The following is a 56,293-nucleotide window of genomic DNA, read 5'->3' as shown; positions in this document are numbered from 1 at the left end:
TGTAAACTATTCCGAAAAATGAGTTCCAGGATCGTAATCAGCTCGTTACCGAACTGCACCGGAGAGTAAACGAACCAAGCCTACGGGAATTTTATAAACAGGCTCAGGAAAGTTTTCAAAACTTCCAGCCCCTACAGGCCGATCTGCGTACCGCTTTTCGGAACATGAGGGCCTACGATCCCAGGTTCCGAACGCCACGCGTGCAACTGGTTTTTACCGGTTTTATGGGCCCCGATCTGATGGTCAGTGACAGCGTACTGGTCATTGGCATTGATTACTTCATGGGTTCTAAAGCCAAGTATCGGCCTGACGTATACGCTTACCAGCTCTGGCGATACACGCCCCAAGCTCTGGTCCCGCAAATGTTGTTTATTGCTTCAGAACCTTACGTGAAAAGTGATCCGAAAGACCGTACGCTGCTCGCAGAAATGATTAACTACGGAAAAGGATACTTGTTTGCTCAAACAATGCTTCCCCAGACGCCCGATAGTTTGCTGATTGGGTATACTGGGAAGCAACTCGCAGAAACTGAAATAGCTCAGGATTTGGTATGGGGACATTTTATCGACGAAAAACTTTTGTACGAGACCAACCCAAATAAGAAAATCCGCTACCTGGGTGATCGCCCGCAAACGCCGGAGATTGGGCCGCGTTGCCCGGGCAGTATCGGGCGTTGGCTGGGCTGGAAAATCGTTCGCTATTATCAGGATAATAACCCGGACGTTTCTCTGAAGGAACTCATGACGAATACCAACGCCCGGCAAATCCTGGAAGCTTCGAAATACCGGGGCCAGACGGAACAATAATTTTTTTTTTTACCTTATCCAATAAAGCTATTTATTCCATCAGAAAGGATGAGTAGCCACATGTATGGTTATACTGTTTGTTTTTGCTTTTGTTGTATTATTAGGACTGGGCGGTATTGTCTTCTTTATCGTTACGCTTTCGCAGGGAGAGTCCATGCGGGAAGGTCGCCTGAAAAAGTTAACGGCCGAACGCCCGTCACTCGATGAGGCTTCTTTTATACAGGACCTGGTGAATCGGGGTTACGATGAATCGCTGGTTCGAAAACTGTACTCAGAATTAGGTTGGTATTTATCCGAACACCCTGGCTTTGGACTGAACCCTTCCGACAATGCCGAAAAAGATTACTGGATGCCGAGTGAAAACGTCAAAGATTTGATTGAACGGCTTTTTGCTCAGGTACAGGGCCGGCGTCCGCTCATGGCCGACTGGGCCGCCTGGGAACAGCGTACGGGGAAAGCTCCCGTAGCAGTGCTGGAAAACATGCTCCGCTTTGCGACTAACCGTTAAGAACGATTACCACCGTCTCATTTACACATACTCTATAGATTGCTGAGAGGCTTCGGCTGTTCCTGGCATTTTGCATCACTACTCCTTATGGCTAAACGGCAAAGTTCCTTTGGCGAAGAGCCCGCTGCTGAAGACAAGAAAAAAGTAAACCGGGCGGGTTTAAATAAAACATTACACGTATTCCGTTTTGTCAAGCCCTACAAGGGCCTGTTCATCATTGGATTGATTTTCCTGGCCCTGTCGCAGCTGACAATGATGGCTTTCCCGCTGATGATTCGGGAAATTGTGGCAGTACTGGAGAAGAAATCACAGTTTACGCTCAATCAGGTATTGCTGGCTTTGTTTGCGGTGCTGGTAGGACAGGCGATTTTTTCGTTTGCCCGTATTTACTTCTTTACCCGCGTCAGTGAGCGATCAATGGCTGATGTACGCAAGAATCTGTACTCGAAGGTGGTTACCTTACCCATTCGTTTCTTCGAACAGCGTCGGGTAGGGGAGTTGATGAGCCGCATGACTTCCGATGTTTCGCAGTTGCAGGATGTACTAACCATTACACTGGCTGAATTACTGCGGGGTGTAGCCACGCTGGTGATCGGTATCTTTATTATTGTTACGATTTCCTGGAAGCTTACCTTATTTATGCTGGCGACGTTCCCCATTCTGATTGTAGCGGCGATGGTCTTTGGCAAGTTCATTCGTAAGATGTCCAAGCAGGCCCAGGATCAATTGGCGGCGGCGAATGTAGTGGTTGAGGAAACGTTACAGTCCATTAATATCGTAAAAGCCTTTACAAACGAACCCCTGGAAGTAAAACGGTATACAACGGCTCTGGACCGGGGCGTTGCCATTGCTCTGAAAGCATCCATGTACCGCGGTGGGTTTGTATCCTTTCTGATTTTTACGCTGTTTGGTGGAATCATCGGGGTAGTATGGTACGGAGCAACGCTGGTACTCAACGGTGAGATGATTATGGCCGATCTCTTCGGCTTTGTATTGTATACCGCCTTTATTGGTGGATCGGTGGGTGGACTAGGCGATATGTACGCTCAGGTACAGAAAACGATTGGTGCCTCGGAACGGATTCTGGAAATTCTCGAAGAGAAGTCGGAAGTAGAAACGGAACAGACGGGAGCCCTGACGAAAGTAGATCTGGAAGGTACCATTGAATTCCGGAACGTAGAGTTCAACTATCCGTCCCGCCCCGATATTCAGGTATTGAAGAAGATCAACTTACAGGTACACCGTGGGGAGAAAATTGCTTTGGTAGGCTATTCCGGAGCTGGTAAATCAACGATTGTACAGTTATTGATGCGTTACTACACCCCGCAGAACGGTCAGATCCTGGTGGATGGCCAGCCCATTCAGCAGTATTCCATTCCAGGTTACCGGAGCCACATGGCGGTTGTACCACAGGAAGTGATGCTGTTTGGCGGAACCATTCGGGAAAACATCGAGTACGGTCGTCCCGGAGCTACGGACCAGGAAATTGTGGATGCAGCCCGGAAGGCCAATGCCTATGATTTCATCACCTCATTCCCCGAAGGTTTTAACACCCTCGTTGGGGAGCGGGGCGTGAAGCTTTCGGGTGGACAGCGGCAACGGATCGCCATTGCCCGGGCCATTTTGAAAGATCCGGCCATTCTGATTCTGGATGAAGCGACTTCCTCGCTCGATGCTGAATCAGAAAACTCGTACAGGATGCGTTGGATCGATTGATGGAAAATCGCACGACCATCATCATTGCTCACCGGTTGGCTACGATTCGCAACGTCGATCAGATTTATGTACTCCAGCAGGGCGAAATCATTGAACAGGGAACGCACGAGGAATTATCGCTGATGGAAGAGGGTTTATACAGCGGACTCGTGAAGTTGCAGTTTGAAAATGCCGTAAATTCGAATTAACGTTTCGGGCTGGAAATCCGGTCTTTGAAACTCTACTAATACATTCGTATGAATAGACTCGTGCCGATTACGCTCAAGCAGCATGGCCTTCGCCATACAGAAGCTCGGGAAGAAGTACTGGATTTGTTTTATACTAAGAATTTTGCCCTTTCGCACGGAGGTCTGGAAAGCGAATTACAGGAACGATTTGATCGGGTAACCATTTACCGAACATTAAAGACATTTCTGGATAAGGGAATCATTCATAAAGTACTCGATGATGAAGGTACCGTGAAGTACGCCATGTGTCGATCTGACTGTCAGGCGGAAGATCATGAACACCATCATGACCACGTACACTTCAAGTGCTTGGACTGTGGACAAACGACTTGTCTGGATGAAGTCCGAATTCCGAGTTTGGATTTACCCGAAGGATATAAACGTCAGGAAATCAATCTTCTAGTACAGGGTACCTGCCCAGCTTGCAAATCTTAATTTCTTAAACGGTATGCTCAATACTCCCGGCCAAAAGCCGGGAGTATTTGTTTTATTCGGAGAATAAGTTGGCCATAAGCTAGAAATTGCTTGATTAAAACCTTGCAAGTAATTGATAATCAAATAAGAAGCTAGAATAGTTTTTTTGAAGCTGAAGATTGACTGTCAATGGGAAGTGCGGAAAGTATGAAAAGCCACTCACAGGTTTTTCGGGTTATTTAGAAAGAATTTAAATAAATATTTTTCTCCTTGTTTTGACGTTCGGGAAAATTCTTGAGTTTGAAGAACAACGATCCGATTGTAGTTTTGTGAGCCCGGAATGGGTCTATACGGGCATACCGTACTGAAAATAAAAGTTGAAAAGTATTATGATCAAACGAGCACTTAGCTACTTCTTCGGGACCGCAACAGCTATCGTCCTGACGCTGTGGGGTAGCACGTCCGGCTTTGCACAGGATCCCGCAAAAGGCGAACAGCTCTTCACCAACAACTGTGCATCCTGTCACAGTGTGGGAGCGGATAAGCTAATCGGCCCCGGTTTAAAAGGTGTCAACGAACGGCATGACGAAGCCTGGTTGATTAAATGGATTAAGAACCCGGCCGGTATGGTGGCCAGTGGTGATGAACAAGCCACTAAACTTTACGATCAGTACAAGCCTATCATGATGACGGCTTTCGGAAGTCTTTCCGACGACGACATCAAGAGCATTCTGGCCTATGTAGATCAAAAGAACAAAGGTGGTGAAGCAAAAACTGGCGGAACTGGCGATGGTGCTCCGCAACAAGTAGCCCAAAGTGGTGGTGGCGAGCAGTCATCCGGTTTCTTTGGTGTGGTACTGGTTGCTCTGCTGGTAGTCATGATTCTGATGCTGATTGCTCTGTTCGGTATTCTGACCGTACTGAGTCGTCTGGCTACGGTAGATCCTTCTTCACCCGAAGCTCAGAAGATTCCTTTCTTCGCTCGTCTGAAAGAAAGCACGGGTAAACTGGGTAACAGCCCGGCCTTCCGTACAGGAGCTCTGCTTTTATTCGTCCTTTTAGCGGGTAAGGTTAGCATCGATGGTATGTATGGTATTGGTATTCACCAGGGGTATGCTCCTAAGCAGCCGATCGCATTCTCGCACAAGCTACACGCAGGCGAGTATAAGATTGACTGTAACTATTGCCATACCGGCGTTAATAAAGGTAAGCAGGCAAATATTCCTTCCCCGAATATTTGTATGAACTGCCACAACGCTATCAAAACTTCTTCCCCTGAAATTCAAAAAATTTACCGGGCTATCGAGAAAGATCAACCTATCGAGTGGATTCGCGTGCATAACCTGCCTGATCTGGCCTACTTCAATCACTCTCAACACGTAAACGTAGGCGGTCTGCAATGTCAGCAGTGCCACGGTGAAGTGGAAAAAATGGAAGTGATTGAGCAACGCTCTACGCTGACGATGGGCTGGTGTATCGATTGTCACCGGAAAACCAGTGTGAATGCGAAAGACAACCAGTACTACGACAAACTGGTTGAGATTCACAAAAAAGAAGGTGTGAAAGACATGAAAGTGGCTGACATCGGAGGGCTGGAATGCTCGAAGTGCCACTATTAATATAACAGGGCGGCTTTCTTTGGAAGCCGCCTTTCCCAACACGAGTTTTTCTAAGAGAATGGAAAATACTACGAAGCGATACTGGCGAGGAATTGAGGAGTTACGAAACGATCCCGAGTTCGTAAAAAACGCTCATCGCGAATTTGCTGATTCATCAGACATTACCGACGGAGGTGGAACCTACCGCCGTGACTTCCTGAAAATGTTGGGCTTTGGTGTAGCAGCGGTTTCGCTGGCTGCCTGCGAGGCTCCGGTACGGAAAGTCATTCCTTACTTAAATAAACCTTCAGACGTTGAGCCAGGTATTGCAAACTGGTACGCTTCAACGTATGTAGATGGAGGTGATTATAGTGCCATCCTGGTGAAAACCCGCGAAGGACGACCCATCAAGATTGAAGGTAACCCGAATTCAAGTGTATCTCAAGGCGGAACCGGTACGCGTGTGCAGGCTTCCGTATTGAGTTTGTACGACAATGAGAAGCTGAAAGAAGCTCAAAAGGGTGGCAAGAAAATCGAATGGGAAGCTCTGGATAAAGAAGTAGTAGCGGCTCTGGCCTCTGCTCGCAATGTTCGGATTGTATCCAATACGATTTTAAGTCCGACTACGAAAGCCGTTATCGAAACGTTCAAGGCGAAATACCCTTCGACGGTACACGTGTCGTATGATCCGAATTCGGCATACGGACTCACGCAGGTACACGGTGGCCAATTACCCGCTTTTGATTTCAGCAAAGCGAAAGTAATCGTAAGCTTAGACGCTGACTTCCTGGGAAGCTGGATTTCTCCGGATGAATTCTCGAAGCAGTGGGCCGTAGGTCGTCGTCTTTCTTCGGCGAAAAATGGCAATAAGCAAATGTCACGTCACTACGATTTCAGTACGCTGATGACGTTGACGGCTTCCAATGCTGATTACCGTGGACGGGTGAAACCTTCTCAATCCGGATTAGTAGCTTCTACGCTGCTGCGTCTGGTGGGTGGTTCTGCCAGCACGGCTGATGTAAAAATCGAATTCCTTGAAAAAGCAGCGAAAGATCTGAAAGCTGCTGCTCCGGGTACGACTCTAGTGGTATCAGGTTCAAATGATCCGAACGTACAAACAGTAGTAGCTGAAATCAACAAGGTTTTAGGTAACTACGGTACGACGATTGCCGGCACGAGCAACTACAAACAAGGTGACGATGCCGCTTTCAATACGTTCGTTAATGAATTGAAAGGTGGACAGGTTGACGCGGTAATCTTCTACGGTGCTAACCCCGTATACGATAGCCCCCGCGGTAAAGAAATCGCCGATGCTCTTTCACGGGCGAAGGTAAGCGTATCGTTTGCGGATCGGGCTGATGAAACGGCTGCTCTGTGTCAGTACGTGGCTCCAGATTCTCATTTCCTGGAATCATGGGGTGATGCCGAACCGAAACCTGGTTTCTACTCGATCATCCAGCCGACGATTTCAACGATCTTCAGTACGCGTCAGGCTCAGTCTTCTTTATTAACCTGGGCTGGTCAGAACGCTGATTATTACGAATTCCTGACGAAATACTGGGCTGCCAACATCCTGAAAACAGGAAGTAAAGAGGCCTGGAACAAAGCCTTGTACGAAGGGGTATTTGAACCTGGTAAAGGAACTACCCCTGCGGCTCCGGTTGCAACGACCGATCTGCTGACGGCCCTGGGTAAAATTAGTGGTACGTATAAAGCTTCTTCTACGGTTATTGAATTCATGCCGTACGAAAAAGTTTCCATGGGTACAGGCTCACAAGCGAACAACCCCTGGTTACAGGAATGTCCCGATCCGATTTCGAAAGCCACGTGGGATAACTACGCTGCGATTTCTCAGAAAACGGCGGATAAACTGGGTGTAGCTCAGAATGATATGGTAACGCTGGAAATCGCTGGTAAAGAAGCCATCGAACTTCCGGTATTGATCCAACCCGGTCAGACGGTTGACACGGTCGGTATCGCGATTGGATACGGTCGTCAGAAAGCGGGTAAAGCAGCGGATGGTGTAGGTAAAAACATCTATCCCTGGATCAACTCAGCGGGTGCTGAAATCAAAGTAACGCCAACGGGTAAAACCTATAAGTGGGGTATTGCTCAGACGCAGACGCACAACACCGTTATGGCTCGTGAGTCTGTCGTACAGGAAACAGTACTGGCTCAATACCAGGAGAATGTTAAAGCAGGACGGTTCCAACCGAAAATTGCTACCTCTGAAGGAAGCAAAAGTCCTGGCGACATTTCCCTCTGGAATGGTCACGAAAAACAAAATCACAGTTGGGGAATGGTCATTGACCTGAACCTGTGTACAGGTTGTGGTTCCTGCGTAGTAAGTTGCCAGGCGGAAAACAACGTGCCCGTAGTCGGTCGTAAAGAAGTAGTAATGCGTCGTGAAATGCACTGGATTCGCATTGACCGTTACTATTCATCTGTACAACCCACGGAAGACGAAGGCGTATTCCAGGAATTGAAGACGCTGGAATCAGCGGCTGAGAATCCGGAAGTCGTATTCCAGCCCATGTTGTGCCAGCACTGTTCGAATGCTCCCTGCGAAACGGTATGTCCGGTATTGGCTACCACGCACAGCAACGAGGGTCTGAACCAAATGACTTACAACCGTTGTATCGGTACGCGTTACTGTGCCAACAACTGTCCGTATAAAGTACGCCGGTTTAACTGGTTCAAATATTTTGATGAAGATCGTTTCCCTTACCACTTCAACAATGACCTGGGTAAAATGGTCATCAACCCTGAAGTTACGGTTCGTAGCCGTGGGGTAATGGAAAAATGTTCGTTCTGCGTACAACGTATCCAAGCTACCAAACTGGCAGCAAAGAAAGAGCGTCGCAGACCTTACGCGAATGAAGTACAGGTGGCTTGTTCGCAATCTTGCCCCACAGGAGCGATTGTTTTTGGTGACATGAACAATCCGGAAAGTAACATTTCTCAACTGCTGGCGGTAGAAAAAGAAGGACGTGCCTTTACCATGCTGGAAGAAATCAACGTACTGCCCCAGATCAGCTATCTGACGAAAGTACGTAACAAAGATTTCGCCGATTCCGTAGCTCCCAACAAAAAAGAGCTGGGTCACGGAGAAGGTCACGAGCATAAGCAAGTAAAAGAACACGCGTAACCGATTTCTCATCCCTTCTGACGAGTTTCGGCCCGTCAGAAGGGATCATATTATTCAATAGAAACTCTGAAAATTTAGAAATATGTCACACGTCAGTGCTGTTGTAAGGCCTCCTTTGGTGACAGGTGGAAAATCCTACCACGACATTACCGAGGACGTATGTCGGCAGGTAGAAGGAAAACCGACTACCTCGTGGAAGATCGTTTTCGCTATTTCCTCGCTGGTTCTAGCCGTGGGTACGGTTTCGGTATTCTGGACTTGGTGGGATGGTTTGGGTAACTGGGGTTTGAATAAAACCGTTGGTTGGGCCTGGGACATTACCAACTTCGTATGGTGGGTAGGTATTGGTCACGCAGGTACGCTGATTTCGGCGATTCTTCTGCTGTTCCGTCAAAAGTGGCGGACGTCCGTTAACCGGGCAGCAGAGGCCATGACGATTTTCGCCGTTATTTGTGCCGCTAGCTTCATTTTAATGCACGCCGGTCGGGCTTGGTTAGCTTACTGGTGTATCCCTATTCCTAATACGTATGGTTCGTTGTGGGTAAACTTTAACTCACCCCTGGTTTGGGACGTATTTGCTATTTCAACGTACTTCTCCGTATCCTGCCTGTTCTGGTACGCAGGTTTGATTCCGGACTTAGCAACCATTCGTGACCGTGCCAAAAGCAAAGTTTCCAAATACATTTACGGCTTGCTTTCTATGGGCTGGAATGGAAATACGAAAACTTGGGCTCGTTACGAATATGTATCGCTGATCCTGGCAGGTATCTCTACACCGCTGGTACTTTCGGTACACACGATCGTATCTTTTGACTTTGCTACGTCTGTTATTCCAGGCTGGCACACGACGATTTTCCCTCCGTACTTCGTAGCAGGTGCTATTTTCTCAGGTTTTGCCATGGTAAACAACCTGTTGCTGATTGTACGCTGGACGTTTAAACTGCAGGATTACATTACGATTGAGCACATCGAGACGATGAATAAAATCATCACCGTTACGGGTTCTATCGTAGGTATCGCTTACATCACGGAGTTCTTTATTGCGGCGTATTCAGGGGTTAGTTACGAACAGTATGCGTTCATTAACCGGGCTACCGGACCTTACTGGTGGGCTTACTGGGCGATGATGACCTGTAACGTAGTTACGCCTCAGCTGTTCTGGATTCGTAGCATTCGCCGGAGTATCACCTGGACATTTGCTTTAGCTGTAGTGGTAAACATCGGTATGTGGTTTGAGCGTTTCGTAATTATCGTAACCTCTCTGCACCGTGATTATATCCCTTCCAGCTGGGCTATGTTCTCACCGACGCTGATTGACATCGGGGATTACGTTTTCACCTTTGGTCTGTTCTTCGTCCTGTTCCTGTTGTTTGCCAAATACTTGCCCGTAATCAACATGGCGGAAGTAAAAGCAGTCATGAAGAGTTCTTCCGAGCGTTTCCCTTACAAAGTGAAACCCAGCTCGAAAAAACCTGGTCAACACGTAACCGAATAAGCTTAATTCAAGGAAAAAGCATTCAATCCTCATGGATACCAACAAGAGATTTTTAGTAGGAGTGTACGATGATGATGACGAGGTGATGGCCGCCGTGAAAACGGTACGGGCCAGCGGCATCAAGATTCATGACGTCTATACTCCGTTCCCTGTACACGGTCTGGACAAGGCGATTGGTCACCCACGGACCCGGATTCCGATGGTTGCATTCATGTTCGGTACGCTGGGTTTGATAACGATGTTTGTCTTTACGCTGTATACCATGCGTTTAGATTGGCCTATGAACATTGGGGGTAAAGATTATTATGCTTTGCCGGATTTTATTCCACCCATGTTTGAGTTTACGGTATTGTTTACGGCCTTTGGTATGGTATTTACCTTCTTCATTACCAATGGATTGTGGTGGGGTAACAAGGCGGTAATTTTCGATTTGCGTAGTACTGACGATAAGTTCGTAATGGCGATTGATACGGCTTCCAACCAGAAATCAGAAGCTGAGATTGAGAAGGCTCTTCGGGAAACCGGTGCCATTGAAATCAACGTAAAAGAAATCGTTGAGGAAGAAGACTAAGTGAAAGGATAGGGTACCTGTTTGCAGGTGCCATTCTATCGAGCGTTAATATCAACTTGATTGGACAATGAAAAAATACCTACCGTTTGTGTGGATTGCAGCTTCCCTTGTGGTGGTTCTGCTGGCGTCCCTGAAACGTGATCCTCAACACCAGGCCTGGGAATTTGCTCCTAACATGTACTATCCCGTAGGCTACGAACCCCTGTCACAGATTGATGCGAACCCCATCAATAGTGCAACGGGAAAAGGTAACCTGAACATGCGGGTACCCGTAAAAGGCACTATTCCTCAGCAAAGCTATACGACGACGCTCGGCGATACGACGGTGTCGGCTTTGGAACGGATGGATCTGATCGCACGGAACGTTCCGGCTGATAGTATTGCCATGTCAGAAGCAGTTCTTTCGAACCCGATTCCTACTACTGACAAATCATTGAAGCAGGGCGAGTTGCTCTACGGTCGTTATTGTCTGCACTGCCACGGTGGTACGGGTAAAGGCGATGGTATTGTAGGAAAAAAATACGGCGGGGTACCCGTGTATTCAAGCGACGCCCTGAAAGATCTGAACGACGGACATATCTATCACGTCATTACCTACGGAAAAGGCCGGATGTGGCCTCATGGTTCGCAGGTATCACCTGAAGATCGCTGGAAAATCGTTCAGTACGTGCACAAACTTCAGCAACAACCCTAATCTATTAAAGAGTTAACTGGGAATCGTTAATGGTTTATTGACGATTAGCGAACAACTGATAACGAATAACGAAAGTATAATGGCAGAGCACAATCACCATTTTGATCCAGCGGAGATGGAAGAATGGTATGACTTTACCTCCTCTTCAAAGCGTAAGCTGATTATCGGTATGCTGGCAGGTCTGGCTACTCTTTTGATTGGTGCGTTTTTAGTAGCAAAAGGTTGGGGAATTGGACTTAATCACGTACATGAGCACGCAGAACACGCCGCTCATGGACACGAAGCTCATCACGGCTTGCCCGCCTGGGGTAAACGTGTAGTAGGCAACCTCTGGATGAATGCAGAATTCTTTACTGGTATTTCAGTTATCGGTATGTTTTTTGTGGCTATCCAGTACCTGTCGTGGGCTGGATGGTCTTCGATCATCAAACGTATTCCTGAAGCTTTCCCGGCTTTCATTCCCTTTTCGGGAGCGATCATGCTGGTTCTTTATGTTGCCTTTGGACATGAGATTTTCCACTGGCGTCACGAAGGAATCATGGATCCTGAAAGCGAACATTATGATGCAATCATTGCCGGTAAAAGCTGGTATTTGAATAATGCTTTCTTCTTAATCCGTACCGTTCTTTATTTAGGTTCATGGTATGGATTGTGGGTATACCTGCGTAATCTTTCAAAACAGGAAGATGCTATTGGAGGTACGGAATGGTGGTATAAAATGAAGTATCTATCCCGGATCTTCATCCTTGTTTTTGCCGTAACGTCTTCTACTTGTGCCTGGGATTGGGCGATGTCCATTGATACGCACTGGTTCTCAACTATGTTCGGTTGGTATCACTTTGCTTCCTGGCACGTAACTGGTCTGGCTGTTACGACGTTAAGCGTAATCTTCCTGAAAGAAAAAGGTTACCTGCCCGCTGTAAACGAAAACCATTTACACGATTTAGGTAAATTCATGTTTGCCTTCTCAATTTTCTGGACCTACGTGTGGTTTGCTCAATTCCTGTTGATCTACTATGCTAACCTTCCAGAAGAGACGATCTACTACAAAGAGCGTTTCGGCGGATACGGTGGTATCTACAAAGCTCCTTTCTTCATCAACCTGTTCATGGGCTTCCTGGTACCCTTCCTGTGGTTCATGACGCGTGATGCAAAACGGAACTTCACATTCCTGAAAGTAGGATCCTTTGCCATTATCATTGCTCACTATTTTGATTTCTATCAAATGATGATGCCGGGTCTGGTAGGAGCAAACGGAGGATTTGGACTGATTGAATGGGGTACGACGTTATTCTTTGCCTGTGCCTTTATCTACGTGATCTCGGCTCAGTTGACAAAAGCTTCGTTAGTGGCGAAAAACCACCCCATGCTGGAAGAAGCCGTTCATCACGATATTTAGTAATCGGATCGAACGTTGCATTTGCGATAGGTGTTCTGAAATAGAAAAGTATCAAAAACAAAGATTGTCATGGTTTATATCGTTGGTTTGCTGGCGGCCGTTCTGTTGGTGCTTACGGTGGTAGTACTCAACCGAATGTCCGTATTCACCAAAGGTTTCGCTTCGACTTCGTCAAGCAATGAACCGGGATTAGCAAACAAAATCAATGCGGCTTTACTGCCGATTGTGTTCGTAGTGGGTAGCATTGCAGGGGTATGGTCTTTTATTGAAGCAACTCCTAACTTCCTGCCTGATCCGTCGTCGACTCATGGTAAAGAGATCGATACAATGTTCTGGTGGTTCATGGGAATCGTTACGGTTGCTTTCTTCCTTACGAGCGTTCTCTTGTTTGCGTTCGCTTTTAAGTACCAGTATGATCCGAAACGTCGGGCAACGTTCTATCCGGTTAACCACCGGTTGGAGTTAGCCTGGACGGTAATCCCGGCTATTATCATGGCTATCATGGTATTCATGGGCTGGCGTGTATGGCGTGACATCACTACGGAAGCACCTGCGGATGCTTACGTGATTGAAGTAACGGGAAAGCAATTTAACTGGATTGCCCGCTATCCTGGCGTAGATGATAACAAGTTGGGGAGCTACAACTACAAACTGATTGATGCTACAAACGAAGTAGGTATCGATCTGTCGGATGAAGCTGCATTTGATGATGTAATCAGTAATACCTTGTATCTCCCTAAAGGAGTACCTGTATTATTGAAAATTCGTGCTCGTGACGTATTGCATAGCGTATTCCTTCCTCACTTACGGGTGAAAATGGATGCTGTGCCGGGTATGCCTACTAAATTCTGGTTTACGGCAACGAAAACTACAGATGAGATGAAAGCCGAGACGAACGATCCTAAGTTTGAGTATCGTCTCAATTGTACGGAGATTTGTGGCCAGGGTCACTTCTCTATGAAAATGAACGTAGTAGTATTGGAAGAAGATGATTTCAAAGCTTGGTTGAAAACCCAAAAATCATTCCTGGCTACCAACACTAGTTATCTGGATCGCGTACCGGCTCGGTTGAAAGCGAAAGCTATGAAGTATACGGAGTCAGCTGAAGAAGCTCCTGCGGGTGAGTCTGCCCCTGAAGGTGAAGCTCCGGCTGATAGTACGGCTGCGGCTTCGGGTGCTACCGCTTCCCTACGTTAATTCTGCATCTTAAAAACTAAAAAAGAAGATATGGCACTGACTCACGACGATCATCACGACGTTCATGGCGTTCATGAGCACGAGCATGAGCATCACGAGCAAAATTTCATCCAGAAGTACGTCTTCTCGGAAGACCATAAAATGATTGCTAAGCAGTACCTGGTAACGGGTATTATCTGGGCTTTCATTGGTGGATTGCTTTCTATTTTGTTCCGTCTTCAATTAGGTTTTCCTGATTTGAAACTGGATGGACTGCGTTGGCTTTTAGGCAACTGGATCAATGCAGAAGGTAAGCTGGAAACGGAATTCTATCTGGCTCTGGTTACGATGCACGGTACCATCATGGTATTCTTCGTACTGACGGCAGGTTTGAGCGGTACGTTCTCAAACTTCCTGATTCCCTTACAAATTGGAGCACGTGACATGGCTTCCGGATTCCTGAATATGCTTTCGTTCTGGTTCTTCCTGGTAGCCGGTTTGATTATGTTTGCTTCCCTGTTCATTTCAACGGGACCTGCCGCAGGTGGTTGGGTAATTTATCCGCCTTTATCAGCTATTCCAACGGCTTCTAATGGTTCAGGTATGGGGATGACGCTTTGGTTGATTTCAATGGCGTTGTTCATTGTTTCTCAGTTGATGGGAGGTTTGAATTACATTACGACCATTATCAACCTGCGGACTCGGGGAATGTCTTTTAGTAAGCTTCCTTTGACAATTTGGTCATTCTTCCTGACAGCGGTATTGGGTTTGCTTTCATTCCCAGTATTATTAGCGGCAGCTCTGTTATTGATTTTTGACCGTAGCTTCGGTACGAGCTTCTATATTTCCGAAATCTATATTGGTGGTGAAGCTTTACCACAACAAGGTGGATCGGCGGTTTTATTCCAGCACTTATTCTGGTTCTTAGGTCACCCCGAGGTATACATCGTATTGTTACCAGCTCTTGGTATTACTTCTGAAGTTATTGCTACGAATTCTCGTAAACCTATCTTCGGTTACCGTGCCATGATTGGTTCCATGTTAGGTATTACGTTGCTGGCCTTTATCGTATGGGCTCACCATATGTTCGTATCAGGTATGAACCCGTTCCTTGGTTCGGTCTTTATGTTCCTGACGCTGATCATTGCGGTACCTTCTGCTGTAAAAGCCTTTAACTACATCACTACGCTGTGGAAAGGTAATATCGTCTTTACGCCAGCTATGTTGTTCTCGATCGGTCTGGTATCGCTTTTCGTCGCAGGTGGGGTAACGGGTATTATCCTGGGTAACGCTGCTCTGGATATCCAATTACACGATACGTATTTTGTAGTAGCTCACTTCCACTTAGTAATGGGTTCTGCCTCATTCTTTGGATTGATGGCTGGGGTTTACCACTGGTTCCCTAAAATGTATGGTCGTATGATGAATGATACGCTGGGTTATATTCACTTCTGGCTTTCATTTATTGGGGTATTCTGCGTGTTCTTCCCCATGCACTATATCGGTATTGCTGGATTCCCCCGTCGTTACTACTCGTTCTCAACGTACGATCTAACGAACTCTTTTGCTGATTTGAACATGTTCATCAGTATTGCAGCTATCGTCACGTTCGCTTCGCAGGGTCTGTTTGCCTGGAACTTCTTCTACTCAATGTTCAAGGGTAAGAAATCCGTTCAAAACCCCTGGCGTTCAAATACGATCGAATGGACGGCTCCGGTAGTACCAGGTCACGGAAACTGGGAAGGACCTATTCCTGCGGTCTACCGTTGGCCCTACGATTATTCGAAACCAGGTGCAGTAGAAGATTACATTCCTCAAACGGTACCTTTCTCTTCGACTCCTGAGTCTAACTTACCGGAAGAAACGGAGCAAATTGCTTTAGAGAAAGCTATTGAAGAGTTGCACGTTTTCCAGAAAGAAGTGTCTGCCAAGTCAGGCGGTCATTAATTTTGAGGCTGACCAAATACATTGGAAAGAAAGGGCTCCCCAAAGAGCCCTTTCTTTGTTTTGATAGTTTCTGAAATTCAAGTGAAAGAATGGATTGAAATCTTTTTATCGGGGGAATAATTTCGGTCGTATCTTTGTTACCCAGTAGAAGGAACAGTGCCGCTATGAACTTTAGAAAATTAGGCATTGCTACGATTGCCGTTGTTTACTTAGTCGTCGTAGCAGGTGGCGTAGTGCGAAGTACGGGAGCGGGTATGGGTTGCCCCGACTGGCCCCGATGTTTTGGAACGTGGGTACCACCTACCGATATCTCACAATTACCTGCCAATTATCAGGAAATTTTTGGAGCCAAACTGAAAGGAGAGGTACTATTTAATCCAGTGAAAACCTGGACGGAATACGTGAACCGACTGGTTGGTGTACTAGCCGGACTGTTCGTGTTTGCCACTTTACTGGCTTCATTCAAATACTGGAAACAGGATCGTTCACTAGTCTGGCTTTCGCTTGTAGGGTTCATACTGATGGGTTTCCAGGGCTGGTTAGGCTCCAAAGTTGTTTCCACGGAATTGAAACCTCTGATGGTTACGCTACACATGCTGGTGGCAATTGTTATTATCTTTGTACTGATTTACGCCGTAGCCAAAGCTTATTCGAGAGTAACGGAAGTGGAGAAGGTACGGAATAAACCTTTATTAAACCGATTACTGGGCTGGGCTATTGCTCTTTCGGTAGTTCAGGTGTTAATGGGGACGCAGGTACGCGAAGCAATTGATGAAGTCATCTTCAGGATTGGTTATGAGAATCGTAGCCAATGGATTGAACAGGCTAGTCAATCCGGACTCTGGTTTTATGTACACCGGTCCTTTTCTTTGGTTGTGCTTTTCGTTCATGGCTGGTTTATTAAAGCCCTGTGGCAACACACTCGTCAGGATGGATTGCTAAAATCATACGCTAAAGCGATGCTGGCTTTGGTAGTTATTGAAATTCTGACGGGTATCGGCATGGCGTATTTCTCCATTCCGGCTTACTTACAACCCGTACACCTTACGCTGGCATTGATCATGCTGGGCGTCCAATTTGTAGCTTATTTACTGTTGAATGCCGAACGTGTGTTCGGTACCATTAAAGCGGCATCGACTGATCCCTATTCAGCGGCCTTAGGAACGAGCAATGTCTGAAGTAAAAACGAGTGTATTAGAACTTACCTGGCAGGAAAAAGCGAAAGCATATGTTGAATTACTCAAGCATCGCCTGAGTAGCTTTGTTGCTTTATCCGGAGCCTTTGGTTATTATCTGGCTGTTAAAGAAGTAGACTGGGCGAAACTGATTCTGATTACAATTGCCGGATTTTTCATTACAGCAGCTTCGAACATCATTAATCAGATTTATGAAAAGGATAGCGATGCGTTGATGAAACGTACGCGGAATCGGCCTTTACCTTCAGGACGACTGACGGTACGCGAAGCCACTATCTACTGTTTGTTGCTGACCGTATTCAGCCTTTTTCTGTTTGTCCATTTCTTCAATTTTCGTTCGGCTATCGTAGCCATTCTTTCGGTCATCTTATACGGGTTTGTTTACACGCCGTTAAAACGTTCAGGACCGATTGCCGTATTTGTAGGAGCCATTCCCGGAGCCTTGCCTCCCATGATTGGATGGGTAGCTGCTACGAATCAGTTTGGTTGGGAGCCTGGCGTATTATTTGCCATCCAGTTTTTCTGGCAGTTCCCACATTTCTGGGCATTGGCCTGGATGATCGATGAAGATTACAAACAGGCGGGAATCCAGTTATTACCCTACAAAGGAGACAAAGGAGCAAAAACCGCCCGGGCTATCATTGGTTATACCTTATTCCTGGTACCGTTAGGCTGGATTCCCTATGAGTTAGGCATTACAGGTATGACTTCAGCGATTATCGCTACCATTGGTGGACTTCTTTTCCTGGGTCATGCGTTCTATTTAAAGCGGGAAATCAGTGATGCCGCCGCCCGTCGTTTGTTTTTCGTTTCCATTACCTATCTGCCGATTCTCCAAATCGTATTTTTACTGGATAAAGCTTAACGTAGCTTTTTTAACGTAATCGCAGCATTTACATCGTCATGAATACTGAAATAACATCTGCCCCAAGTTTGATGGAAGAAGCCAAACCCACCTTTTCTTTTCATCCTAAGAAATTCATGCTCTGGCTAACGATTGCCGCCATCACCATGTCCTTTGCGGGCTGGACGAGTGCGTATTTGGTACGCCGGGCTGAAGGGAACTGGCTTGAGTTTGAAATACCAATGATTTTCTGGTATAGTACTGGTGTTCTGTTGATCAGTAGTCTTTTTATGCATTTATCGGTACGAGCTGCAAAAAAAGACCAATTTGGCCAACTCAAAACAGCGATTTCGATTACTTTTGCACTCGGCTTGGTATTTCTGTACCTGCAAGTAGAAGGTTTCTACGAGTTAGTTCATCAGAAATTATTCCTGGTTGGTAATCCAGCTGTTTCTTTTTTTGACGTATTGATTTTTATTCACGGCCTGCACATCATTAGTGGTCTGATTGTTTTAATCTTTGCTTTTGTGGCAGCCTGGCGAATGCAAATCCACGCGAAAAAAAGAGACCGTATTGAAATGGCAGCGATGTACTGGCACTTTTTAGATGCTTTGTGGCTCTACCTTTTCATCTTCTTGCTGAATTTCCGCTAGTAAAAAGCCACGATATTACGCCTCTCAACGGAGCGAAAAACGAAATTATTAACTGTAAACTGAATTAGCGTACATGGCAACACATGCTGCTGCTGAACCGAAACAACTATGGCTGGGCGGTGCCGAACCGATGAAAGCCAGCTATGGTAAACTGATGATGTGGTTGTTCCTCTTATCAGATGCCTTTTCTTTCTCCGGCCTGTTAATTGCATATGGACTGGTGCGTTATGCCCACCCAGCATACGACGGAGAAATTGACAAATTCGTTTTTTCGAATCAGTACTGGCCAATTCCAGAACGCGTATTTGAAGCGGTTCCTTTCTTCCACGGGTATCAGTTACCTCTGGTTTTCGTAGGATTGATGACCTTCATTTTGATTTTTAGTTCAGTAACGATGGTATTAGCGGTTGAAGCTGGTCACCGGAAAGACAAAGCTGATGTTGAAAAATGGATGCTGTGGACGATCTTGGGTGGTATCACCTTTTTGGGCTCACAAGCCTGGGAGTGGGGTCACTTCATTACGGGTACTGATACGCCTACTACTTTAACGGACGTAATCAATGGTGTACAGGTAACGAAAGATGTATTCGGAGCTAACCTGCATGTGAACCAGTATGGTCCGCAACCTTTTGCTGATTTCTTCTTCTTTATTACGGGTTTCCACGGTACGCACGTAACCTCTGGCGTTGTTTTGAACATCATCGTATTCTTTAATGTTTGCATGGGGCTTTACGAGCGTCGCGGACATTACGAAATGGTCGAAAAAGTTGGTCTGTACTGGCACTTTGTGGATCTCGTCTGGGTCTTTGTATTTACATTTTTTTACCTGGTATAATCGAAAAGAAATATGGCATCGGAATACAATGAATATGTAGAGAAGGATGGCAAGATGGTAGCCAAGCCGCAAACGAAAAAGATTTGGCGTACTTTTTGGATTCTATTACTCATTACGGTTCTCGAATTCGTCGTAGCGTTTACCTTGCCCCACAACATGCACTTGTTGAAGGTATCCATCTTCGTGATTATGACCATTGTAAAGGCTGCATACATCATGGGTGAATTCATGCACTTGTCGGGTGAAACCAAGAGTTTATTCTGGACCATTATTGTCCCGCTCGTTTTCATTGCGTGGTTAGTACTGGCTTTGTTGCTGGAAGGTGGTTTCATCTCTTCTTACTAAGCGTTTAGTCTGGAACGATTCAGAAGCGTATGTACGCTTCATGAGGAGCAATAGCTATGTGGAATATTAAAAAAGCCGGAATCCTAATCTTGATGTTAGTGATTCCGGTTTTATTCTTTTTGTGGATTCGCTTTGGGGGTGTCAATCACTATTCACTGCCCCGGTATTTTCCGTTACGAGATACACTGACCAACCAGGTGATCATTAAGAAAAATGGCCCAAATAAAGCCTGGTGGGAGCCCGAGCAGGATACACTTTATCATACGATTCCGGCGTTTCATTTGCTTAATCAGGATAGTACTTGGGTAAATCAGGACCTGCTGAAAGGGAAAATCGTAGTAGCTGATTTTTTCTTTAGTCGTTGTCCAACGATTTGTCCGAAGATGGCAACGCAATTAAACCGCATTCAGGATGTGTTTATCAATAATCCAAATGTGTTGATCGTTTCCCATTCGATTGATCCTACGCACGATACTCCATCAGTTCTACGTTCGTACGGCAAACGTTATGATGCTGAACCTGGCAAGTGGGTATTTCTAACGGGTGACAAGCCCCAGATCTATCAACTGGCTATCAAAGGGTACAAGCTGGCTGTACAGGATGACAACGCCCAAACTGCAGATGCTTTTACGCATGACAGCAAACTGGTACTAGTAGATAAAGAGGGCGTTATTCGGGGCTACTATGATGGTGAGGATAAAGAAGAAATTGATCGGTTAATCCTTGAGATTAGGGTATTACTGGATATTTATAAAAAACGAGAATCCAAATGAGTCCGTTGACGATACCGCAGAAAAAGCAAAAGAGCTACCTGCGACTCATTCGCATTTTATCTGTTGCTATCCCCCTGGCGGTAGCGGTGCTTCTCAATCCACGGGTACCGAAGTTACAACTCGGTGAATGGACGAAACTTTTGCCCCATCTGAATGCCCTTATCAATACGGCTACTTCTGTTCTGCTGGTTATAGGATATTTGATGATCAAGCGGGGGAACATTACGGCTCACCGACGGGCCATGCAAACGGCTTTTGTACTCGGTTCGTTTTTTCTGGTTTCTTATGTCTTATACCACCTGACCAACGAATCGACTGCTTTTGGTGGAGCGGGCGTAAGCGTACGAACTTTTTATTACGTTATCTTAGTTAGCCATATTGTACTGTCCATCATCGTTGTTCCCTTTGTATTACTGGCGGTATATTATGCCTGGAGTAACCAGATCCCACGGCATAAGCGAATTGTGAAAGTGACGTATCCTTTATGGCTATATGTATCTGTAACAGGTGTGATTGCTTATTTGATGATTAGTCCGTATTACCAATAAAGTTTTCCATAACCAATGAAACGTTTGCTGGCTTCCGGTGTATTGGTACTGCTTTCCTGTACCCTTACGTTCGCCCAATGTGCTATGTGTCGGGCTTCCGTAGAAAGTACGTATAGTGATGGTCATTATCTGAGTGGTTCTGGCCTGAATACGGGAATTTTATATCTGCTAGTCATGCCTTATTTAATTGTGGCTTTGATTGCTTACTTCTGGTACCGTAGCAGCCGTAAGGAATACGCTCAGAAAATAGCTCTTTGGCAACGCATGAAAGGCATTACCCAACAGTAGTTGAATTATAGTGATTGATTTATTGCCGATAGATAGCCTTCCGGTCCCTGACTGGAAGGTTTTTATTTTTCTATTACTTTACAATAAATTTTAAGAAGCCCTGCAACCTTTGTAGATGGCTCAGCATCTACGAGTCAGTAGAACCACCCTTATCCCGTCTTGTGAAACTTTTATCTTTATTTCAAACGGAAGAGCAATTGGTGAAAGCCTGTCAGAAGGCCGACCCTAAAGCCCAGCGACGGGTGTACGAAAAGTACTCGGCCCGGATGCTAGCCGTTTGCCGAAGATATTTCAAAGATGAGTACGAAGCTGAAGAATGCATGGTGGAAGGGTTTGTGAAAGTGTTTGAACGCATCAGTCAGTTTAAGCTGGAGGGAAGTTTTGAGGGTTGGATTCGTCGAATTGTAGTCAATGAATGTCTGATGGCGTTGCGTTCGAAAAAACAGCTGGGCTGGCAAACGAGTTATGATGAAATCCTGTATGAACCCGATCCGCAGCTACCTGAGACATCGCTCGAAGTAGCTGATTTACTCAAGCTGGTAGATCAGCTGCCTACGGGTTACCGAACAGTATTTAACTTATACGCTATTGATGGGTACAGCCATGAAGAAATTGCTCGTACCTTGCAAATAACCGAGAGTACATCCAAATCGCAATTACACCGGGCTAGAGCGTTGTTACAACGGCTCATTACCGAAACCGATGCCCGGTTGTCAATAAATTATTAATCGTATGAAAGAACCGAAAGAAAATCATCCGATTGACCACTTGTTCGCCGGAAAATTAAAGAATCACGAGCAAGTACCCCGATCTGAAGCCTGGAATAAGCTGGAGTCACGGCTGAACAATAGCCATACGCAGCGGAAAGGATTGCCTTTATGGGCTAGGTACTCGGCAGCGGCTTCCGTAGGCGTATTGCTACTAGCGGGTTGGTGGATGATTCAACCATCTACTACATCCAGGGGGCCGGAGTTAGCAGTAGAAAAACCTCAAGTGGTACAGCCCATCGCTACTCCTCAGCAAGAAGCAAAACCTGAGGTTACGCCCAATGCAGTCGAGACAACTATTGAACGGACACCGCAGGCAGAACTGGCTATCACAAAAAGAAAAGCACAGCCAGCAAAAGTTGTGGAGCCCAAGACGCGACCAGTACCGGTTGAAGAACAGCTCGCCGTCGCTACCCCTACAGTGAGTCCTACGCCACAAATGGCAGAGACTAAGCCGTCTGTAAACGTCGCCACAAATGCACCTGAAGAAATGGTTGCTCGGGCAGTTACAAAAACTCAGGAAGCGGTAGAACCCAAAGTTTTTATAGTCAAAGTAACGGAAACCAGTGAAGCTGCTCCAGGTGAAGCCAGAGACGAAGCGATGGGGAAACGTTCGAAGGGTAAGTTCTTCTCTCGTCTGGCCAAAGGTATCAAACACATTCAGGAAGGAGAGTGGAAAGAAGTGGGTCTGGACGGAAAAATGATTATGGCCCGGACTGAGGACAATCTTTTTAAAAAGAATTAAGCAACCTTTCGTACGTATTGGACATCTGGAAGTTAAATCGTTAGAAATATCTTATGAAACGCATCGTTACCGCTTTGCTGGCCTTTCTAGGGACGCTGGGCATGGCTTCTGCCAGTGATATTGTTCGGGATTCGATTATTGTAGTGATGGGAGATAAGTCCCGCATTATCATTTACGGAGAGAATAAGGAGGAATTAAAAAAGCTACTCAACTACGACGTAAATCGTTTGCTGAAGGATGTCGGCGGTAAGATTGATTCCACTTCACAGCGGAGTACTACTCGGATCACGTTGGGTGAGATAGACGGAGAGAAGTACCTGGAGAAAGTAGGAATTGAGCTGAATGGTTACCGGATTACTTCGAGTGGAGATACCGTTTACTACAAAGGCAGTAAACGAGTAAAGCGTACGCGTCCGTGGTGGCAAAACGATCAGGATAACTTCGTAATTTCTTTTGGCTTAAACGCTTACGGTAAAAAAGAAGATCTGAATTATAATCCGGAAGACTACGATTTACGTCCGCTGGGATCACGCTTTTTCTCGCTCGGGTTTTACCGGAATCCAACGCTCATCAAAGGTGAAGACGTAGCATTGCGAATGCGACTGGGCTTTGAGTTCACCTGGTATAACTTTATGTTCGAAGGGAATAATGTAGCCAGGAAAGGGCCTGAACGCATTGAATTTACTGAGTTTACGGAACCTCTGAAAAAGAGTAAACTTACCGTGTGTTACGTGACCGTACCCGTAATGCCAACCATTGCCATCCGCAAAGGAGCCGTTTCACATATTGGGGCGGGGGGCTACGTCGGCTATCGGTTGGATAGCTATACGAAAACTAAAACGCAGAATAACAAGAAAGACCATAATCACGCTGGCTACTGGTTGAACGATTTTCGGTACGGACTGATGGCAGAAATTGGATTCCGTAACTCTGTCGATCTGTTTTTCCAATATGACCTTAATGAGTTGTATCAGGAAGCACGTGGTCCCCGTGTACAGGCCGTTAGCTTTGGTGTTCGTCTAAACTAAGGCTCATCAGAATCAAGGAAAAGAGCAGTCGACGAGTCGGCTGCTCTTTTTTCATAAAGAATAAATTTTTTTTTTGAGTGGAATCAAAAGTGTGAAGCGTTTGACAATGAAAGGCTTAGCTTGTAGTAAAGCTGAACACAGAGAGGGGGAGACGAACTTTTTTTAAGCAGGGGCTTGACATGGGCTAAAGAACACTATACTTTTGCAACTCCAAACCGGAAGGTAAAGGGAAAAAGTTCTCTGATACAAGATTAAAAGAATTACCATTTGGGGCGATACCAGAGTGGCCAAATGGGGCAGACTGTAAATCTGCTAGCGTATGCTTACGGTGGTTCGAATCCATCTCGCCCCACAATTGATAAGAACCCGTTGGGTCGGGTTCTTATTTTAGTTTAGTCGTATGCGGGCGTAGCTCAGTTGGTAGAGCGGCAGCCTTCCAAGCTGCAGGTCGCGGGTTCGAGCCTCGTCGCCCGCTCAAACATTTGAGCGTTTAGTTTTTAAAATTCTTTCCATTCGGGAAGAATTTTTGTGTAAAGTTTCAGTTACGCTCGTAAGATTTACCCATTACAACGGAGATTTGCCGCTTACTTGTAAATCTCAAACGTAAGTAAAGATTATTGCCTTTGTAGCTCAGGGGTAGAGCACTTCCTTGGTAAGGAAGAGGTCAGGGGTTCAAATCCCCTCAAAGGCTCTGAAACTTTCTTTCCGTAGTTTAGGTTGAAAGATCAGGCATTGCGAAATCCCTCTCCGCATAGAGAGGGACTTTTTTCGTAAGGAAAGGTGCAAGTGACTCATTTCGCAAGTACACTTTCATCAATATTAAACCCAATCGCGAAACCGATAATTCTCTTAAAAAATGGCAAAGGAGACTTTTGACCGCTCGAAACCGCACGTCAACATTGGTACAATTGGTCACGTTGACCACGGTAAGACGACTTTGACTGCTGCGATCACTAAAGTTCTTTCTGAGAAAGGTCTGGCCGAGAAGAGAGACTTCTCCCAAATTGACAACGCTCCTGAAGAACGTGAACGTGGTATCACGATCAATACGGCACACGTAGAATACCAAACTGAAAATCGTCACTACGCTCACGTTGACTGCCCTGGTCACGCGGATTATGTGAAGAACATGGTAACGGGTGCTGCCCAGATGGATGGTGCAATCATCGTAGTAGCTGCTACGGATGGTCCAATGCCCCAGACTCGTGAGCACATCCTGCTCGCTCGTCAGGTTGGTGTACCCCAGCTGGTTGTATTCATGAACAAGGTTGACATGGTAGACGATCCAGAATTATTGGAACTCGTTGAAATGGAAATCCGTGACCTGCTGAGCTTCTACCAGTTCGACGGTGATAACATTCCTGTAATCCAAGGTTCTGCTCTGGGTGGCTTGAATGGCGAACCCAAATGGGTTGAAACCATCGACCAACTGATGGACGCAGTTGATAGCTGGATCCCAACGCCTGCTCGTGAAACCGACAAACCCTTCCTGATGCCTGTTGAGGACGTATTCTCAATCACGGGTCGTGGAACGGTAGCTACCGGTCGTATCGAAACGGGTGTAATCAACTCTGGTGATCCTGTTGAGATCCTGGGTATGGGTGCTGAAAACCTGAAATCTACGGTAACGGGTGTGGAAATGTTCCGCAAAATCCTTGACCGTGGAGAAGCTGGTGACAACGTAGGTCTGCTCCTCCGTGGTGTTGAGAAAACTGATATCCGTCGTGGTATGGTTATCTGTAAGCCTGGTTCAGTGAAGCCTCACAACCACTTCAAAGCTGAGGTGTATATCCTCTCTAAAGAAGAAGGTGGTCGTCACACGCCGTTCTTTAACAAATACCGTCCTCAGTTCTACTTCCGTACCACGGACGTAACGGGCGAGATCATGTTACCTGAGAACGTAGAAATGGTTATGCCTGGTGATAACATCACGATCGACGTAACCCTGATTAACCCCATTGCTATGGATAAAGGTCTGCGTTTCGCAATTCGCGAAGGTGGCCGTACTGTAGGTGCTGGTCAGGTTACTGAAATCCTGTAATTTTAGTATACTCGTAAAGAAAGCGTCTCGTTTCGGGACGCTTTCTTTATTTATAGAGAAAAAGTTTTCAGTTTACTGGAAAATAATTGTCCAGATAGTTGACGAACTCAAAACAAAACTCTATTTTTGCAGTCCCAAAATAAGAGTACATGCACACACGGGCATAGTATAAGGGTAGTACAGAGGTCTCCAAAACCTTCGGTCTGGGTTCGAATCCTGGTGCCCGTGCAACTAAGTTTCAGGTTTAAAGTTTAAAGTACCCCTTGATGAAAGCTCTTCATCAGACTTTAAACTTTAAACCTGAAAACTTTAAACTAAACACATGGAAAAGGTAACGTCTTTGTTTAAAGCTTCCTGGGACGAAGTGACGCAGCATATCACCTGGCCTCCGTTCAAAGATCTCCAATCAAGCTCCTGGTTAGTACTGATTGCTTCATTGATCTTCGCGATCGTGGTAGGACTGATGGATGCCGGTTTCCAGAATTTGCTGGATCTTTTCTATAGCCTCTCCAAGTAAGTAACGCGTTTACGGTTGGCAGTTTACAGTTTACAGTTGGTACATCCAAGCAGCGTTTACTGAAAACTGAAAATTGGAAACTGAAAACTGAGAAGAATATGAGTAACGTGAATTGGTATGTTTTGCGGGCCGTTTCCGGTCAGGAGAAGAAAGTAAAATCTTATCTGGAGAATGAAGTAGCCAGACAGGAATTACAGGACTCTGTACCGCAAATTCTGATTCCGTCGGAGAAAATTGTGGAAATGCGGAATGGTAAAAAACGCATCCGTGAAAAAGCATTTTTCCCCGGTTATATCATGATTTCAGCGGACTTGTCCAACGGAGAAGTAATGCACTTGATTACCAGTATGCCCGGCGTAATTGGGTTTCTGGGTAGTAATGATAAAGACAAGAATTCCAAAATTCCTGTTCCCCTGCGAGCTTCTGAAGTAAAACGAATGCTGGGTCAGGTGGATGAGGTCGTCGAAGAGACTTCTGCTTCATCGGTATCCTTCCTGAAAGGCGAATCGGTTAAAGTAATGGATGGTCCTTTCAGCGGCTTTACAGGAACGATTGAAGAGATCTTCGACGATAAGAAGAAACTTCACGTAACGGTTAAAATCTTCGGCCGTAATACCCCCGTCGAGTTAAGTTACGCTCAAGTAGAAAAAGAAAGCTAAGACGAACACGTAGCTTATCCCAGGGTGTTGTGAGCCACCGGGGTAGATGGCAGTTCAAGCTTCCAAAGAGTTGCCCAAGTTTCGTTTCTGCTTCTTTCGATAGATGCAACGTGGGCTGGATACAGCCCAAAATTTTATCCAAACAATGGCTAAGCAAATCACCGGATACGTCAAATTGCAAGTGAAAGGTGGACAGGCTAACCCATCGCCCCCAATCGGGCCGGCACTGGGTTCCAAAGGTCTGAACATCATGGAATTCTGCAAGCAGTTCAATGCTCGTACCCAAGATAAAATGGGTCAGGTATTGCCTGTACTGATTACCTACTATTCAGATAAGTCGTTTGATTTCGTAATCAAAACGCCTCCTGCTGCTAACCTGCTGCTCGAAGCTTCTAAAGTGAAACTGGGTTCTGCTCAGCCTAACCTGAAGAAAGTGGGTTCAGTAAGCTGGGATCAGGTGAAAACGATTGCTGAAACGAAAATGCCCGATTTGAACTGCTTTACGATCGAAGCTGCCATGAAAATGGTTGCTGGAACGGCTCGCAGTATGGGTATCACGGTTTCAGGTAACGCTCCCTGGCAAGAATAATTTTCCCAACGGGGGAGAGCAGACCTACTTGTAGGAAAGCTCGTCATCACCCCAAAATAGTCCATAAACATGGCAAAGTTAACTAAAAAGCAAAAAGAAGCTCGTTCAAAATTCGACCAGGCTCAGGCATATGAACTGGAGAAAGCTGCGGCGATTTTGAAAGAGATTTCTTACACCAAATTCGACGCTTCAATTGACATTGATGTGCGTTTAGGTGTAGATCCCCGTAAAGCGGATCAAATGGTACGTGGCGTAGTTGCCCTTCCCCACGGAACGGGTAAAGACGTTCGGGTACTGGTTCTTTGTACTCCCGACAAAGTGGAAGAAGCGAAGGCTGCCGGTGCTGACTACGTAGGTCTGGACGAGTATATCGAAAAGATCATGGGTGGTTGGACGGACATCGATGTAATCATCACGATGCCTACGGTAATGGCTAAAATCGGTCGTTTAGGTAAAATCCTCGGTCCCCGTGGTTTGATGCCTAACCCTAAATCTGGTACCGTTACGCTGGAAGTAGGTAACGCCGTTCGCGAGGTGAAAGCTGGTAAAATCGACTTCAAAGTAGACAAAACAGGTATCATCCATACTTCGATTGGTAAAGTATCTTTTGATGCGAATAAGTTGGCTGAGAATGCCCAGGAAGTAATCAATACCCTGGTTAAACTGAAGCCTTCTTCGGCCAAAGGTACCTATGTGAAGAGCATCTTCCTGTCTAGTACCATGAGCCCGAGTGTAGAAATCGATAAAAACACTGTAAACGGTCTGTAAGTCATGACGAGAGAAGAAAAAGGTGCGATCATTGAGGAGCTGGCTGAAAAGTTCAAGTCTACTCCTTACTTCTATATCACCGACGCGGCTGGCATGTCTGTAGCTCAGACAAACGACCTTCGTCGGAAATGTTTCCAGGCTGGCGTTGAGTACCGGGTAGTAAAAAATACGCTGATTGCAAAAGCTCTTGAGCAATTAGATACGGACTATTCGGCCTTTAACGAAGGCGTACTGAAAGGTTTCAGTGGAATCATGTTCCACACGGAATCAGGTAAAGTACCTGCGAAACTGATCAAGGATTTCATTAAGGAATCTGGTAAAGCCAACAAACTTAAGTTCAAAGGTGCTTCGGTTGATTACAGCGTATTCGCTGGTGAAGACCAACTCGAAACCCTGATTTCTCTGAAATCGAAACAAGAACTCGTTGGCGAAATCATCGGTCTGTTACAATCACCTGCCAAGAACGTTATCAGCGGTCTGCAGAGTGGCGGCAACAAACTGGCTGGTATCCTCAAAACGCTTTCTGAGCGTCCTGAGTAATTCAGTAAGTCGGTTGAAGAAACCATTTCCGAAGCTGGCCCTGAACATTGATTTGGCTTCCAAGCCTGAATATATATCACTCTGTTTTTAATCATTTCGAAAAAATTTAAAGCATAATAAAATGGCAGATTTAAAAGCATTCGCTGAGCAGCTTGTAAACCTGACGGTTAAAGAAGTTAACGAACTGGCACAAATCCTGAAGGATGAGTATGGCATCGAGCCTGCTGCTGCTGCTCCCGTAATGGTAGCTGGTGGTGCTGCTGGTGGAGACGCTACTCCTGCAGCTGAAGAAAAAACTTCTTTCGACGTAATCCTGAAGTCAGCTGGTGCTGGTAAACTTCAAGTGGTGAAAGTGGTGAAAGACCTGACCGGTCTGGGCCTGAAAGAAGCGAAAGAACTCGTTGACGGTGCTCCTAAAGCCGTTAAAGAAGGCGTAAGCAAAGACGAAGCTGAAGCTCTGAAGAAATCTTTGGAAGAAGCTGGTGCTGAAGTAGAAGTGAAGTAATTCACGCTACGATAGAAGATTCATTCTATCACAGGATAGACCCGGTCATTTGGCTGGGTCTTTCCTGCGTTAAAAGGTTAAAGTTTTCAGTAACTCGTTCTTTTGTAGCTAATGGACTGATACCCAGTACTAAGTTCATCACCTACAAAAGTCTTTGGCTGGAAACTAACTGCGTACGTATTGCGTTCTATCTTATACAGGCAACACGCCTGATATGATCTAAGGGTCTATCCCAAGCGTTCTTACCCCCGAGAATTACTGCTGAAACACGATTCCATTCGTAGGGGAATCGCAAAGGGAAGTAATTCTGTCAACTACGAGGTACTTATTTGAGAATAAAGCAGCGATCGCTCTTTATTCAGTAACAAATAGTCAGATTCGGACTTTAAAACCGTAGTGCCTTGGCAACAAACAAAACTTCCAGACACAACTTTGCCCGCATCCAGGCCGTCATCGATTATCCTGACTTTCTGGACCTGCAGGTCAAGTCTTTCAAGGAGTTTTTCCAATTGGAAACTCCGGCGGATCGCCGCAAAAACGAAGGACTTTTCAAAGTTTTTGCTGAAAACTTCCCGATTACTGATTCACGGGAAAATTACATTCTCGAATTCGTTGACTTCTCGATTGATCCTCCTAAATACTCCGTTGATGAAAGTATCGACCGGGGTTTAACGTATGCATTGCCCCTGAAGGCGAAGCTGCGTTTACGGAGTGAAGATCCGGACAACGAAGATTTCGAAACGATTGAACAGGAAGTTTTCTTAGGAAATATTCCTTACATGACCGAGCGTGGTTCCTTTGTAATCAATGGAGCCGAGCGGGTTATCGTATCACAATTACACCGTTCACCGGGTGTGTTCTTCTCGATGAGCAAGCACACGAACGGTTCTAAACTGTATTCAGCCCGGATTATTCCTTTCAAAGGATCCTGGATAGAATTCTCAACCGACATCAATAACGTCATGTACGCGTACATTGACCGGAAGAAGAAATTCCCGGTTACGACGCTGTTACGGGCGATTGGTTTCGGTTCTGATAAAGAAATTCTTGACCTCTTCGGCTTATCAGAAGAACTTCCCGCTACGCCTGCTGCTCTGAAAAGAGCGTTGGGTCGTAAGCTGGCCGCTCGTGTGTTGCGTACCTGGCAGGAAGATTTCGTAGATGAAGATACAGGAGAGGTAATGTCGATCGACCGGAACGAAATCCTGATGGAACGCGATTCCGTAGTATCGGCCGAAGACGTAGATATGATCTTGGAAAGCGGCGTAAAATCGATCATCCTGCATAAGGAAGATATGAACATCGCCGATTACAACATCATTTATAACACCTTGCAGAAAGATTCTGCGAACTCCGAAAAAGAAGCCGTTGAGCAGATTTATCGGCAGTTGCGGAATACGGAAGCTCCGGATGAACAAACGGCCCGGGATATTATCCAAAGCCTGTTCTTCTCCGATAAACGTTACGATTTAGGTGACGTAGGTCGGTACCGGATCAACAAGAAGCTGCAACTGGATATCTCAATGGATACGAAGGTCCTGACGACCGAAGATATCGTATCCATCGTGAAGTATCTGATCGGACTGATCAACTCCAAAGCGGTAGTCGATGATATTGACCACTTGTCAAACCGTCGGGTACGTACCGTAGGGGAGCAGTTATATGCTCAGTTTGGTGTCGGTCTCTCCCGGATGGCTCGTACCATCAAGGAGCGGATGAACGTACGTGATAACGAAGATTTCAAACCCGTTGACTTGATCAACGCTCGTACGCTGTCTTCGGTCATCAACTCGTTCTTCGGTACCAACCAGCTGTCTCAGTTCATGGACCAGACCAACCCGCTGGCTGAAATCACGCACAAGCGTCGGATGTCAGCTCTGGGACCTGGTGGTCTGTCTCGCGAGCGTGCCGGTTTCGAGGTTCGTGACGTTCACTATACGCACTACGGTCGTTTGTGTACCATCGAGACTCCGGAAGGTCCGAACATTGGTCTGATTTCTTCGTTGTGCGTGCACGCGAAAATCAACTCGATGGGCTTTATTGAAACGCCGTATCGGGTGATCAAGGACGGAAAAGTAACGGACGAGTTACGTTTCCTGACGGCTGAAGAAGAAGATGGCCAGTACATCGCTCAGGCGAATGCCGCGATTGACGACAAGGGTAACTTCAAAGTTGACAAGATTAAAACGCGTTTCGAAGGTGACTTCCCGATGGCAGCCCCTGCTGAAACGCAGTTAATGGATATTGCTTCGAACCAGATTGTATCGGTAGCTGCCTCGTTGATTCCGTTCCTGGAGCACGATGATGCCAACCGGGCTTTGATGGGATCGAACATGCAACGTCAGGCGGTACCGCTGTTGCGTCCGGAAGCTCCTATCGTAGGTACGGGTCTGGAAGCTCGTGTAGCTGAAGATTCACGTGCCATGGTGGCAGCAGAAGGCGACGGGGTGATCGAGTTCGTGGATGCTACGAAAGTAGTGGTTCGCTACGACCTGACGGATGAAGAGAAACTGGTGAGCTTCGACAGCGAAGTACGTACCTATAATCTGGTGAAATTCCGCCGGACCAACCAGGATACCTGTATCAACCTCAAGCCGATTGTATTCAAAGGCGAGCGGGTAGTGAAAGGTCAAATCTTGACGGAAGGTTACGCTACGCAGCAAGGTGAGCTGGCACTCGGTCGTAACCTGCTGGTGGCTTTCATGCCTTGGCAAGGATACAACTTTGAGGATGCTATTGTAATCTCGGAGAAAATCGTTCGTGATGACGTATTTACGTCGATCCACATCGAAGAGTTTGACCTGGAAGTTCGTGATACCAAACGGGGTGAAGAAGAATTGACTTCTGAAATTCCGAACGTATCCGAAGACATGGTGAAAAACCTCGATGAAACGGGTATCATCCGCATCGGTTCTGAAGTAAAAGAAGGTGACATCCTGATCGGTAAGATTACGCCCAAAGGAGAAACCGATCCGACTCCGGAAGAAAAACTGCTCCGTGCCATCTTTGGTGACAAAGCTGGTGACGTGAAGGATGCTTCCAAAAAAGCACCCCCATCACTCAAAGGGGTAGTTATTGATACGAAGCTCTTCAAACGTCCAAGCAAAGAGAAAGAAGTACGCGAGAAAGCGAAAGCGGACCTCAAAGTACTGATGAAGCAGTACAGCCGTGACCTGAATAAAATCAAGGACACGATGATTGACAAGCTGGCTACGTTGCTGGAAGGTAAAGCTTCACAAGGGGTGAAACACAAATTCGGTGAAGAAGTAATGCCGAAAACGACTCGTTTCACGCGTGCGAACATCGAAACGTACTTGTTCCCTGAGAAGAACCCGTACCGTGACGAAAGTAACTATGCCGTTCCTGAAGAGGTGAACATGCTGACGGATCTTGACCTGAACGGCTGGACGGATGACGCTCACCTCAATGAATTGCTGGTAACCCTGGTGAAAAACTACATCAAGAATCGTAGTGAAGTAGCGGGTCACTTCAAACGGGAACGTTTCGCTCTGGAAGTAGGCGATGAATTACCTGCCGGTATCGTACAGTTAGCGAAAGTATACATCGCCAAGAAGCGTAAGCTGAAGGTAGGGGATAAAATGGCTGGTCGTCACGGTAACAAAGGGGTAGTAGCCCGGATTGTACGTGAAGAAGATATGCCGTTCCTCGAAGATGGTACGCCCGTTAACATCGTCCTCAACCCACTAGGGGTACCTTCACGGATGAACATCGGTCAGATCTACGAAACCGTATTAGCCTGGGCTGGTTTAAAGCTGGGTAAGAAATACGCAACGCCGATCTTCGATGGTGCTACCGAAGAAGAAGTAGTAACGGAATTGAACGCGGCAGGTCTGCCTCCGTTCGGTCGTACGTACCTCTACGATGGTTTATCAGGGGATCGTTTCGATCAACCCGTAACGGTAGGTCTGATGTACATGCTGAAGCTGGGTCACTTAGTTGATGACAAGATGCACGCCCGTTCGATTGGACCTTACTCGCTCATTACGCAACAGCCGCTGGGTGGTAAAGCTCAGTTTGGGGGTCAGCGTTTTGGAGAGATGGAGGTATGGGCACTTGAAGCCTTCGGAGCCTCGCACATTCTGCAGGAAATCCTGACCGTGAAGTCGGATGACGTGCAGGGTCGTGCGAAAGCGTACGAAGCTATCGTGAAAGGTGAAAATCTGCCCAAGCCGAACATTCCGGAATCATTCAATGTATTGATTCACGAATTACGTGGTCTGGCTTTAGAGATCACACTCGATTAATAAAATGCGGAATTAGTCAGGGAAGAAGCTTCTTCCCTGATTCATTCTTCTCGTGATAATTACCCCAATAAATGGAATTAAAAACCGGGTATTTCAAACAAATAGATTCCCTACGTGCCTACGCAGTATTATCAGTAATTGTTTTTCACTGGTTTTCGAAAGATAGTTGGATTAATGCATTACCGAACGGCACCATTGGAGTTACTCTATTTTTTGTAATTAGCGGTTTTTTGGTTTCTCGTATTTTGATGATGGCGAGAAACCGGATAGAGCGGAATGAACGAAGTTTCAAAACTGAGTACAAGAACTTCTTTGTGCGGAGAGCGTTACGAATTTTCCCCCTGTATTACGGGATCTTATTCGGCGTTTTTGCCTTACGCAAGTTTGCCCATATCACGATTGAAACGGACCTTTTTAAACAGCCGCTGTATTACTTTTTCTATTTATACAATCATTACCTGGACTCCACCGGAAACTGGTCGGACTTACTGTCGCCCTTCTGGAGTTTATCCGTGGAAGAACAGTTTTATATTTTCTGGCCGCTGATGTTGTTGCTGTCTCCGGCCAAACGACAGCCCTATTTCATACTGGCAGCCATCGGTATTGGGCTGGGATCAAGAGTGCTGTTGGCTTTATCCGGAAGTGGTCAGGACGGATTGGCAACCGTGTACTGCTTAGATGCTTTCGGAATTGGAGCCTTGTTTGCCTACTTGTTCACGAATAGTAGTGATTCGCATGAAGCAATTCGAAAAAAGAATAACTGGACGTTAGCCATTGGTCTGGTACTGTTTGCGGCCTGTCTGGCCTTGGATTCAGGCTCCTGGTTCGTGCTGGTATTTAAACGTTTTTCAATTGCGGCTATTTCGATGTATTTGGTTAGCGGGGCTTGTCTGGAATTTAAAGGAATATTCGGCCGGATCTTAAACAGTGAAGTGTTGATTTACATTGGTAAAATAAGTTACGGACTCTACGTGTTTCACATGCTTATTCCCAGTGTATTTGTTCCCAAGTTTTTGACGTATACGCCAGCCAGAATTACGCAACTCATTACCAGTAGTCAGAGTGTTTACGTTACGTTTTGCTTTATTTTCTTACTGGTACTAGCCAGTTTATCCTGGTACCTGTTCGAAAAACGATTTACGGATTTAAAGAAGTACTTTAAAATGTAATCGTTTGAAATCTAAAGCAGTCGGTTCACGTTACCAGTAAAATAGCATTGGAATAAGGGATATCCCTAGCGATTTGAAAGTTGGTAAAACCGCTTTCTGATCCCGATGGTTAAAGGCTGATTGATTCCTTTGAAAAGCCTAATACAGCATCATTTTCATTCCAAAACCATATTTGAAAATGTCATTAAAGAAAAACAAAAAACTAAATAGCGACTTCTCGAAGATCACTATTAGTTTGGCGTCTCCCGAATCGATTCTTGAGAATTCGTTCGGTGAAGTGACCCAGCCCGAAACGATCAACTACCGGACTTACAAACCCGAAATGGGTGGTTTGTTCTGCGAGCGGATCTTCGGTCCCGTAAAAGACTGGGAGTGTCACTGTGGCAAATACAAGCGGATTCGCTACAAAGGCATCATCTGCGACCGTTGCGGAGTGGAAGTAACCGAGAAGAAAGTACGTCGCGAGCGGATGGGTCACATCGAACTGGTGGTTCCCGTTGCTCACATCTGGTACTTCCGCAGCTTGCCTAACAAAATTGGCTACCTGCTCGGTATCTCTTCCAAGAAGCTCGACCAAATTATTTACTACGAACGGTACGTGGTCGTTCAACCGGGTGCTAAAGCCGAAGATGGCGTTCAGACGCTCGACTTCTTAACGGAAGACGAATACCTGGACATCATTGACAAGCTGCCCCGCGAAAACCAGTTGCTGCCCGACACCGACGCGAACAAGTTTATCGCGAAAATGGGTGCCGAAGCCCTGGAAATGTTACTGTCACGTATTCAGCTGGATGAGCTTTCATACGAACTGCGTCACTCCGCTGCTAACGATACGTCACAACAACGGAAACAGGAAGCCCTGAAACGTCTGAAGGTAGTAGAAGCCCTTCGTGACGCGAAGACCCGTATCGAAAACCGTCCCGAGTGGATGGTAATCCGTATGGTACCGGTAATTCCTCCCGAACTGCGTCCGCTCGTCCCTCTGGACGGAGGTCGTTTTGCTACGTCTGATTTGAACGACTTATACCGTCGGGTAATCATTCGTAACAACCGTCTGAAACGTCTGATCGAAATCAAGGCTCCCGAAGTAATTCTCCGGAATGAAAAACGGATGTTGCAGGAAGCCGTGGATTCGCTCTTCGATAACTCACGGAAAGTAAATGCCGTTCGTTCCGAAGGTAACCGTGCTTTGAAATCACTTTCAGACATGCTGAAAGGGAAGCAGGGTCGTTTCCGTCAGAACTTGTTAGGTAAGCGGGTGGATTACTCCGGTCGTTCGGTAATCGTGGTAGGTCCTGAGCTGAAACTGCACGAATGCGGTCTTCCTAAAGATATGGCGGCTGAGTTATTCAAGCCGTTTATCATCCGGAAACTGATCGAGCGTGGTATCGTAAAAACGGTAAAATCAGCGAAGAAAATCGTAGACCGGAAAGACCCCGTCGTTTGGGACATTCTGGAAAACGTACTGAAAGGGCACCCGGTACTGCTGAACCGGGCTCCAACGCTGCACCGTTTAGGTATTCAGGCCTTCCAGCCCAAGCTGATCGAAGGTAAAGCGATTCAGTTGCACCCGCTGGTTTGTACGGCATTCAACGCTGACTTTGACGGTGACCAGATGGCCGTTCACGTTCCTCTGGGACATGAAGCCGTTCTGGAAGCCTCTCTGTTAATGCTGGCTTCGCACAATATTCTGAACCCGGCTAACGGTGCTCCGATTACGGTACCTTCTCAAGACATGGTTCTTGGTCTGTACTACGTAACTAAAGGCCGTGTGCATACGCCAGAGTATCCAATCGCTGGCGAAGGCATGACGTTCTACGGTGCGGAAGAAGTAATCATCGCCGTGAACGAAGGACGCATTTCGAAACACGCCAATATCAAGTGTAAGGTACGGGTTCGTAATGAAGATGGTACGTTCGAAACCAAAATCATTGAAACCGTAGCGGGTCGTGTACTCTTTAACCAGGCCGTTCCTGAAGAAGTAGGTTACCTGAATGAGTTGTTGACGAAGAAGAAACTGCAACAAATCATTTCACACGTCTTCAAGATCGCTGGTGTAGCTCGTACGGCTCAGTTCCTGGATGACATTAAGGAATTAGGTTTCCGGATGGCATTCAAAGGTGGTCTGTCGATCGGTCTGAATGATATTAAAATTCCGGAAGTAAAAGACGAATTACTCGTTGGTGCGGAAGGTGAAGTTCAGGGCGTGTGGGACAACTACTACATGGGTCTGATCACGGATAACGAGCGTTACAACCAGATCATCGATATCTGGACGCGGGTGAACTCGAAAATCACCGATACGCTGATGAAGCAACTCGAGACCGATCAGGGTGGATTCAACTCCATCTACATGATGATGCACTCCGGTGCCCGTGGTTCTCGCGAGCAGATTCGTCAGTTGGGTGGTATGCGGGGTCTGATGGCGAAACCTCAGAAGAACTTACAGGGTTCGGTTGGGGAAATCATCGAAAACCCGATCCGTTCAAACTTTAAAGAAGGTCTGGACGTACTGGAGTACTTCATCTCTACGCACGGTGCCCGGAAAGGTCTGGCGGATACGGCTTTGAAAACGGCCGATGCTGGTTACCTGACCCGTCGTCTCCATGATGTAGCTCAGGATGTGGTTATCAACGAAGAGGATTGCGAGACGCTGCGGGGTATTACGATTTCAGCATTGAAAGAAAATGATGACGTCGTTGAACCGCTGTCGGAACGTATTCTCGGTCGGGTAACTACGTATGATGTAGTCGATCCGTTGACGGGTGAAACCATTGTGCAGGCGGGTGAACTCATCGATGAAGATAAAGCCAAGCATATCGACGAAACGAGCATCGAAAGTGTGGAAATTCGTTCGGTACTGACTTGCGAAACCCGTAATGGTGTTTGTGCCAAGTGTTACGGACGAAACCTGGCAACGGGCCGTCTGGTCAACATTGGTGAAGCCGTTGGGGTTATTGCTTCGCAATCCATCGGGGAACCCGGTACGCAGCTGACGCTTCGTACGTTCCACGTAGGGGGTACTGCTCAAAACATTGCTTTGGATGCCAGCATCCGGGCCAAGTTCGACGGTATCGTACGATTCGAAGAATTGCGGACGCTGGAAACGCAACGTCCGACGGGCGAAGATACCCTGGTAGTAATGGGCCGCTCAGGCGAACTTCAAATCGTTGGAGCTCCCGGAACGACGTATGCGGGTCAGGTATTGATTGCCAATAACGTACCTTACGGTGCATACCTGAGCGTGAAGGATGGCGAAACGGTAACGAAAGGTCAGGAGCTTTGTGCCTGGGATCCGTATAATGCCGTCATCCTGAGTGAAATCAGTGGTAAGGTAGAGTACGAAGCCATCGAAGATGGTCTGACGTTCAAAGAAGAATTCGATGAAACGACGGGCTTTAAAGAGAAGGTAATCGTAGAGAGCCGTGACCGTACGAAAAACCCGACGGTTTGGGTGAAAAATGATTCCGAAGATGGCTCACGTGGGTATAACATGCCCGTAGGTGCTCGTCTGGCGGCAGAGGTTGGAGCAGAAATCAAACCAGGTCACATCCTGGCCAAGATTCCTCGTTCGGTAGGTAAGACCCGTGACATTACGGGTGGTCTGCCCCGGGTAACGGAATTGTTCGAAGCTCGTAACCCGTCGAACCCGGCGGTTGTTTCTGAAATCGACGGCGTAGTAACGCTGGGAGCCGTAAAACGCGGTAACCGCGAAATCTTCGTTCGTGGTAAGGATGAAACCGAGAAAAAATACCTCGTATCTACCTCGAAACACATTCTTGTTCAGAATAATGACTTCATCAAGGCGGGTCTGCCGCTTTCGGATGGAGCCATCACTCCGGCCGACATTCTGTCCATCAAAGGACCGACCGCCGTTCAGGAGTATCTGGTGAATGAGATTCAGGAAGTATACCGTCTGCAAGGGGTAAAAATCAACGATAAGCACATTGAATGTATCGTTCGTCAGATGATGCAGAAAGTGGAGATTATCGACTCTGGTGACACGAACTTCCTGGAAAACCAGGGTGTAGATAAGTGGACGTTCCGTAGCGAAAATGATGCGATCCTGGATCGTAAAGTAGTTATCGACGCGGGTGATTCAGCTAACGTAAAAGTTGGTCAGATCATCACGGCTCGTCAGCTACGCGATGAAAACTCCTCACTGAAACGTCAGGATAAAGCTCTGGTACTCGTTCGCGATGCCATGCCAGCCGTATCCCGTCCGACGTTGATGGGTATCACGCAGGCGTCTTTGGGTACGGAATCCTTCATCTCTGCGGCTTCGTTCCAGGAAACGACGAAAGTACTTTCCGAAGCAGCCGTACGGGCGAAGGCCGACCGACTCGAAGGTCTGAAAGAGAACGTGATCGTAGGTCACCTCATCCCGGCCGGTACGGGTGTACGTCGCTACCAGGATCTGTTAGTAACGAATCCCGAAGAAGGCGAAAAATTCACCGAAACCAAGACGTCTTCCCGCAAGCGGAAAGAACTGGCGTAAGCTGAATAATCGATAAACTAAAAACCCCGATTGGTCTGACCAGTCGGGGTTTTTTAGTTTTTGATTGTCAATTGTTGTTAGTCAAGTTAACAGAAATCTTAAGTAAAAAATATTCGTACAAACAACAAACAACTATTTTTTCTTGGTATGTTTTTCCCGTTCGCGGGCTTCCTCTTCATCCAGAATCTCATCTACTTTTTGCTTTTCCAGCGTAGATGCTTTGGTTTCGTGGGTGGCATCGCCTTCTCCATCGGCAACAGTATCTACAATCGGCATTTCACCCGTACGCTCTACTTCCGTTAATTCGGGCGTTCCTTCGGGCAACTCAGCCGTTGGCACTGATTCTACATTAGGATCTTTCGTATTCGCTGAATGACGGCTCATGGTTTTTCGTGGTTGGTTGAGCCCTCATCCGTAAAAAGGTCGTTCCAAAGTACGCTTTTCCCCAGTAGGAATGAGGCAATCGAGGCGGGATTATGAGTTACAAATAACTCCAGATCGCTTGCGTTTGCCGTTGCTTAAATGCGGCGTAACGCTTACAGAGGGGATAGAAAAAAGCAACCACGCCCAGCCAAACCAGATATACGCCTGCTAACGAAAGTCCAATATTCGGTTCAATACCTGCGGTGCCATTCTGAAAGTTAATCTTCGCCCAGGGTATTCCCTGGTACAGATGCACCAGAATGGCGAGCGAATGAAGAATATAAAAGTGGATGAGGTAATAAAAAAGCGGCACTTTGCCGTAAATGCTCATCCAGCTCCAGCGAGGTTTTCGCTCCAGAAAAGCCAGTAATAATAAAGCCGGCCCTGTCGTCATGAGTGCGTACAGCAGCGAAGGCGGATACTTGGTCGTATTAAGAAACGAAAGCAAGGTAACACTCGGCGAGGTCTGCGGCCGCCAGGGAGTGGGGTCGCCATACGTATTCACCATACGTAGTAGAATGAAGCTCAAAACCAATCCGAAACCCAGATATAACAGCTTTTTTTGCCGTTCTGTCGCGGAAACGTCTCTTCGATACCAGCTCCCCAACGCATACCCGCAAAGCATAATGCCGACCCAGGCCAGAAATGGATACAGATTCAGAATGAGTCGTTCCGACGATAGGGGAATAGGCCCCGGTTGGTGCAGCAGAAAAAGAACGGCTTCCGCAGTAGAACCTTTGGGGAAAGTTAAGCCGTCGAGTGCGTTATGCCCCCCAACAATGCCTATCCCCAGGCCCGCTATTGCCCAAAGCGGCAAGCTCAGAAGGGCACTCAGGAGGATAAACCCCATGCCCGTCGCCCAAATCACCTGTAACGTGAGGAACGAAAACTTCACATCGAACCAGAGTCCGAAGGTAATAACCGTCAGTTCCAGAAAAATTAACCACAGCCCGCGACTAAATAAAAACCAGCGTTGCTGAGCCCGCGTTTTCTTCTGCCCGGAAAGGTAGGCGGATAGACCAGCCAACAGAATGAAATTGGGAGCACAGAAATGCGTAACCCAGCGGGTAAAGTATAGAAAATAAGAAGGCTGATTTAAATCCAGTGGGTTGGAAAAAAAGGCATTAACGTGCAAATATTCACGCGTATGATCCAGGGCCATGAGTATCATGATCAGGCCCCGAACCACATCAATGCTTTCGATACGAACGCGGGATAAAGGTAAGGCTGACATAGGTAGACGGTCAAGTAACTATTCAGTATAATCCTGATTGTCAAGGTACATCCCTTACACGGGGTCTACATCTATGACAATACTAATCCCTTTAAACTCCTTCGTCGTTATAACCTCCTCAATCGTTTCTTTTACAAATTCCTTAATGGCTTTCAAATTCAGATTTCGCTCGAACTTTAGCAGTACGTCGAACAGAAACTGATTCCGAATTCGCTCAACCAGCGGTGATTCCGGACCTTTCACCCGGTCAGTACCTACTTTTTGCAGTAACAAGGCTGCCAGTTTCTGAGCTGCGGCCTGAGCCGTTTGCTGTTCGAGATGGCGAGTGGTCAGCCGAATAATGCGGGTAAAGGGCGGATAGCCGTAAGCCTGCCGTTCCTCAATTTCTTCGGCGTAAAAACCTTCGTAATCGTTGTGAATGATCTTGGCCAGGATGGGATGCTGGGTATTGTTGGTTTGGATGAGTACTCGCCCGGTTCGTTCTTTACGTCGTCCAGCTCGTCCGGATACCTGAGTAAGCAGCTGAAATGAACGTTCGGTAGAGCGAAAATCAGGGAAATTGATCATCCGGTCCGCGTCAAAAATGGCGACCAGACTAACCTTATCGAAATCCAGACCCTTCGAAACCATCTGCGTACCCACCAGCATATCCGTTTCACCCTGTTCAAAATCGGTGATCATTTGTTGAAAAGCCGTTTTCGAACGCGTCGTATCCAAATCCATGCGTTGAATACGGGCGGCAGGGAAATGCAACTGTAAATCTTCTTCCAGCTTTTCGGTACCAAAGCCCTGCGTTCTAATTTTCGTACTGCCGCAAGCCGGGCAGGTACGGGGCAGGTGTTCTTTATGGCCGCAGTAATGGCAGCGAAGTTCGCCGTCGCGTTGGTGGTACGTCAGGCTTACATCGCAGTTATCGCATTTAGAAATCCAGCTACAATCGTCGCAGGTCAGGTAAGGCGAATAGCCGCGTCGGTTCTGAAACAGAATGGTCTGCTCTTTTTTCTCCAGGTTTTGTTCCAGTTGACGTAATAATTCACCCGAAAAATCACCTTTCATTTCCCGGTTTTTGCGGGCCTGTCTGATGTCAATGAGTTCAATGGCGGGTAAAGCCGCATTGCCAAACCGTTCCTTCAACTGTACCAGTCCGTACCGACCCTGCTGAGCGTGGTAAAAGCTTTCGATGGAAGGCGTGGCCGAGCCCAGTAGTACTTTAGCTCCCTGCATCCGGGCAATAACCAGAGCCGAATCGCGGGCGTGGTAGCGGGGAGCGGGATCATACTGTTTGTAGCTGGCTTCGTGTTCTTCGTCCACAATGATCAGACCCAGGCTGTCGAAGGGAAGGAAAATGGCTGAACGAACCCCAATGACAAACTGAAAACGCCCGGATAGTACGCCTTTCCAGACTTCCACGCGTTCATTATCCGAAAATTTGGAGTGGTAAATGCCCACCCGTTCCCCAAAAATTTTCTTCAGGCGAATGACAATCTGCGTGGTCAACGCAATTTCGGGCAGCAGATATAGCACCTGCGAACCACTTTCCAGAGCCTGTTCGATCAGGTGAATGTATACTTCCGTTTTTCCCGCTCCCGTAACGCCGTGCAGCAACACCGTATCTTTTTCCTGAAAAGCCTGCGTTACTTCCTGTACGGCTCGTTGCTGCGGCTCGGACAGCGTAGGCATGGTAGCGATGGTGCCGGTATCCTCCGCAAAGCGACTGACGACCACATCAAAACTTTCAAAGATGCCCTTCTTGAGTAAGGTTTCTAGCGAAGAATCTGAAAGTTCATCGTTCCGGGAAAACGTGGATTTGGGCGTGCCTTCCGTATTCTTTTCCGGCTCGCGTAAGGCCGGTACGTAGCGGAGGTATTCCAGCAGAATATCCAGTTGCTTGGGTGACTTTTCGAGCTGCCCAATAAGGGCCTTTAGGTTGCCCGGATCGGCATAGAACGACGTCAGTCGGATTTTGCGAACGACCTTGGGCGTATATTTTTCGCGTACTTCTTCAAAGACAATGATGGCCCGTTTGCCAATCAGTGACTTGATGAGGTGATACACATTTTTAACATCGGCAAAGCGAGCGAGTTCGTCGTAGGTCAGCGATTGCTTGGCCTTGATTTCCTCCACAATTTCCTTTTCCCGGGGCGTCAGTAAATCGGGGTGTTCGAAGTCCGGGTTGTATTGTACTTTCGACTGGCTGGAAATTTTCAAGCCCGAAGGCAAAGCTACGTTCATCACTTCGCCAATGTGGCACATGTAGTACTCTGAAATCCAGCTGAATAATTCCAGCTGCCAGCGGGTGACTAGCGGCGTTTCATCGAGTACTTCCAGAATATATTTAGCCTGATACTGCTTGGGCGGCTGGGTGTGCACCCGGGCAACCAGGGCGGTAACAATTTTCGTTTTACCAAACTGAACAATGACGCGGGCACCAATCTGAATTTGTCCGGCAAATTCGCGGGGAACGCGGTACGTAAATAAGCGGGGGACAGGAATCGGCAGAATGACGTCGGCGAACTGGGTGACTTCTTCCTGAAAATCGAGTTGATTCATACTACCAAGTTAAGACGAATGCCGGTGGAGGCATGCGGATTGCCGAATTTTAATTCCCACTCCGCGAAAACCGCTTCGGCCATTCGTCGCATATCGTATCATTTCTACCTGAGAATGTGTAACTTTGTTCTTTTCCCAAGTACACTCCATGGCAAAACCATTTAATGTCGTCTACGAAGACAACCACCTGATTATCGTCAACAAAGCCGCCGGCGTGTTGGTGCAGGGGGATCAAACGGGTGACAAGACTCTTTCCGATTACGTTAAAGACTACATCAGCGTAAAATACAATAAACCCGGAGCCGTATTTCTGGGCACGGTACACCGTCTGGACCGCCCGGTGAGTGGTCTGGTCGTGTTTGCCCGTACCTCGAAAGGACTCGAACGGATGAACGAACTCTTCCGTCGTCGGGATATTCAGAAAACCTACTGGGCGGTAGTGGGCAAACGCCCCGAGCAGAAAAGCGGTAAACTAACGCACTGGCTCGTAAAAGACGAAGCCCGAAACGTTGTAACGGCGTATGATTACGAACGGCCCGGTTCGCAGAAAGCCGAGCTAACGTACAAGCTGATTGGCGAGATGAACCACCACTTTTTACTGGAGGTAAATCCGGTTACGGGTCGTCCGCATCAGATTCGCGTACAATTGGCTTCCATGGGTTGCCCCATTCGCGGGGACCTGAAATACGGGTACCCCCGGCCGAACCCCGATGCCAGTATTAACCTGCACGCTCGCCGCCTGTACTTCATTCATCCCATCAAGAATGAACCGATTATCTGCAAAGCGGCCGTACCCCAAAATTCGTTCTGGGAAGAATTCCTGGAATTTGATGAAGAAGTAAACGAAGCTATTTTTCACGGATAACCAGTCAGTACCGTATCTACCCCTATGAATATTCTTGAAAAGATCGTTCTGCACAAACGAAAAGAAATTTCCCAGGCCAAAGCCAACATTGCAGCCCGCGAACTGGAGTTGTTTCCCGCTTTTAGCCGTACCGGAAATTCGCTGAGCGGTCAGTTACGGAAAGAAAACTCCACGGGAATCATCGCCGAGTTTAAACGTAAATCACCCTCGAAAGGTACGATCAACGATCGGGTACAGGTAGAAGAAGTGACCCTGGCCTACGCTCAGGCCGGAGCCGCGGGATTATCGGTATTGACGGACGAAGAGTTTTTCGGCGGAGATGCTGACGATTTAAAGCTGGCCCGTAAATCGAACCCTAAAACGCCGATCCTACGCAAGGATTTCATCGTGGATGAGTACCAGATTCTGGAAGCCAAAGCCTGGGGTGCCGACGTTATTCTGTTGATTGCCGCCTGCCTCAGTCCCGAAGAAATCAAGCACTTAGGACAGTTTGCTCAATCCCTGAATCTGGAAGTACTGCTGGAAGTACACGATCAGGAAGAACTCGAACGCAGCCTGAACCCGCATCTGAACCTGGTGGGCGTCAATAACCGGGACCTGAAAACGTTCCAGGTTTCAGTTGATACCTCGCTGCAACTGGTTGAACAAATCCCCAATGAGTTTGTTAAAGTGTCAGAAAGTGGCCTGAGCAGTGTGGAGACGATTCATCAGTTATACGCAGCCGGATACCGGGGCTTTTTGATTGGAGAAAACTTCATGAAAACGCCCGTTCCCGGAAACGCCCTGGCCGACTTGGTGGGAGGCTTGCAATACGTAACCTTATAGCGTACGTACCGTTTTTCCCCTTTGTTGAACCTATAAATCCGAGACACCTATGCGAATTAAAGTATGCGGAATGAAAGAGGAGGAAAACCTTCGGGACGTACTCGAGTTACAACCGGATTACGTAGGGTTCATTTTTTACGAAAAGTCGCCCCGGTTTATGGGGGAGACGCTTGACGCCGAGGTGGTCAAAGATCTGCCGAAGTCCAGTCGAAAAGTGGGTGTATTTGTCAACGCCAGTATCGATCAGATTCTGCGTACGGTGAAAAAATACGGATTGGATTTTGTGCAGTTACACGGAGAGGAAACGCCGGATTTTTGCCGGAGCCTTCAATTTAAAGGGATTAACATTATTAAAGCTTTTCGGGTAGATGAGACATTCAATTTTACACAACTGAACAATTATAAACCCGTTTGCGATTACTTTTTATTCGATACCAAAGCGGCCGAGTATGGAGGCACAGGTCTTTCCTTCGATTGGCGTTTGCTGGAGCGATACGATAACGAAAAGCCTTTTTTCCTGTCGGGCGGTATTGGCCTGGAAGATGCCGAAACGATTCTGGAACTGAAAGAACGTAGTAACCTCCGGATTCACGCCGTTGATGTCAATAGCAAATTCGAGACGCAGCCCGGTATTAAAAATATCGAAGCACTTCGGGCATTCATCGAACGACTGAAAGTGGAAGCGATTGAAGCATAAGCGTGATTAGTCATTACTAGAAAACCGCCTTTTCGTATATTCGGGAAGGCGGTTTTTTGTGAAAAGTCAAAATGTTTCGTACAATTCGTAGGTGAAATAGTTATATTTAATGTCTTTTTAGCAACTGCATTAGCTACCCATCGGCTATTACTACCCGGCTCTACCCATGAAAAAGAAAGTGGAATTATCTGAACAGGAGCAGAACGAGCTTTGGCTACGCTTTAAAACCGGGGATGCCGAGGCATTAGGGGTGTTGGCACGTTCGCACTTCAGGCTACTTTTTAACTATGGTCTTCAGTTTACAAAAGACCGGGAATTCATCAAAGATGGGATTCAGGATTTATTCTTGGAATTATGGAGCCGACGGGAAGGCCTCCGCGAATCACCCTTCGTGACCATTTACTTACTGAAAGCCCTTCGTAATAATTTACTGCGAAAACTTCGGCAGGATAAATGGCTCCTGGAGGCTGAATCTGTGGAAAGCCAGGATGTATCCGACTGGCTGACGCCCGAAAGTCAGACGATTCAGTGGGAGGTTTCCCAGGAAAATCAGGATCGGCTTAAAGCAGCATTGGCTCAATTATCGCCCCGTCAGCAGGAAATTATTTTCCTACGCTTTTACGAAGGCTTGAGTGCGGAGGAAATTACGGAGGTCATGAAAATCAATCCGCAGTCGGTTTATAATCTGCTGCATTCGGCTCTCAAACAATTAAAGACTTCCTGGATACCCGAGTCTAATCTCTTCTTTCTGGCCCTGTACCAGCTTTTGTCAGCGGATTGACAGCTGCCAACTAGTAGCTCTTCTTCCTAACAGACCGGGTTTTTACCGAGGACTAATGGAGCGTCCGTGAAGACTTTGCGGGCATTTCACTATTTTTTATAAAATTTTTACAAAAACATCAGTAGAACTAGGAGAGAAGGTACTGTTTCATACAGTAACGCCTCAACTATGGATTATTCTTCATACGGAGCAAACGCGTTTGCCCAGGATTATTCCTTTCAGCAGTGGATACTGAAGAAGGCCCAGCCGGAAGAGCAAGCCTTCTGGGAAACGTATTATGCCACGCACCCCCAGCAGCAGGCGGCCATGACGCAAGCCCGTAACTGGATTCTTTCGTTGCACGAAGCGTATGAAGACGTGGCGGAAGAAGAGGTGGACGAAGAAATGAATCGATTAGTCGAAACCGCTCGGCAGCGTACGCCGCGTCGCTTGATCAACTGGCCGCGTATAGTCTCCAGGGTAGCGGCGGTACTGGTGCTGAGTTTAGGGGTGGCAGGCTGGCTGTTTTATCAATCTGGACGAGAAGAAACGGTATCGCTGGTCAGTCAACGGTTCGAGGAGGTTCCTTTCTGGGAAAAGGAAAATACCGGATCAAGGCCCTTATTACTTTCGCTCGACGATGGCAGTACCGTACTTCTACAATCCCAGAGCCGGATTCGGGTACCTAAATCGTTTGATCCGGCCCGCCGGGAAGTTATACTGGAAGGGGAGGCTTTCTTTGAAGTCGCTAAAAACCCGAAGCAACCCTTTTTTGTATATGCACAGGGACTGGTAGCCAAGGTACTTGGGACGAGTTTCAACATCATTGCTCGAAACCGCAATGTGACGGTGATTGTAAAAACAGGCCGCGTAGCCTTGTTCCCGGATCGGGATAAGGAAGCCGCCCAGGCGAGTACGGAGCTAACCGGCCTAATACTGACACCCAATCAGCAATTGACGTATCAATCCGATCAACTAAAGTTTACGAATGTTCAAACGCCCGAGTATTTACCCTTGCCCATTCAGAAACTGAATTTTGATTTCAAGCGAACGCCCTTATCGGAGGTGTTTGCCACCTTGGAAAAGGCCTACGGCGTTACCATTCGCTACGATAAAGAAACACTGGGTAACTGCCAACTGACGGCTTTGCTTGGGGATGAGCCGCTTTCAGAAAAAATGAATTTAATCTGCCGTACCGTAGAAGCTAGTTATACCCTGACCGATAGTCTGATTACCGTGAAAGGCCAGGGCTGTCGTTGAAGAAACTTTTCTGCTTAATCTCTAAACCTATATACGCTAAACCTCTTGCTTGATCTATGAAGTAGTGCTGCTTGCCTGACCAAAAAATCGGCGAATGCTGGAACATTCGCCGATGGTCTTTTCCCCTTCATTTTTCGGTCGACCGGAACATCCGCTGGAACGGATGGAAGGGATTGTATTTGCTAATTCTGGAGAACCAACAAACCCGTTCAAATTTATGGTAAAACGTAGACATTCCTGTCGGATTCTGCTGAAAATCATGCGAATCGCTCTACCACAATTCATTCTGGCCACCGTCTTTGCTACGCTTTCGCTGGCGAAAGATGGCCGTGCCCAGGAAGTACTTAATCAGAAGATTACCGTGCATGTTTCCAATCTGAATATGGAAAAAGCACTTGAAAAGATTGAACAGACGGCCGGTATACGGTTCATGTACAGTCCCCAGCTCATTCAGGCCAATCGACTTATTTCTCTGAATGCCAACGAAGAAGTTCTGCTAACGGTACTCGAACGATTGCTGCGTCCGAATAACCTCACCTACGAACTGATCGATCATCAGGTGATTCTCCGGCGGGTCAACACTACGGAAGAGCTGGTCGACGTAGCTCCGAAAGATCGGATCATCAGTGGTACCGTCGTTGATGAGAAAGGGCAGGCCATTCCCGGCGTAAACGTTCAGATCAAAGATCGGAACCGCGGTACGACGACCGATAGCAAAGGGCAATACAAGCTTTCCGTACCCGAATCGGGTGCTATTCTGGTGTTTTCATCCATTGGGTACCAGGGAGGAGAAGTGGAAGTCGGTAGCCGATCCGTCGTCGATTTTACGATCAAGGAAACGACGCAGGCCCTTACGGAAGTAGTGGTCATCGGTTACGGAACCCAGCAAAAGCGGGATCTAACCGGGGCTGTATCCCAAATCAAGGCGGCTCAGATTGAAAACGAAAATCCGAATACCGTACAGGACATGCTCCGGGGCAATGCTGCCGGTTTGAACGTAGGGTACGATGCTTCGGCGAAAGGTGGAGGTGATTTGCAGGTACGCGGCCGGACTTCGCTTAATGCCAGTTCTTCGCCCTTGTTAGTCGTCGATGGCGTCATTTATTACGGAGCCCTGTCGGACATCAACCCGAATGACATTGAAACCCTCGACGTACTGAAAGATGCCAGTTCGGCCGCCGTATTCGGAGCAAAAGCGGCCAGTGGGGTCATTTTGATTACGACCAAACGGGGCAAAAGTGAAAAGCCGACCATCAGTGTAGATGGAAATGTGGGCATCAGTACAGTCGCTCGCAATCAGCCCGTGTACAGTCCGGAAGGCTACGTACGCTGGCGGGAAGATGTGCTGAGAAGTCAGAACGTAAATGCCAAGCCGTACCAGTTTTCCAATCCGGATAACCTGCCTTCGGACGTGCCTTTACAGCAATGGCTGGGTTACGACGGATCAACGGGTAACCCAACGGACGTCTGGCTGAACCGCCTGAAATTTCAACCGATTGAGATTGAAAACTACAAGGCTGGACGGTCGGTAAACTGGTACGATAAAGTGTTTCAGGCGGCCCGTCGGCAGGATTACAACGTCAGCATTTCCGGAAAGAAAAACGACATTTCGTACTACTATTCGCTGGGGTATCTGAATAATGAAGGGATCATCACTGGCGATAAGTTTTCGACCATTCGTTCCCGGTTCAATTTAGAGGGTAAAATCGCTTCCTTCCTTTCTGCTGGGATCAACGCCCAGTTCTCCGACCGGGATGAAAGTCAGGTAGCCGCCGACTGGACGCAGATTACCAAAGCCTCGCCCTACGGTTCCGAATACGATGCTCAGGGCAATTACCGCTGGAGCCCGCAGGACGATCCCGGCGGCGGTAGTCGCCACCCCTTTTTGTCCATGACATACACCGATCGGCTTCGGAAATACAATACGCTGATCTCTACGCTGTTTGCCAAGGTGACCTTGCCGCTGGGGATTACGTATCAGGTCAATTTCACTCCCCGGTTTGAGTGGTACCGGAACTTCAACCACGAATCGTCCAAACACCCCGAATGGGCTAATGTGGGCGGACGGGCTTCGCGGGAGCAGAATATGGTGTACAACTGGCAGGTTGATAACTTGTTCAAGTGGAATAAAACGGTTGCCGACATCCACAACTTCGATGTGACGATGCTGATCAACGCGGAGAAATTCCAGAGCTGGAACAATAGCATCCGCAATAACGGTTTCGAACCCAGCGATAACCTGGGCTATCACCGCGTGGAGGCTGGTATCAATCCCATCGTAAGTAGTAATGATGAGTACAGTACCGCCGATGCTCTGATGGGACGACTGTTCTATTCACTCAAGCAAAAATACTTGCTGACCTTATCCGTACGCCGGGATGGCTATTCGGCGTTCGGGCAGGCCAATCCACGGGCCTGGTTCCCTTCCATTGCGGGGGGCTGGGTATTTAGCGATGAAAATTTCGCCAAAAGCTCCTGGCTCAATTACGGAAAACTTCGTCTGTCCTGGGGAATCAACGGAAACCGGGATATTGGTCGGTACGTCGCCCTTTCTGATCTGACGACGGGTAAATACCTGATGGTTCGCAACGACGGAACGGTGTATCAGGTATCCCAGCTCTACGTGAACCGGATGAATAATAAGAACCTGAAATGGGAAAAAACCACAGCCTATAACTTCGGTCTGGATTTTTCACTATTCAACGGAAAGCTGGACGGTTCGCTGGAAATGTACCGCATGTCTACCCAGGATTTGCTGGTGCAACGGACGCTGCCCGACATTCTGGGCTTCAGTTACGTCTGGGATAACTTGGGTGAAGTACAGAACAAAGGGATGGAAGTGAACCTGAACGGTCGTATTCTCCAGCAGCAGAATTTCTCCTGGCGGGCTAGTGTCAACTTCTCGCTTAACCGTAATAAGGTAGTACATCTCTACGGCGATAAAATCAATGTAACCGATGCGAACGGCAATGTAACGGGTCAGCGGGAAGCCGATGATATTTCGAACCGCTGGTTCATCGGCCAGGCTCTGGACCGCGTATGGGATCAGAAAGTGGTTGGCGTCTGGCAAACCTCCGAATCCGAGGAAGCAGCGAAGTACGGCGTACGACCCGGTGATTTCAAAGTACAGGATGTCAACGGCGATTATAAGTACACCGATGCCGATCGACAGTTTCTGGGGTACACGGCACCGCGATTCCGCTGGACGTTACGTAATGAATTTACGTTGTTCAAAAACTTCGACATCTCCTTTATGATGTACTCGTACTGGGGACACGTGAGTTCGTACAATATGGCGAAAAATCAGGGTTTAGCCGATCGAACGTCTTCGTATGTGTTTCCGTATTGGACCGCGGAGAACCCTACCAACGACTACGCCCGACTGGCCTCCAGCAATGGAAGTGCCAACTTCAGCGTCTACCGCAAGAAGTCATTCGTTCGACTGGACAATATTTCCATGTCCTACAACCTCCCGAAAGCACTGATTCAGAAAGTGAATATGCAACGGGTACGGGCTTATTTCTCGGTTCGGAACGTAGGCTTCTACGCTCCCGAATGGAATTACTGGGATCCGGAAAACGGCTTACGGGATTCGGATAACAACGCCATCACCGGACCTACCCCACGAACTTATACGCTGGGATTAAATCTGACTTTGTAAAAGCCTCTAGACGAAACACGTATGAAAAAATATACCAATGGCGTACTGCTGGCGGCTTTGCTGGCCCTGGGTAGTGGGTGTGCCAAAGACTGGCTGACCCCCAAACCGCTCTCTTTTTACGCTCCCGAAAACACGTTCATCGATGCCAATGGCATGGAAGGAGCCCTGGTGGCCTGCCTTCGGAACATGCGGTACGAATGGTACGGCGACGGAGCCCCGATCATCACGGAAACCATATTTTCGGAAGTAGCCATCGAAGGAACGACCGATAAATCAGGTCCGGCTCAGGACCTGAACCTGATGATTACGCCCGACGCGAACCTGAATTCGACGGACTACAATAAGATTGGCTGGTACTGGTATGAAGGATTTAAGGGCATAAAGTACGCCAACGTAGTCATTTCCCGGATTGATGATGCCAAGTATGCCTCGGAAGTGGAACGGAATGCGGTACTTGGGAAAGCTTATTTTCACCGGGCGTATCGGTACTACAAACTGACCCAGCAATTCGGGGACGTTCCTTTGATCCTGAAAGAAATTACGGAACCCAAGCTGGATTTCTATTCCACCAAACGCGAGGTCATCTTACAGCAAATGAAAGAAGACCTGGAGTTTGCCGAGCAGTGGGTACCCGACAATGTGGACAAGGGCGAAGTAACCAAAGGGGCCGTTAGTCACTTGCTGACGAAAGTAAATCTGGCTCTCGGCAAATTCGACGATGCCATCAAGTCGGCTAGTAACGTGATCGACGGAGGCGTGTACACGTTAATGAAAAACCGTTTTGGCGTGGACCGGAATAACGCCTCCCGCAACGTGATCTGGGATTTGCACCGTCCAGAAAACAAATCACTGGCCGAAAACCGCGAAGCTCTGATGCTGGTCATCGACCGCATCAATATGGATGGAAACTTTGAAGGCGGCATGCAGATTATGCGGCAAACCGTACCGCAGTGGTACAACACGATCAATACGCCCAGTGGTCGCAAAGGCACCAGCGACGCCGCCGACATTGAACTGGACCAGTCGACCATCTACGGTCGCGGCCTGGGCCGTTGCCGGGGAACTCGCTACAGTACCCAAAACATCTGGACGGACCCCAAGGACTTACGCCACGTGAAGGGCAACTGGATGACGATGGAAGATCTGGTGTACAACCATCCGGACCTGAAAAAGAACAACGATCCCTATTACGGGAAACCCCTGCAACTCTACAACGCCACTGGCGTACGCCTGAGTACAGATACCATCCGAAGCTGGTTTGGCTGGCCGCATTATAAGCTATACGTACCCGATCCGCAGACCAAACCTGCTCGTGGCGGTAACTCGGATTGGTACGTATTCCGCCTGGCCGAAACCTATCTACTACGAGCGGAAGCCTATTACTGGAAAGGTAATCTCGCTAGTGCCGCAATGGACCTGAATGCCGTACGGACGCGGGCGGGAGCGAAGGAAATGGCTCCGGCGGATGTCAACATCGGTACCATTCTCGATGAGCGTGCTCGGGAGCTGTACTACGAAGAAGGTCGTAAAACGGAGCTAACCCGTATGGCGTATCTCTTTGCCCTGACCGGAAAGGCGGCCTACAATGGGAAAACGTACAATCTGGAGAACTTTTCGGAAAACAATTTTTTCTACGATCGGATCATGGAGAAGAATGAGTTTTACAACAAAGGCGTCGTAACCAACCATGGCGATCGCTATACCATGAGTCCGTATCACGTGCTCTGGCCGATTCCCCGCAACGCCATTCGCTCCAATACACAGGGACGAATCAATCAGAACAAAGGGTACTCGGGTTACGAGGAAAACGTTCCGGCTTTGACGAAGATTGAATAGGAAGGCGGCGAATGGGATTTCTAAACTACTCCTATGAAAATTATGAAGTAAGTAATAGGGTAGAAAACAAAAAACTTTTAAGTTTGCCTTATCAATGTATTTCAAACGAAACATGAACAATTCATTCGCAAAAGCATGGTGGTGGCAGCTGAGAAATCTCGGTTGAGCAGCCCTCTTTTGCGTACATGGACTAGTCCTTATATACACGCCCGCTGTTCAGCCGAACAGCGGGTTTTTTATTAGCCAATGCATTCGAATCGTATGAAAATTGCAGACCAGGTTACCAGTGCTTTTCAGGTGAACGAGCGGGGATATTACGGACCTTACGGTGGAGCCTTCATTCCTGAAATGTTGTACCCGAACGTAGAAGAGTTACGGGAGAACTATTTAACGATCATGGCTGATCCTTCGTTTCAGGCTGAATTTGAATACCTGTTACGGGATTACGTCGGTCGCCCAACGCCCTTGTACTTTGCCGAACGTCTTTCGGAAGTGTACAACACGAAAATCTATCTCAAGCGGGAAGACCTCTGTCATACCGGTGCTCACAAAGTCAACAATACCATCGGTCAGATTCTGCTGGCAAAGCGTTTGGGTAAAAACAAAATCGTAGCCGAAACCGGAGCTGGTCAGCACGGCGTAGCAACGGCGACGGTTTGTGCTTTGATGGGTATCGAATGTATTGTATACATGGGCGAAATCGACATCGAACGGCAGGCTCCCAATGTAGCCCGGATGAAAATGCTGGGTGCGGAAGTACGACCCGCCACGAGCGGTTCGCGTACGCTGAAAGATGCGACCAACGAAGCCATGCGTCACTGGATTAATAACCCCGTCGATACGCATTATATAATAGGTAGTGTCGTAGGTCCGCACCCGTATCCGGATATGGTAGCCCGCTTCCAGTCGGTCATCTCGGAAGAGGTACGCAATCAGCTCGCCGAAAAAACGGGTTCTGAGTTGCCCGATTATGTAATTGCCTGCGTTGGCGGCGGTTCCAATGCGGCAGGTGCTTTCTATCACTTCCTGAACGATGCATCGGTGAAATTAGTAGTGGCAGAGGCAGCGGGTAAGGGCGTGGAATCGGGCCATTCGGCAGCGACTACTTTCCTAGGGAAACCCGGTGTTTTACACGGAAGTCGCAGTATCCTCATGCAAACGGAAGATGGCCAGGTCGTAGAACCCTTCTCGATTTCGGCGGGTCTGGATTATCCGGGAATCGGTCCCATGCACGCCAACCTGGCGACGAGCGGTCGCGGCATCTTCAAGGCCATTACGGATGAAGAAGCCCTGGCGTCCGGCTTTCAGCTGGCTAAACTGGAGGGAATCATTCCGGCGTTGGAATCCGCCCATGCTCTGGCGTGCCTGAAAACCCTGAATGCTTCGCCCGATGAAGTAGTCGTAGTGAATCTGTCCGGTCGCGGTGATAAGGATTTAGCTACCTATATGAAATACCTGTAAGCCCCAACCATCAAACCGAAGCAATCGATGAATCGCATTACTCAACTTTTTCAGCAGCAATCGCAAAAGTTGCTCAATGTCTATTTTACGGCGGGTTACCCCCAGCTCAACGATACGCGTACCATTTTAAAGAATCTGCAGGAAGCAGGGGCCGACTTAGTTGAAATCGGAATGCCGTACTCGGATCCGGTAGCGGATGGGGAAACCATTCAGGCTTCCAATCAACGGGCTCTGGAAAATGGCATGTCGCTGAAAGTCTTGTTTAGTCAGCTGGAAGGCATGCGGGACGAGATCCACGTTCCTGTATTATTGATGGGTTATATCAATCCTGTACTTCAGTTCGGTGTGGAGGCCTTTTGTCAGAAGTGTCAGGAGGTAGGTGTAGATGGGCTAATCCTACCCGATATTCCGGCGGATGTCTATGAAGAAGAATTCAAACCTACGTTTGAAAAATACGGTCTGCTCAACATCTTCCTGATTACGCCGCAAACCACGGAAAAACGAATCCAGTATATCGATGAGGTATCGCAGGGCTTTATTTATATGGTATCGTCGGCCAGTATCACCGGAGCCAAGACGGGCATCAGTGCCGAACAGGAAGCCTACTTCGACCGCATTGCCAGCCTGAACCTGAAAAATCCGCGTCTGATCGGATTCGGTATCTCCGATAATCAGTCTTTCGAGCAGGCCAGCAAAAATGCTAACGGAGCTATTATCGGAAGTGCCTTTATCAAAGCCATTAGTCAAGGCAGCGATTTACCCAGTACCATTCAAACATTCGTACAGGGAATCAAAGGTCCTGTTACTATTATATAAATAGAGTATACTATATATATAAATAGAAGGGATCTAGTAAACGAGCTTAAGGTACCGAAACGATTTATAGGACCTGAGTAACCTGACTTAGAAGCGAGATTACGATTATAGAACTTGAAAGGAGCGACTGTTCATCAAACAGTCGCTCCTTTCGTAAAGGCCCAAACCGTAGAAACTAGCTACCCGTAAGGAATGTTTTGACGAAGATACTGAGGTAAAAGGGGCAGTGGATGTGGATTTTTTGAATCGCATCGCAACTTTTTTTGGACTTAAAATTCTGATAATCAGTAATGAGTTAGAGGATTTTAAAAAAACTTTGATTTCACACTTGACAAGGGGGATTTTCTTAGCTTATCTTTGCACTCCCAAACGACGGGAAAGGCACTGGAAAGACGGTGTAAACACTTGAGGCAAAGGCAGTTAAGCGAGGGATGAGGCGGTGGAAAGAAGCGAAGAAGCTGAAAATAAATTTTCACTTTTTTCTTGACAAGCGGCTTAGAAATGACTTACCTTTGCAGTCCGGTTTTGAAAGTAGGGTCGGCAGTAAAAGCGAAGAGAGAAAGGAAGTGAGAAGTTGGATGAGGGGTTTGGTTTTCAACGGAAAGCTTGAAAAAATAAATTTCAACTTTTTCT

At 47.3% G+C, this 56,293-nt stretch carries 44 protein-coding genes, 4 tRNA genes and 1 pseudogene; 46 read left to right on the top strand and 3 right to left on the bottom strand.

Annotation, left to right across the window (positions count from 1 at the left end):
• Positions 1-164 precede the first annotated feature (164 nt).
• The 37 genes and pseudogenes from BWI97_RS15295 (at position 165) to rpoC (ending at position 39,272) form a co-directional block, all read left to right on the top strand.
• Positions 165-806 carry a hypothetical protein gene (locus tag BWI97_RS15295; RefSeq protein WP_102201600.1) on the top strand — a complete coding sequence of 214 codons (642 nt, stop codon included), beginning with the start codon at positions 165-167 and terminating at the stop codon, positions 804-806.
• Between the two features lie 64 nt (positions 807-870).
• Positions 871-1,314, top strand: coding sequence for a hypothetical protein (locus BWI97_RS15290; protein ID WP_102201599.1), 444 nt, complete (start codon positions 871-873; stop codon positions 1,312-1,314).
• A gap of 87 nt (positions 1,315-1,401) precedes the next feature.
• A pseudogene (locus BWI97_RS15285) lies at positions 1,402-3,218 on the top strand (ABC transporter ATP-binding protein).
• Positions 3,219-3,266: 48 nt separating this feature from the next.
• Positions 3,267-3,692 (top strand): Fur family transcriptional regulator, encoded by a 426-nt coding sequence (locus tag BWI97_RS15280; protein WP_094815126.1) that lies wholly within the window; start codon positions 3,267-3,269, stop codon positions 3,690-3,692.
• Positions 3,693-4,060: 368 nt separating this feature from the next.
• Positions 4,061-5,290: a cytochrome c3 family protein gene (locus BWI97_RS15275; RefSeq protein WP_094815125.1), complete on the top strand. Its 1,230-nt coding sequence runs from the start codon at positions 4,061-4,063 to the stop codon at positions 5,288-5,290.
• Positions 5,291-5,348: 58 nt separating this feature from the next.
• On the top strand, positions 5,349-8,417 hold the full coding sequence (locus tag BWI97_RS15270; RefSeq protein ID WP_102201598.1) for a TAT-variant-translocated molybdopterin oxidoreductase: 3,069 nt from the start codon (positions 5,349-5,351) through the stop codon (positions 8,415-8,417).
• Between the two features lie 82 nt (positions 8,418-8,499).
• On the top strand, positions 8,500-9,912 hold the full coding sequence (gene nrfD / locus BWI97_RS15265) for an NrfD/PsrC family molybdoenzyme membrane anchor subunit (RefSeq protein WP_094815123.1): 1,413 nt from the start codon (positions 8,500-8,502) through the stop codon (positions 9,910-9,912).
• Between the two features lie 31 nt (positions 9,913-9,943).
• The gene (locus BWI97_RS15260) at positions 9,944-10,483 is read left to right on the top strand and encodes a DUF3341 domain-containing protein (protein ID WP_094815122.1); all 540 of its coding nucleotides are present in this window, start codon (positions 9,944-9,946) and stop codon (positions 10,481-10,483) included.
• Positions 10,484-10,550: 67 nt separating this feature from the next.
• Positions 10,551-11,177, top strand: coding sequence for a cytochrome c (locus BWI97_RS15255; protein WP_094815121.1), 627 nt, complete (start codon positions 10,551-10,553; stop codon positions 11,175-11,177).
• A gap of 79 nt (positions 11,178-11,256) precedes the next feature.
• Positions 11,257-12,576, top strand: coding sequence for a quinol:cytochrome C oxidoreductase (locus BWI97_RS15250; RefSeq protein ID WP_094815120.1), 1,320 nt, complete (start codon positions 11,257-11,259; stop codon positions 12,574-12,576).
• Between the two features lie 69 nt (positions 12,577-12,645).
• Positions 12,646-13,773, top strand: coding sequence for a cytochrome c oxidase subunit II (locus BWI97_RS15245; RefSeq protein ID WP_094815119.1), 1,128 nt, complete (start codon positions 12,646-12,648; stop codon positions 13,771-13,773).
• 30 nt (positions 13,774-13,803) lie between these two features.
• The gene (locus tag BWI97_RS15240) at positions 13,804-15,699 is read left to right on the top strand and encodes a cbb3-type cytochrome c oxidase subunit I (protein ID WP_094815118.1); all 1,896 of its coding nucleotides are present in this window, start codon (positions 13,804-13,806) and stop codon (positions 15,697-15,699) included.
• 164 nt (positions 15,700-15,863) lie between these two features.
• Positions 15,864-16,877 carry a heme A synthase gene (locus tag BWI97_RS15235; protein ID WP_102201597.1) on the top strand — a complete coding sequence of 338 codons (1,014 nt, stop codon included), beginning with the start codon at positions 15,864-15,866 and terminating at the stop codon, positions 16,875-16,877.
• Positions 16,870-17,760 (top strand): heme o synthase, encoded by an 891-nt coding sequence (gene cyoE, locus BWI97_RS15230; RefSeq protein WP_094815116.1) that lies wholly within the window; start codon positions 16,870-16,872, stop codon positions 17,758-17,760. The genes BWI97_RS15235 and cyoE overlap by 8 nt, the downstream gene beginning before the upstream one ends.
• A 38-nt stretch (positions 17,761-17,798) precedes the next feature.
• Positions 17,799-18,392: a cytochrome c oxidase subunit 3 gene (locus tag BWI97_RS15225; RefSeq protein WP_102201596.1), complete on the top strand. Its 594-nt coding sequence runs from the start codon at positions 17,799-17,801 to the stop codon at positions 18,390-18,392.
• Between the two features lie 73 nt (positions 18,393-18,465).
• Complete coding sequence (locus BWI97_RS15220) at positions 18,466-19,227, top strand: cytochrome c oxidase subunit 3 (protein WP_102201595.1); 762 nt, start codon at positions 18,466-18,468, stop codon at positions 19,225-19,227.
• Between the two features lie 12 nt (positions 19,228-19,239).
• The gene (locus tag BWI97_RS15215; protein ID WP_094815115.1) at positions 19,240-19,572 is read left to right on the top strand and encodes a cytochrome C oxidase subunit IV family protein; all 333 of its coding nucleotides are present in this window, start codon (positions 19,240-19,242) and stop codon (positions 19,570-19,572) included.
• 56 nt (positions 19,573-19,628) lie between these two features.
• Positions 19,629-20,345, top strand: a complete 717-nt coding sequence (locus tag BWI97_RS15210) for an SCO family protein (RefSeq protein ID WP_102201594.1) — start codon at positions 19,629-19,631, stop codon at positions 20,343-20,345.
• Positions 20,342-20,893 carry a DUF420 domain-containing protein gene (locus BWI97_RS15205; RefSeq protein ID WP_102201593.1) on the top strand — a complete coding sequence of 184 codons (552 nt, stop codon included), beginning with the start codon at positions 20,342-20,344 and terminating at the stop codon, positions 20,891-20,893. The genes BWI97_RS15210 and BWI97_RS15205 overlap by 4 nt, the downstream gene beginning before the upstream one ends.
• A gap of 15 nt (positions 20,894-20,908) precedes the next feature.
• On the top strand, positions 20,909-21,181 hold the full coding sequence (locus tag BWI97_RS15200; protein ID WP_094815112.1) for a hypothetical protein: 273 nt from the start codon (positions 20,909-20,911) through the stop codon (positions 21,179-21,181).
• 161 nt (positions 21,182-21,342) lie between these two features.
• On the top strand, positions 21,343-21,909 hold the full coding sequence (locus BWI97_RS15195; RefSeq protein WP_233207865.1) for an RNA polymerase sigma factor: 567 nt from the start codon (positions 21,343-21,345) through the stop codon (positions 21,907-21,909).
• A gap of 4 nt (positions 21,910-21,913) precedes the next feature.
• Positions 21,914-22,693, top strand: a complete 780-nt coding sequence (locus BWI97_RS15190; RefSeq protein ID WP_094815110.1) for a hypothetical protein — start codon at positions 21,914-21,916, stop codon at positions 22,691-22,693.
• Between the two features lie 53 nt (positions 22,694-22,746).
• Positions 22,747-23,721 carry an outer membrane beta-barrel protein gene (locus BWI97_RS15185; protein ID WP_102201592.1) on the top strand — a complete coding sequence of 325 codons (975 nt, stop codon included), beginning with the start codon at positions 22,747-22,749 and terminating at the stop codon, positions 23,719-23,721.
• Positions 23,722-23,990: 269 nt separating this feature from the next.
• Positions 23,991-24,073 (top strand) — tRNA-Tyr (locus tag BWI97_RS15180).
• A 50-nt stretch (positions 24,074-24,123) separates the two neighbouring features.
• A tRNA-Gly gene (locus tag BWI97_RS15175) sits at positions 24,124-24,196 on the top strand.
• 144 nt (positions 24,197-24,340) lie between these two features.
• A tRNA-Thr gene (locus tag BWI97_RS15170) sits at positions 24,341-24,412 on the top strand.
• A 165-nt stretch (positions 24,413-24,577) separates the two neighbouring features.
• Complete coding sequence (tuf, locus tag BWI97_RS15165) at positions 24,578-25,762, top strand: elongation factor Tu (protein ID WP_094815108.1); 1,185 nt, start codon at positions 24,578-24,580, stop codon at positions 25,760-25,762.
• Between the two features lie 157 nt (positions 25,763-25,919).
• Positions 25,920-25,990, top strand: a tRNA-Trp gene (locus BWI97_RS15160).
• 94 nt (positions 25,991-26,084) lie between these two features.
• A complete protein-coding gene (gene secE, locus BWI97_RS15155) occupies positions 26,085-26,279 on the top strand; it encodes a preprotein translocase subunit SecE (protein ID WP_094815107.1) in 195 nt (64 codons plus the stop codon).
• Positions 26,280-26,377: 98 nt separating this feature from the next.
• Positions 26,378-26,938 (top strand): transcription termination/antitermination protein NusG, encoded by a 561-nt coding sequence (gene nusG / locus BWI97_RS15150; protein WP_094815105.1) that lies wholly within the window; start codon positions 26,378-26,380, stop codon positions 26,936-26,938.
• A gap of 145 nt (positions 26,939-27,083) precedes the next feature.
• Positions 27,084-27,527: a 50S ribosomal protein L11 gene (rplK, locus tag BWI97_RS15145; protein ID WP_102201591.1), complete on the top strand. Its 444-nt coding sequence runs from the start codon at positions 27,084-27,086 to the stop codon at positions 27,525-27,527.
• Between the two features lie 69 nt (positions 27,528-27,596).
• Positions 27,597-28,295: a 50S ribosomal protein L1 gene (rplA, locus tag BWI97_RS15140; RefSeq protein WP_094815101.1), complete on the top strand. Its 699-nt coding sequence runs from the start codon at positions 27,597-27,599 to the stop codon at positions 28,293-28,295.
• A gap of 3 nt (positions 28,296-28,298) precedes the next feature.
• The gene (rplJ, locus tag BWI97_RS15135) at positions 28,299-28,835 is read left to right on the top strand and encodes a 50S ribosomal protein L10 (RefSeq protein ID WP_094815099.1); all 537 of its coding nucleotides are present in this window, start codon (positions 28,299-28,301) and stop codon (positions 28,833-28,835) included.
• 121 nt (positions 28,836-28,956) lie between these two features.
• Entirely contained in the window at positions 28,957-29,340 is a 384-nt protein-coding gene (gene rplL, locus BWI97_RS15130; protein ID WP_102201590.1) for a 50S ribosomal protein L7/L12, read from the top strand.
• Between the two features lie 401 nt (positions 29,341-29,741).
• On the top strand, positions 29,742-33,605 hold the full coding sequence (gene rpoB, locus BWI97_RS15125; protein WP_094815095.1) for a DNA-directed RNA polymerase subunit beta: 3,864 nt from the start codon (positions 29,742-29,744) through the stop codon (positions 33,603-33,605).
• 71 nt (positions 33,606-33,676) lie between these two features.
• Positions 33,677-34,774, top strand: a complete 1,098-nt coding sequence (locus tag BWI97_RS15120; RefSeq protein ID WP_094815093.1) for an acyltransferase — start codon at positions 33,677-33,679, stop codon at positions 34,772-34,774.
• 178 nt (positions 34,775-34,952) lie between these two features.
• The gene (gene rpoC / locus BWI97_RS15115; protein WP_094815091.1) at positions 34,953-39,272 is read left to right on the top strand and encodes a DNA-directed RNA polymerase subunit beta'; all 4,320 of its coding nucleotides are present in this window, start codon (positions 34,953-34,955) and stop codon (positions 39,270-39,272) included.
• A 132-nt stretch (positions 39,273-39,404) separates the two neighbouring features.
• On the opposite strand, the gene BWI97_RS15110 is transcribed toward rpoC, so the two are convergent.
• The 3 genes from BWI97_RS15110 to priA form a co-directional block, all read right to left on the bottom strand.
• Positions 39,405-39,656 (bottom strand): hypothetical protein, encoded by a 252-nt coding sequence (locus BWI97_RS15110; RefSeq protein WP_094815089.1) that lies wholly within the window; start codon positions 39,654-39,656, stop codon positions 39,405-39,407.
• 97 nt (positions 39,657-39,753) lie between these two features.
• Positions 39,754-40,929, bottom strand: a complete 1,176-nt coding sequence (locus BWI97_RS15105; protein ID WP_102201589.1) for a DUF1624 domain-containing protein — start codon at positions 40,927-40,929, stop codon at positions 39,754-39,756.
• Positions 40,930-40,983: 54 nt separating this feature from the next.
• Complete coding sequence (priA, locus tag BWI97_RS15100; RefSeq protein ID WP_102201588.1) at positions 40,984-43,479, bottom strand: primosomal protein N'; 2,496 nt, start codon at positions 43,477-43,479, stop codon at positions 40,984-40,986.
• 148 nt (positions 43,480-43,627) lie between these two features.
• Between priA and BWI97_RS15095 the strand changes: the two genes are divergently transcribed.
• The 9 genes from BWI97_RS15095 to trpA all read left to right on the top strand — a co-directional run bounded on the left by BWI97_RS15095 (position 43,628) and on the right by trpA (position 55,660).
• Positions 43,628-44,344, top strand: a complete 717-nt coding sequence (locus BWI97_RS15095) for an RluA family pseudouridine synthase (protein WP_094815083.1) — start codon at positions 43,628-43,630, stop codon at positions 44,342-44,344.
• Positions 44,345-44,368: 24 nt separating this feature from the next.
• On the top strand, positions 44,369-45,169 hold the full coding sequence (gene trpC, locus BWI97_RS15090; protein WP_102201587.1) for an indole-3-glycerol phosphate synthase TrpC: 801 nt from the start codon (positions 44,369-44,371) through the stop codon (positions 45,167-45,169).
• Between the two features lie 49 nt (positions 45,170-45,218).
• A complete protein-coding gene (locus BWI97_RS15085) occupies positions 45,219-45,866 on the top strand; it encodes a phosphoribosylanthranilate isomerase (protein WP_102201586.1) in 648 nt (215 codons plus the stop codon).
• A gap of 166 nt (positions 45,867-46,032) precedes the next feature.
• Positions 46,033-46,647: an RNA polymerase sigma factor gene (locus BWI97_RS15080; protein ID WP_102201585.1), complete on the top strand. Its 615-nt coding sequence runs from the start codon at positions 46,033-46,035 to the stop codon at positions 46,645-46,647.
• Between the two features lie 168 nt (positions 46,648-46,815).
• Positions 46,816-47,886 carry a FecR family protein gene (locus tag BWI97_RS15075; protein WP_102201584.1) on the top strand — a complete coding sequence of 357 codons (1,071 nt, stop codon included), beginning with the start codon at positions 46,816-46,818 and terminating at the stop codon, positions 47,884-47,886.
• Between the two features lie 217 nt (positions 47,887-48,103).
• Positions 48,104-51,547, top strand: a complete 3,444-nt coding sequence (locus tag BWI97_RS15070) for a TonB-dependent receptor (RefSeq protein WP_233207864.1) — start codon at positions 48,104-48,106, stop codon at positions 51,545-51,547.
• A gap of 21 nt (positions 51,548-51,568) precedes the next feature.
• Positions 51,569-53,383 carry a RagB/SusD family nutrient uptake outer membrane protein gene (locus tag BWI97_RS15065; protein WP_102201583.1) on the top strand — a complete coding sequence of 605 codons (1,815 nt, stop codon included), beginning with the start codon at positions 51,569-51,571 and terminating at the stop codon, positions 53,381-53,383.
• A gap of 261 nt (positions 53,384-53,644) precedes the next feature.
• Positions 53,645-54,844: a tryptophan synthase subunit beta gene (gene trpB, locus BWI97_RS15060; protein ID WP_094815282.1), complete on the top strand. Its 1,200-nt coding sequence runs from the start codon at positions 53,645-53,647 to the stop codon at positions 54,842-54,844.
• 27 nt (positions 54,845-54,871) lie between these two features.
• Positions 54,872-55,660, top strand: coding sequence for a tryptophan synthase subunit alpha (trpA, locus tag BWI97_RS15055; protein ID WP_102201582.1), 789 nt, complete (start codon positions 54,872-54,874; stop codon positions 55,658-55,660).
• The last annotated feature ends 633 nt before the right edge of the window (positions 55,661-56,293 follow it).

Origin of the sequence: Siphonobacter sp. BAB-5405 (assembly GCF_002872335.1) — a bacterium.
GTDB lineage: Bacteria > Bacteroidota > Bacteroidia > Cytophagales > Spirosomataceae > Siphonobacter.
The sequence above is the reverse complement of the archived record's forward strand: the minus strand, read 5'-3'. Positions and strand labels throughout refer to the sequence as shown.

Coding starts and splice junctions, on each gene's coding strand:
- BWI97_RS15205 (WP_102201593.1), top strand. CDS start 20,342: ATGAGTCCGTTGACGATACCGCAGAAAAAGCAAAAGAGCTACCTGCGA.
- trpC (WP_102201587.1), top strand. CDS start 44,369: ATGAATATTCTTGAAAAGATCGTTCTGCACAAACGAAAAGAAATTTCC.
- BWI97_RS15075 (WP_102201584.1), top strand. CDS start 46,816: ATGGATTATTCTTCATACGGAGCAAACGCGTTTGCCCAGGATTATTCC.
- BWI97_RS15240 (WP_094815118.1), top strand. CDS start 13,804: ATGGCACTGACTCACGACGATCATCACGACGTTCATGGCGTTCATGAG.
- rplK (WP_102201591.1), top strand. CDS start 27,084: ATGGCTAAGCAAATCACCGGATACGTCAAATTGCAAGTGAAAGGTGGA.
- BWI97_RS15220 (WP_102201595.1), top strand. CDS start 18,466: ATGGCAACACATGCTGCTGCTGAACCGAAACAACTATGGCTGGGCGGT.
- rplA (WP_094815101.1), top strand. CDS start 27,597: ATGGCAAAGTTAACTAAAAAGCAAAAAGAAGCTCGTTCAAAATTCGAC.
- BWI97_RS15215 (WP_094815115.1), top strand. CDS start 19,240: ATGGCATCGGAATACAATGAATATGTAGAGAAGGATGGCAAGATGGTA.
- BWI97_RS15095 (WP_094815083.1), top strand. CDS start 43,628: ATGGCAAAACCATTTAATGTCGTCTACGAAGACAACCACCTGATTATC.
- BWI97_RS15110 (WP_094815089.1), bottom strand. CDS start 39,656: ATGAGCCGTCATTCAGCGAATACGAAAGATCCTAATGTAGAATCAGTG.
- BWI97_RS15200 (WP_094815112.1), top strand. CDS start 20,909: ATGAAACGTTTGCTGGCTTCCGGTGTATTGGTACTGCTTTCCTGTACC.
- BWI97_RS15270 (WP_102201598.1), top strand. CDS start 5,349: ATGGAAAATACTACGAAGCGATACTGGCGAGGAATTGAGGAGTTACGA.
- rplL (WP_102201590.1), top strand. CDS start 28,957: ATGGCAGATTTAAAAGCATTCGCTGAGCAGCTTGTAAACCTGACGGTT.
- rpoC (WP_094815091.1), top strand. CDS start 34,953: ATGTCATTAAAGAAAAACAAAAAACTAAATAGCGACTTCTCGAAGATC.
- BWI97_RS15255 (WP_094815121.1), top strand. CDS start 10,551: ATGAAAAAATACCTACCGTTTGTGTGGATTGCAGCTTCCCTTGTGGTG.
- trpA (WP_102201582.1), top strand. CDS start 54,872: ATGAATCGCATTACTCAACTTTTTCAGCAGCAATCGCAAAAGTTGCTC.
- rplJ (WP_094815099.1), top strand. CDS start 28,299: ATGACGAGAGAAGAAAAAGGTGCGATCATTGAGGAGCTGGCTGAAAAG.
- BWI97_RS15185 (WP_102201592.1), top strand. CDS start 22,747: ATGAAACGCATCGTTACCGCTTTGCTGGCCTTTCTAGGGACGCTGGGC.
- BWI97_RS15120 (WP_094815093.1), top strand. CDS start 33,677: ATGGAATTAAAAACCGGGTATTTCAAACAAATAGATTCCCTACGTGCC.
- trpB (WP_094815282.1), top strand. CDS start 53,645: ATGAAAATTGCAGACCAGGTTACCAGTGCTTTTCAGGTGAACGAGCGG.
- BWI97_RS15295 (WP_102201600.1), top strand. CDS start 165: ATGAGGGCCTACGATCCCAGGTTCCGAACGCCACGCGTGCAACTGGTT.
- BWI97_RS15235 (WP_102201597.1), top strand. CDS start 15,864: ATGAACTTTAGAAAATTAGGCATTGCTACGATTGCCGTTGTTTACTTA.
- nusG (WP_094815105.1), top strand. CDS start 26,378: ATGAGTAACGTGAATTGGTATGTTTTGCGGGCCGTTTCCGGTCAGGAG.
- BWI97_RS15190 (WP_094815110.1), top strand. CDS start 21,914: ATGAAAGAACCGAAAGAAAATCATCCGATTGACCACTTGTTCGCCGGA.
- BWI97_RS15225 (WP_102201596.1), top strand. CDS start 17,799: ATGAATACTGAAATAACATCTGCCCCAAGTTTGATGGAAGAAGCCAAA.
- BWI97_RS15275 (WP_094815125.1), top strand. CDS start 4,061: ATGATCAAACGAGCACTTAGCTACTTCTTCGGGACCGCAACAGCTATC.
- BWI97_RS15290 (WP_102201599.1), top strand. CDS start 871: ATGGTTATACTGTTTGTTTTTGCTTTTGTTGTATTATTAGGACTGGGC.
- BWI97_RS15070 (WP_233207864.1), top strand. CDS start 48,104: ATGGTAAAACGTAGACATTCCTGTCGGATTCTGCTGAAAATCATGCGA.
- priA (WP_102201588.1), bottom strand. CDS start 43,479: ATGAATCAACTCGATTTTCAGGAAGAAGTCACCCAGTTCGCCGACGTC.
- BWI97_RS15260 (WP_094815122.1), top strand. CDS start 9,944: ATGGATACCAACAAGAGATTTTTAGTAGGAGTGTACGATGATGATGAC.
- BWI97_RS15210 (WP_102201594.1), top strand. CDS start 19,629: ATGTGGAATATTAAAAAAGCCGGAATCCTAATCTTGATGTTAGTGATT.
- tuf (WP_094815108.1), top strand. CDS start 24,578: ATGGCAAAGGAGACTTTTGACCGCTCGAAACCGCACGTCAACATTGGT.
- BWI97_RS15065 (WP_102201583.1), top strand. CDS start 51,569: ATGAAAAAATATACCAATGGCGTACTGCTGGCGGCTTTGCTGGCCCTG.
- nrfD (WP_094815123.1), top strand. CDS start 8,500: ATGTCACACGTCAGTGCTGTTGTAAGGCCTCCTTTGGTGACAGGTGGA.
- cyoE (WP_094815116.1), top strand. CDS start 16,870: ATGTCTGAAGTAAAAACGAGTGTATTAGAACTTACCTGGCAGGAAAAA.
- BWI97_RS15105 (WP_102201589.1), bottom strand. CDS start 40,929: ATGTCAGCCTTACCTTTATCCCGCGTTCGTATCGAAAGCATTGATGTG.
- BWI97_RS15250 (WP_094815120.1), top strand. CDS start 11,257: ATGGCAGAGCACAATCACCATTTTGATCCAGCGGAGATGGAAGAATGG.
- BWI97_RS15245 (WP_094815119.1), top strand. CDS start 12,646: ATGGTTTATATCGTTGGTTTGCTGGCGGCCGTTCTGTTGGTGCTTACG.
- BWI97_RS15085 (WP_102201586.1), top strand. CDS start 45,219: ATGCGAATTAAAGTATGCGGAATGAAAGAGGAGGAAAACCTTCGGGAC.
- BWI97_RS15080 (WP_102201585.1), top strand. CDS start 46,033: ATGAAAAAGAAAGTGGAATTATCTGAACAGGAGCAGAACGAGCTTTGG.
- BWI97_RS15280 (WP_094815126.1), top strand. CDS start 3,267: ATGAATAGACTCGTGCCGATTACGCTCAAGCAGCATGGCCTTCGCCAT.
- secE (WP_094815107.1), top strand. CDS start 26,085: ATGGAAAAGGTAACGTCTTTGTTTAAAGCTTCCTGGGACGAAGTGACG.